Source organism: Lysobacter terrae, assembly GCF_054782215.1.
In genome coordinates this window covers 451077-508747 of sequence record NZ_BAAGSX010000008.1, presented here as the reverse complement: position 1 = coordinate 508747, position 57671 = coordinate 451077, and the positions used below count along the sequence as shown (strand labels likewise).

General features: G+C 67.0%; 38 protein-coding genes (2 of these 38 cut by a window edge). 15 read left to right on the top strand and 23 right to left on the bottom strand.

Annotated features, from left to right (window positions below; all coding sequences use genetic code 11):
• Positions 1–422 carry the start of a tryptophan halogenase family protein gene (locus ACYVJ8_RS13970; protein WP_460713400.1) on the bottom strand. 1114 nt of this gene lie to the left of the window's left edge, so only the first 422 of its 1536 coding nucleotides appear in the window; it begins with the start codon at positions 420–422; its stop codon lies off the left edge, out of view.
• Between the two features lie 124 nt (positions 423–546).
• Here ACYVJ8_RS13970 and ACYVJ8_RS13965 point away from each other — a divergent pair, with 124 nt between their 5' ends.
• From ACYVJ8_RS13965 to ACYVJ8_RS13950, 4 genes are read left to right on the top strand one after another with little or no spacing between them, the layout of a single operon-like run.
• On the top strand, positions 547–3282 hold the full coding sequence (locus ACYVJ8_RS13965; protein ID WP_460713398.1) for an alpha-1,6-glucosidase domain-containing protein: 2736 nt from the start codon (positions 547–549) through the stop codon (positions 3280–3282).
• Between the two features lie 44 nt (positions 3283–3326).
• A complete protein-coding gene (locus tag ACYVJ8_RS13960; protein WP_460713396.1) occupies positions 3327–5372 on the top strand; it encodes a glycoside hydrolase family 97 protein in 2046 nt (681 codons plus the stop codon).
• An 8-nt stretch (positions 5373–5380) separates the two neighbouring features.
• Entirely contained in the window at positions 5381–6088 is a 708-nt protein-coding gene (locus tag ACYVJ8_RS13955) for a DUF6445 family protein (protein ID WP_460713393.1), read from the top strand.
• Positions 6085–7893, top strand: coding sequence for an alpha/beta hydrolase-fold protein (locus ACYVJ8_RS13950; protein WP_460713391.1), 1809 nt, complete (start codon positions 6085–6087; stop codon positions 7891–7893). The genes ACYVJ8_RS13955 and ACYVJ8_RS13950 overlap by 4 nt, the downstream gene beginning before the upstream one ends.
• 64 nt (positions 7894–7957) lie before the next feature.
• Here the strand turns inward: ACYVJ8_RS13950 and ACYVJ8_RS13945 are convergent, their stop codons facing one another.
• Positions 7958–9382, bottom strand: a complete 1425-nt coding sequence (locus ACYVJ8_RS13945; protein WP_460713389.1) for a sugar porter family MFS transporter — start codon at positions 9380–9382, stop codon at positions 7958–7960.
• A 399-nt stretch (positions 9383–9781) separates the two neighbouring features.
• On the opposite strand from ACYVJ8_RS13945, the gene ACYVJ8_RS13940 reads away from it, so the two are divergent.
• Entirely contained in the window at positions 9782–12472 is a 2691-nt protein-coding gene (locus ACYVJ8_RS13940; protein ID WP_460713387.1) for a TonB-dependent receptor, read from the top strand.
• 133 nt (positions 12473–12605) lie between these two features.
• On the opposite strand, the gene ACYVJ8_RS13935 is transcribed toward ACYVJ8_RS13940, so the two are convergent.
• The 11 genes from ACYVJ8_RS13935 to ACYVJ8_RS13885 form a co-directional block, all read right to left on the bottom strand.
• Positions 12606–13262 (bottom strand): bifunctional 4-hydroxy-2-oxoglutarate aldolase/2-dehydro-3-deoxy-phosphogluconate aldolase, encoded by a 657-nt coding sequence (locus ACYVJ8_RS13935; protein ID WP_460713385.1) that lies wholly within the window; start codon positions 13260–13262, stop codon positions 12606–12608.
• Positions 13259–14251, bottom strand: a complete 993-nt coding sequence (gene glk / locus ACYVJ8_RS13930; protein ID WP_460713383.1) for a glucokinase — start codon at positions 14249–14251, stop codon at positions 13259–13261. The genes ACYVJ8_RS13935 and glk overlap by 4 nt, the downstream gene beginning before the upstream one ends.
• On the bottom strand, positions 14248–16074 hold the full coding sequence (gene edd, locus ACYVJ8_RS13925) for a phosphogluconate dehydratase (RefSeq protein WP_460713381.1): 1827 nt from the start codon (positions 16072–16074) through the stop codon (positions 14248–14250). Before edd ends, glk begins: the two co-directional genes overlap by 4 nt.
• A complete protein-coding gene (gene pgl, locus ACYVJ8_RS13920; protein ID WP_460713379.1) occupies positions 16074–16784 on the bottom strand; it encodes a 6-phosphogluconolactonase in 711 nt (236 codons plus the stop codon). The genes edd and pgl overlap by 1 nt, the downstream gene beginning before the upstream one ends.
• 28 nt (positions 16785–16812) lie before the next feature.
• Positions 16813–18270: a glucose-6-phosphate dehydrogenase gene (zwf, locus tag ACYVJ8_RS13915; RefSeq protein ID WP_460713377.1), complete on the bottom strand. Its 1458-nt coding sequence runs from the start codon at positions 18268–18270 to the stop codon at positions 16813–16815.
• A gap of 291 nt (positions 18271–18561) precedes the next feature.
• Entirely contained in the window at positions 18562–19359 is a 798-nt protein-coding gene (locus ACYVJ8_RS13910) for an ABC transporter ATP-binding protein (RefSeq protein WP_460713375.1), read from the bottom strand.
• Positions 19349–20107 carry an ABC transporter permease gene (locus tag ACYVJ8_RS13905; RefSeq protein WP_460713373.1) on the bottom strand — a complete coding sequence of 253 codons (759 nt, stop codon included), beginning with the start codon at positions 20105–20107 and terminating at the stop codon, positions 19349–19351. The genes ACYVJ8_RS13910 and ACYVJ8_RS13905 overlap by 11 nt, the downstream gene beginning before the upstream one ends.
• Positions 20108–20129: 22 nt before the next feature.
• Entirely contained in the window at positions 20130–20612 is a 483-nt protein-coding gene (locus tag ACYVJ8_RS13900; protein ID WP_460713371.1) for a cupredoxin domain-containing protein, read from the bottom strand.
• 49 nt (positions 20613–20661) lie between these two features.
• Positions 20662–21249 (bottom strand): SCO family protein, encoded by a 588-nt coding sequence (locus ACYVJ8_RS13895; RefSeq protein ID WP_460713369.1) that lies wholly within the window; start codon positions 21247–21249, stop codon positions 20662–20664.
• A 16-nt stretch (positions 21250–21265) separates the two neighbouring features.
• Positions 21266–22297, bottom strand: coding sequence for an ABC transporter substrate-binding protein (locus tag ACYVJ8_RS13890; protein ID WP_460713367.1), 1032 nt, complete (start codon positions 22295–22297; stop codon positions 21266–21268).
• A gap of 174 nt (positions 22298–22471) precedes the next feature.
• Positions 22472–23350, bottom strand: coding sequence for an energy transducer TonB (locus tag ACYVJ8_RS13885; protein WP_460713365.1), 879 nt, complete (start codon positions 23348–23350; stop codon positions 22472–22474).
• A gap of 75 nt (positions 23351–23425) precedes the next feature.
• Here ACYVJ8_RS13885 and ACYVJ8_RS13880 point away from each other — a divergent pair, with 75 nt between their 5' ends.
• Positions 23426–25294: a monovalent cation:proton antiporter-2 (CPA2) family protein gene (locus ACYVJ8_RS13880; protein ID WP_460713363.1), complete on the top strand. Its 1869-nt coding sequence runs from the start codon at positions 23426–23428 to the stop codon at positions 25292–25294.
• A 45-nt stretch (positions 25295–25339) separates the two neighbouring features.
• On the opposite strand, the gene ACYVJ8_RS13875 is transcribed toward ACYVJ8_RS13880, so the two are convergent.
• From ACYVJ8_RS13875 to ACYVJ8_RS13860, 4 genes are all read right to left on the bottom strand, one after another.
• Positions 25340–28687 (bottom strand): ankyrin repeat domain-containing protein, encoded by a 3348-nt coding sequence (locus tag ACYVJ8_RS13875; RefSeq protein WP_460713361.1) that lies wholly within the window; start codon positions 28685–28687, stop codon positions 25340–25342.
• Positions 28680–28979 (bottom strand): YcgL domain-containing protein, encoded by a 300-nt coding sequence (locus ACYVJ8_RS13870; RefSeq protein WP_460713359.1) that lies wholly within the window; start codon positions 28977–28979, stop codon positions 28680–28682. The genes ACYVJ8_RS13875 and ACYVJ8_RS13870 overlap by 8 nt, the downstream gene beginning before the upstream one ends.
• A gap of 141 nt (positions 28980–29120) precedes the next feature.
• Entirely contained in the window at positions 29121–30134 is a 1014-nt protein-coding gene (cydB, locus tag ACYVJ8_RS13865; protein ID WP_460713357.1) for a cytochrome d ubiquinol oxidase subunit II, read from the bottom strand.
• Positions 30131–31552 carry a cytochrome ubiquinol oxidase subunit I gene (locus ACYVJ8_RS13860; RefSeq protein WP_460713756.1) on the bottom strand — a complete coding sequence of 474 codons (1422 nt, stop codon included), beginning with the start codon at positions 31550–31552 and terminating at the stop codon, positions 30131–30133. The genes cydB and ACYVJ8_RS13860 overlap by 4 nt, the downstream gene beginning before the upstream one ends.
• A gap of 244 nt (positions 31553–31796) precedes the next feature.
• Here ACYVJ8_RS13860 and ACYVJ8_RS13855 point away from each other — a divergent pair, with 244 nt between their 5' ends.
• A complete protein-coding gene (locus tag ACYVJ8_RS13855; protein WP_460713355.1) occupies positions 31797–34157 on the top strand; it encodes a S9 family peptidase in 2361 nt (786 codons plus the stop codon).
• 78 nt (positions 34158–34235) lie between these two features.
• Complete coding sequence (hemF, locus tag ACYVJ8_RS13850; protein WP_460713353.1) at positions 34236–35147, top strand: oxygen-dependent coproporphyrinogen oxidase; 912 nt, start codon at positions 34236–34238, stop codon at positions 35145–35147.
• Positions 35148–35160: 13 nt separating this feature from the next.
• On the opposite strand, the gene ACYVJ8_RS13845 is transcribed toward hemF, so the two are convergent.
• Together ACYVJ8_RS13845 and polA are read right to left on the bottom strand one after the other, a co-directional pair.
• The gene (locus ACYVJ8_RS13845) at positions 35161–35673 is read right to left on the bottom strand and encodes a DUF421 domain-containing protein (RefSeq protein WP_460713351.1); all 513 of its coding nucleotides are present in this window, start codon (positions 35671–35673) and stop codon (positions 35161–35163) included.
• Positions 35674–36216: 543 nt separating this feature from the next.
• Positions 36217–38991: a DNA polymerase I gene (gene polA, locus ACYVJ8_RS13840; protein WP_460713350.1), complete on the bottom strand. Its 2775-nt coding sequence runs from the start codon at positions 38989–38991 to the stop codon at positions 36217–36219.
• Positions 38992–39129: 138 nt separating this feature from the next.
• On the opposite strand from polA, the gene ACYVJ8_RS13835 reads away from it, so the two are divergent.
• Positions 39130–39429: a DUF2782 domain-containing protein gene (locus ACYVJ8_RS13835; RefSeq protein WP_460713349.1), complete on the top strand. Its 300-nt coding sequence runs from the start codon at positions 39130–39132 to the stop codon at positions 39427–39429.
• Between the two features lie 140 nt (positions 39430–39569).
• Here ACYVJ8_RS13835 and ACYVJ8_RS13830 read toward each other — a convergent pair whose 3' ends face one another.
• Both ACYVJ8_RS13830 and uvrD read right to left on the bottom strand, forming a co-directional pair.
• Positions 39570–39938, bottom strand: a complete 369-nt coding sequence (locus ACYVJ8_RS13830; protein ID WP_187711007.1) for an HU family DNA-binding protein — start codon at positions 39936–39938, stop codon at positions 39570–39572.
• A 173-nt stretch (positions 39939–40111) separates the two neighbouring features.
• Positions 40112–42310: a DNA helicase II gene (uvrD, locus tag ACYVJ8_RS13825; protein WP_460713348.1), complete on the bottom strand. Its 2199-nt coding sequence runs from the start codon at positions 42308–42310 to the stop codon at positions 40112–40114.
• Positions 42311–42408: 98 nt separating this feature from the next.
• On the opposite strand from uvrD, the gene ACYVJ8_RS13820 reads away from it, so the two are divergent.
• Positions 42409–43371 carry a M61 family metallopeptidase gene (locus ACYVJ8_RS13820; RefSeq protein WP_460713346.1) on the top strand — a complete coding sequence of 321 codons (963 nt, stop codon included), beginning with the start codon at positions 42409–42411 and terminating at the stop codon, positions 43369–43371.
• A gap of 24 nt (positions 43372–43395) precedes the next feature.
• Here ACYVJ8_RS13820 and ACYVJ8_RS13815 read toward each other — a convergent pair whose 3' ends face one another.
• Positions 43396–44445, bottom strand: a complete 1050-nt coding sequence (locus tag ACYVJ8_RS13815) for a saccharopine dehydrogenase family protein (protein ID WP_460713344.1) — start codon at positions 44443–44445, stop codon at positions 43396–43398.
• Between the two features lie 152 nt (positions 44446–44597).
• On the opposite strand from ACYVJ8_RS13815, the gene ACYVJ8_RS13810 reads away from it, so the two are divergent.
• From ACYVJ8_RS13810 to ACYVJ8_RS13795, 4 genes are all read left to right on the top strand, one after another.
• A complete protein-coding gene (locus tag ACYVJ8_RS13810; protein WP_460713342.1) occupies positions 44598–46832 on the top strand; it encodes a S9 family peptidase in 2235 nt (744 codons plus the stop codon).
• Positions 46833–46988: 156 nt separating this feature from the next.
• On the top strand, positions 46989–48749 hold the full coding sequence (locus tag ACYVJ8_RS13805; RefSeq protein WP_460713340.1) for a sensor histidine kinase: 1761 nt from the start codon (positions 46989–46991) through the stop codon (positions 48747–48749).
• Positions 48746–49204 carry a response regulator gene (locus tag ACYVJ8_RS13800; RefSeq protein ID WP_460713338.1) on the top strand — a complete coding sequence of 153 codons (459 nt, stop codon included), beginning with the start codon at positions 48746–48748 and terminating at the stop codon, positions 49202–49204. The genes ACYVJ8_RS13805 and ACYVJ8_RS13800 overlap by 4 nt, the downstream gene beginning before the upstream one ends.
• Positions 49201–51792 carry a sensor domain-containing protein gene (locus tag ACYVJ8_RS13795; protein WP_460713335.1) on the top strand — a complete coding sequence of 864 codons (2592 nt, stop codon included), beginning with the start codon at positions 49201–49203 and terminating at the stop codon, positions 51790–51792. Before ACYVJ8_RS13800 ends, ACYVJ8_RS13795 begins: the two co-directional genes overlap by 4 nt.
• A gap of 10 nt (positions 51793–51802) precedes the next feature.
• On the opposite strand, the gene ACYVJ8_RS13790 is transcribed toward ACYVJ8_RS13795, so the two are convergent.
• Positions 51803–57475: an alpha-2-macroglobulin family protein gene (locus ACYVJ8_RS13790; protein ID WP_460713333.1), complete on the bottom strand. Its 5673-nt coding sequence runs from the start codon at positions 57473–57475 to the stop codon at positions 51803–51805.
• A gap of 157 nt (positions 57476–57632) precedes the next feature.
• On the opposite strand from ACYVJ8_RS13790, the gene ACYVJ8_RS13785 reads away from it, so the two are divergent.
• Positions 57633–57671, top strand: partial view of a DUF885 domain-containing protein gene (locus tag ACYVJ8_RS13785; RefSeq protein ID WP_460713331.1) — the 5' portion only. Its footprint extends 1770 nt past the window's final position; only the first 39 of its 1809 coding nucleotides appear in the window; the start codon lies at positions 57633–57635; the stop codon falls past the right edge of the window.

Here is a 57671-nt window from a genome sequence, read left to right as displayed (position 1 = left end):
CGGCTGGCCCACGTATTGATGGAGTACTCGTCCAGCGGCGCCGCCTTGCCGAGCTGATGCATCTTCAGCCAGTACTGGTAGAACGAGACCGTGCCCAGGTCCTGGCCGATCTTGCCGAAGCCATGGATATAGCTGTCGCCCAGGCGGCCCCAGTTGACGAACTCGATGCCGAGCTTGAACGAGCCCTTGGTCTGGCGAACGAAGTCGCTTTCGTCGAGATCGAGCGCATTGTTGAACAGCTTGATCATCGGGATCGTGGCTTCGCCGACGCCGACGGTGCCGATTTCCTCGGACTCGACGACGCGGATGGCGTAATCGCGCGAAAGAATCTTGGACAGCGCTGCCGCCGCCATCCAGCCGGCGGTGCCGCCGCCTACGATGACGATGTCCTTCACCCGCCCTTCTTGATTGCCGTTGACCATGCGTAAATCCCGTCCCCTTGCCGATACCGAGTATGCGGCCGTGGCCGCGAGCGGTCATTCTGCGGTGTGGGTTTCGGTGGGCGCCGGAACCCCGCCGCATTCAGATCGCGATGGAATCGTATTCATGCGGGGATTGAGGGCCCTTCTGCTTATTTCCGGCCTGCTGGCAACCGGCGGCGCGCTGGCTGCGGCGCCCGCAACGACCGATTGCGATACCGCGGATTACGCCACGCTGCTGGCCCCCGCCGCACGCAAGCAGACCGATGCACGCGCGTACTGGCTCGGCACCGGCTTTCTTGCCTGGCCCGGCGATAAAGGGATCGGCCGCTATCGGCTGTATCACGCCTCGCGCGCGGGACTGGTCGCGGTGCCCGGACGCCGCGTGGAAGGGGCCGAAGGCAGCCTGGCACTGGTCATCACGAACCAGGTACCCGCAACGCTGACCGCCCGTTTCGGTTTCGTGGGCGCTGGCGTCCATCTGGCGGTGAATGGCAACGACATCGCCAGGATTTCATCGCTACTGACCCAACAGGTTCTGCTTGTACGCGAGGACGACGCCGGCCGGGTGCTGGACGCGACTTACGTGCAGACACCGGGTGCGCTGGACGAGTTGTATGCCCAAGCCGAGAACGAGACGGCACTGGGCGTTTCGATCGCCGACGACAGCACCGGCTTCCGCCTCTGGGCGCCGACGGCGCGCGCGGTCGCTGTCTGCGTGTACGCGAACGGCGACGACTCGGCGAAACACGTCGCTTCGCTGCAGCGCGATGCGGCCACCGGCGTGTGGTCCGCGCAGTGGCCGGGCGATCTCTCCGGGCAGTACTACACCTACCTGGTCGACGTCTTCGTGCCCGGCACCGGCCTGGTGCGCAACCGCGTGACCGACCCCTATTCGATCGGCCTGACCACGGATTCCAAGCGCAGTTACATCGCCGATCTCGATGCACCGGCATTGAAACCCGCCGGCTGGGACGATGCACCGCGACCGCCACCGCTCGCCGCGCAGACCGACCTGTCGATCTACGAATTGCACGTCCGCGACTTCTCCATCGGCGACGAAACGGTGCCGGCGCCGCACCGCGGCAAATACCTTGCGTTCACCGACTTAACCTCCAACGGCATGCGCCACCTGCTCGCATTGAGCGCGGCGGGCTTGAGCGACGTGCATCTGCTGCCCGTATTCGATATCGCGACCATCCCCGAATCCGGTTGTGCGACACCGCAGGTGCCCGAGGCCGGCCCCGATAGCAAGACGCAGCAAGCGGCAGTGATGAAGGACGCTGCGCGCGACTGCTTCAACTGGGGCTACGACCCTTACCACTACAACGTGCCAGAAGGCAGCTATGCCACCGATCCGGGCGACGGGGCAGTGCGCATTCGCGAGTTCCGCGCGATGGTGCAGGCGCTGCACGCCGCCGGACTGCGTGTCGGCATGGACGTGGTCTACAACCACACCACGGTGTCGGGCCAGCAGGCGCGTTCGGTGCTCGATCGCGTCGTCCCGGGCTACTACCAGCGCCTGGACGCGAACGGCGCGGTCGAACGTTCGACCTGCTGCGACAACACCGCGACCGAGCACCGGATGATGGCCAAGCTGATGGCCGATTCGGTCGCGCTGTGGGCGAAGCATTACCGCATCGACTCGTTCCGCTTCGACCTGATGGGCCACCAGCCGCGCACGGCCGTGGAAGAGGTGCAAAGGCGCGCAGACGCAGCCGTCGGCCATCACATCAACCTGATCGGCGAAGGCTGGAACTTCGGCGAGGTCGCCGACGGCAAACGCTTCGTACAGGCCTCGCAATTGTCCTTGCAGGATTCCGGCATCGGAACCTTCAGCGATCGCGCGCGTGACGCACTGCGCGGCGGCGGTTGCTGCGACAGCGGAACGGATCTGATCGCGACGCAGGGCTATCTCAATGGCCTGTTCTACGCGCCCAATGCGCTCGCCGCAGGCCGCCACACGCGCGAGGATCTGCTGCGCGCGGCGGATCTGGTGCGCGTCGGCCTCGCCGGGACACTGCGCGACTACCGCATGCAAGCCGCCGACGGCATGGTGAAGACGCTTGGCGAGATCGACTATAAGGGCCAGCCCGCCGGCTACGCCGCTCAACCCGGCGAGGTCGTCAACTACGTCGAGAATCACGACAACCCCACGCTCTTCGACGTGAATGCGCTGAAGCTGCCGCGCGACACTTCGCGTGAGGAGCGCGTGCGCGTGCAGTTGCTCGGTGCCGCGTTCGTCGCCTTCAGCCAGGGCGTGGCCTATTTCCACGCGGGTATGGACGTGCTGCGTTCGAAATCGCTGGACCGCAACAGCTTCGATTCGGGCGACTGGTTCAACCGGCTCGACTGGCGCTACCTCGACAACCACTTCGGCAGCGGCCTGCCGCCGGCCAGCGACAATGGCAAGGACTGGTCGCTACTGCGCCCCATACTCGCGGACGCCGCGGCGATCAAACCGACGCCGGACGAGATCGCATGGATGCGCGACGCCTTCCAGGACCTGCTGCGGATCCGCGCGCGCTCGACGCTGTTCCGCCTGCGCACCGCGGCCGACGTGCAGCAGCGCCTGCAGTTCCGCAATATCGGGCCCATCCAGAATCCGCTCGTCGTCGTCGGCCACCTCGATGGCCGTGGCTACCCGGACGCGCGTTTCCGCGACGTGCTGTATCTGATCAACGTGTCGCCGCAGGCGCAGACCTTGGAGTTGCCCGAAGAAGCCGGTAAGCGCTATGTGCTGCATCCGGTGCTGGCGAGAAGGGACGCCGCCGATGCGCGCGCCAAGCAGGCGTCGTTCGACTCGCGCAAGGGGCGCTTCGTGATTCCCGCACGCACGGCGGCGGTGTATGTGGTCGAGTGACGCGGTCTTGTTATTTCAGGTTTTCTGATCCGAGGGATTTTCAGATGCATTCTTCCTGCAAGCATTCGTTGGCTCTGGCCGTCGCACTGTGCGGCACCAGCTTCGCCGCTCACGCCGAGACCGTCGCCAGCGTCGAATCGCCCGACAGGACGCTCAAGGTGGAACTCGACCTCAATGGCGAGGGGCGACTCGCCTATCGCGTGCTACGCAAGGGGCAGCCACTGATCGAGGACTCGCGCCTGGGCTTCATCCTGCGCAACGGCCGCCAGTTCCTGCGCGGGCTCAAGCTCGACAGCCAGTCCTCGCGCAGCTTCGACGAAACCTGGGAGCAGCCGTGGGGCGAGCGCCGCTACGTCCGCAACCATTACAACGAGCTGCATGCCAACTTCGTCGAGGGCGATCGCGACCATCGCCGCATTGAGCTGGTATTCCGCGTCTTCGACGACGGCGTCGGCTTTCGTTACGAGTTCCCCAAGCAGCCGAAACTGGACGAGGTGCAGATCCAGGAAGAACTCACCGAGTTCGCGATCGCCCGGCCGGCGACGGCCTGGTGGATCCCTGCCTTCGAATGGAACCGCGAGGAATACCTGTACCACCGCACGCCGCTGAGCGAGGTCGGCGTGGCGCAGACCCCGATCACGCTGCGCACCGATGACGGCACACACCTGACCATCCATGAAGCCGCGCTTGTCGACTATGCCGGCATGAATCTGTCGAAAGGCGGCGATGGTCGCCTGCGCGCCGTGCTCACGCCTGGTGGCGAAGCGCCGGCCAAGGTCATACGCCAGACGCCGTTTACCACGCCGTGGCGCACGATCCAGATCGCCGATCGCGCCGGTGGACTGGTCGAATCCAATCTGATCCTCAACCTCAACGAACCCAACAAGCTCGGCGACGTGAGCTGGTTCAAGCCCTCCAAGTACGTCGGCGTGTGGTGGTCGCTGCATCTGGACGAACAGACCTGGGGCACCGGGCCCAAGCACGGCGCCACCACGGAGAACACCAAGCGCTACATCGACTTCGCCGCCAAGTACGGCTTCCGCGGCGTGCTGGTGGAAGGTTGGAACCTGGGCTGGGACGGCGATTGGTTCGCCAACGGCTGGAACTTCGACTTCCGCAAGCCGACGCTGGATTACGACCTCGAGGCCCTCGCCGCCTATGCGAAGTCCAAGGGCGTGCATCTGATCGGCCATCATGAGACGGCATGCGCGGTCAGCCACTATGAGCGGCAGATGGACGAGGCCTTCACGCTGTTCCAGCGGCTGGGCATCGACGCGGTGAAGACCGGCTATGTGTGCGACGCCGGCCAGATCGAACGGCAGGACGTGGCGAACGGGCCGGTCGTACGCGAATGGCACGAAGGCCAGTTCATGAGCAACCATCACCTGCGCGTGCTCGAGGCGGCGGCCAAGCATCACATCGCCATCGACGCGCACGAACCGATCAAGGACACCGGCCTGCGCCGCACCTACCCCAACTGGGTCGCGCGCGAGGGCGCACGCGGCCAGGAATTCAACGCCTGGGGCAATCCGCCCAATCCGCCCGAGCACGAGCCGAATCTGATCTTCACCCGCATGCTGGCCGGGCCGATGGATTTCACTCCCGGCGTGGTCAGTCTGAAGGGCCGCGGTGGCCAGGTGATCCAGAACACGCTCGCGCGCCAGCTCGCCGACTACGTCGTGCTGTACAGCCCGATCCACATGGCGGCGGACTTGCCCGAGCACTACGAGCAACACATGGATGCGTTCCAGTTCATCCGCGACGTGCCGACCGACTGGCAGGAGACGCACGTGGTGAACGGCGAAGTCGGCGACTACGCCACCATCGTGCGCAAGGACCGCAACAGCCAGGACTGGTACCTGGGCAGCGTGACCGACGAGAACGCGCGCACGTTGGAGATCCCGCTGTCTTTCCTCGATGCGAAGCGCGGCTATACGGCGCAGATCTATCGCGACGGTGATGGGGCGGACTGGAAGACCAACCCCTTCGCCTTCGTGCGCGAGGAGCGAACGGTCAAGCGCGGCGACACGCTCAGCCTGAAGCTGGGCGCGGGCGGTGGTGCCGCGATCCGCTTCGTGCCGAAGCGCTGACCTCGGCGATGTTCAATCCGAATCCGCGTGTCCAGACGCTCGCCATCGGCGGGCGTCCGTTGTGCCATGTGGTCGACGACGCGCTGCTGGAGCCCGAGCGTTGGGTGGAGTATGCGGCCGCACGCCAGCGCGATTTCGTCGAGGCGCCGCACAATGCGTATCCGGGTCCGGAACTGCGATTGCCGGAGGACATATCCGCGAACCTGGAACAATTTTTCAGCACGCATTTGCGCCAGCACTTCGCCGCGCGGCGCACGCTGCGCATGTACAGCCGGCTGTCGCTGACGACGCGCGCGCCGGATGAGCTCGCCCCCGCGCAGCGCCTGTGCCATGTGGATCGTCTCGAGATGGAGGCCGGTCAGGGCATCGCGGCCTGCGTTCTGTACCTGTTCCGCGAGGAACGGCTGGGCGGCACCGGCTTCTATCGCCCACTGCGGCCGATGGCGGAAATCGCCGAGCTGGTGCAGGACACCACGCGATTGTCGCCTCCCGAGTTTGCAGCCAAGCATGACCTCGCTCCCGGATACATGACGCAATCCAATGCGTACTTCGAGAAGTTTTTGTCCGTTCCAGCGCGCTGGAACCGCCTGATCTTCTATTCCGGGACGATCTTCCACAGCGGCGACATCGCCGCACCGGAGCTTCTCAGCGGCGATCCGCGCAGCGGACGCCTCACGCTCAACGGCTTCTTCCTCTATCGGCGCAATCTCGCATGAGCTTTCGAGTCGCTTTCGCCATGGCGCTTGCGCTACTGGGCGCGGCCTGCGCGCATCCCGCGCCTAAGCCGGCCTCGCCGCCGCAAGCCGCATCGCAACTCACGGTCGAGAGTTTCGACTTAGCGGCGCCATCCGTATCGCCGGCACCTCTTCGCGTCCGCGTCTGGCTGCCGCGGGGTTATGACGCGTTGGGCGCGCGCCACTACCCGACGCTTTACATCAACGACGGCCAGGACATGGAAGCCGTCGGCCTGCAGGCCACGCTGGAACGCCTGTATGCCGGCGAAACGATTCGGCCGTTGATCGTCGTCGCGATCGACATGCCGCAGGATCGGATGGCGGCTTACGGCTTCTCCGATCGCGGCGCGGGCCGCAACGTGGTCGCATCGACGCGTTACGGCCCGGTCGGTGCGAATGCGCACGCGTACTCCGAGTGGGTCGCGCATACGCTGGTGCCCGAAATCGACCGCCGTTACCGCACGCGGCCTGCGCCCGATGCGCGGGCGATATTGGGCTGGTCGCTCGGCGCCGCCAACGCCTTCAATGTCGGTTGGCAGTATCCGGAGCTGTTCGGACGCGTCGGCGCCTTTTCGCCGTCGTTCTGGCTCTCCACCGAGCGCCAGGATGCCGAAGCGGTGCAGCGCACGCGCCTGGCGCAGCGGATGGTCGACGGCACCCAGCCGCGCAACGGCGCACGCTTCTTCTTCGCCGTCGGTACGACCGAAGAGAAGGACGATCGCGACGGCGACGGCGCCATCGACGTGCTGGACGATACGCGCGATCTGCTCCTGGGCTGGAAGAACGGCGAAACCGTGCGTGCCAAAGGACTGCAGCAACTGGGCTACGGTGTGAACCCCGACTACGCCGCCCATCCCGATCGCCGCGACGCCGTGCTGTTCACGCTCGAGGGCGGCCAGCACAACCAGGCGAGCTGGGGGCGCATGCTCCCCACCTTCCTCACCTGGGCGTTCGCGCGCCATGCGCCGCCACTGAACGTGACCGGCCACGTCGACAGCTGGCAGGACATCGAGTCCGACTTCGTCCCCGCGCGCAATGTGGACGTGTGGCTGCCGCCCGGCTACGCCGATCATCCGCACCGGCGCTACCCCGTGGTGTACATGCACGACGGCCAGAATCTGTTCGACCCGCAGCTCTCGTACATCGGCGTGGATTGGGGCATCGACGAGACGATGACGCGCCTGATCACGGATCATCGCATTCGCGAGGCGATCATCGTCGGCGTCTGGAATACGCCGCGCCGGCTGCAGGAGTACATGCCGCGCAAGCCGGTCAAGAGCGAATCGTTGCCGGTCGGCGTGGAGGGCTTCACGCCGCTGGCGCGCGCGGACATCGCTTCAGACGATTACCTGAAGTTCCTCGCCACCGAACTGAAGCCATTCATCGACTCGACCTACCGCACCAAGCGGGGACGGAAGGACACCTTCGTCATGGGCTCCAGCATGGGAGGACTGATTTCAGCGTACGCGGTGGCGGAATATCCGGAGGTGTTCGGCGGTGCCGGCGCGCTATCGACGCATTGGCCGATCGGCGACGGCGTTGTGATTGACTGGCTGTCTTCGCACCTACCCGATCCGCGTACGCACCGCCTCTATTTCGACTTCGGCACCGCCACGCTGGATGCGCAGTACGCGCCGTATCAGCAGCGGATGGATGCGGCGATGCGCGCCAATGGTTACGTCGAAGGCCGCAACTGGGTCACACGGAAGTTCGAAGGCGCGGAGCACAGCGAGCGCGCGTGGCGCGCTCGCGTCGATGTGCCGCTGGAGTTCTTGTTGGGGAAGTAAGAAGCAAAAGCCGCCCCTCATCCGCCCTTCGGGCACCTTCTCCCCGCTCGCGGGGAGAAGGAACTCAATCCCGCATTTCTTCCAACTCCATGCCCTTGGTTTCGCGCACCGAACGAAGCACGAACACCAGCGACAACACCGCGAACGCCGCGTACAGGCCATAGGCAAACGTCAGCCCGATCTCCGCCAGCGACGGGAACGTCGCGGTGATCAGGAAGTTGGCCAACCACTGCGCCGAAGCGGCGACCGCCAACCCGATCGCGCGGATCCGGTTGGGGAACATCTCGCCCAATAGCACCCACACCATCGGCCCCCAACTCAGGCCGAAGAACACGACATAGGCGTTAGCGGCCACCAGCGCCGTCATACCCCACGGCTCGGGCAGGGTCAGCTGCGAACCGGTACCCGTGGCATGCGAGAAACACAGCGCCATCAGGCCAAGCGTCACCGCCATGCCGACGGAGCCGATGATCAACAGCGGCTTGCGGCCCAGCTTGTCCACCAGAGCGATGGCGACCAGGGTCACCAGCACGTTCACGATCGACGTAGCGACGGTGATCGTGAACGAATCGGCTTCGCTGAAGCCGACCGAGTGCCATAGCGTCGAGGAGTAATAGAAGATGACGTTGATGCCGACGAACTGCTGGAACACCGACAGCAGGATGCCGATCCACACCACCGGCAGCAGGCCCGCACTGGGTCCGCGCAGATCACGCAGCGTCGGCCGGTACTCCGTGCGCAGGCTGCGTTCGATGTCGTGCAGCTTGGTGTCGAGCGCCGCCGGATCGCGCAGGTCGAGTACTTCCTGGAGCACCGTGCGCGCTTCGGCGGTACGGCCCTTCGCGACGAGGTGACGCGGCGACTCGGGCACGCCGAACACCAGCGCGCCGTAAATCAGTGCAGGCACCACGGCGACGAGGAACATCCAGCGCCACGCATCCAGCCCCAGCCACAGTTTCTGGGATGCGCCGCCGGCCGCACCGGCCAGCCAGGCATCGCTGAGTAGGGCAACGAAGATGCCGAGCACGATGGCGAGCTGCTGCAACGAGCCCAGGCGCCCACGCACATGCGCCGGCGACACTTCCGCGATGTAGGTCGGTGCGATCACCGATGCCACGCCGACACCGATGCCGCCGACCACGCGCCACAGGATCAGATCCCACACGCCGAAAGCCATGCCGGCCCCGAGTGCGCTGACCGCCAGCAGTGCCGCCGCCACGCGCATCGTCTGCACGCGGCCGTAGCGGTCCGCCAGCGGACCCGCGTACCAGGCGCCGACCGCGGAGCCCAAGAGCGCGCACGATACGGCGAAGCCGGTGGCCGCCGCGCTCAGCCCGAAGCTGCCGCGCACCGCATCCACCGCACCGTTGATCACCGCGGTGTCGAATCCGAACAGGAAGCCGCCCAGTGCCGCGGCCGCCGAAATCAGCAGTACGCGCATGGTCGCGTGCTGCGTTGCCCCATTTGCCACCGTCTCGATGCTGCTCATTACCCCTCCCGAGGGTTTCGTGCCGGCTCCGTCGGCCGACGCTGCATGGGCGTCGGCCGTGCCGGGCCGGTTCTTCCCGATTCTGCGCAGGCCCTCGATTCGGCGTCCGATTGAATACGTATGCAGACCGTTCGTGGGCCAAATCCCGACCGGCGGTCGGTCGCCACGCCTCGCTCGTCAGCGCGGCCGCCTCACGCGGCGTCACCTCTTCACTACGTAAATGTCGGTTTTGCCTGCACTTTTGCATGAATACGTATGCATCGGAATTTGTGCAGGAGTGCCCCGGACTACCATCGGTCTGCGCTTGGCCCATGTGCGGCCGCATGCGCATACAAGAGCGGTGCGCATGGCGACATGCGGCCGACGAACATAAGAAAGTTTCATTCCGGAGGGGGAGTGATGGTGCAGTTCAAGAGAAACCTGCTGAGCGTCGCATTGGCGTCGGCCACGATGATGCTTGCGGCGGGCGCGCATGCGCAGACGGCCGACGAGCAAGCGCAGCAAGGCCAGGCGAAGACCGATGCGAAGACCCTGGATACGGTGGTCGTCACCGGCATCCGTCGCGGCATCGAGAACGCGATCGAAACCAAGCAGTCCAACTCGTCGATCGTCGAAGCCATTTCGGCCGAAGACGTCGGCAAGTTGCCCGACACCTCGATCGCCGACTCCATCGCGCGCCTCCCGGGCCTGACCGCCCAGCGCTTCGGCGGACGCCCGCAGGAAATCAATATCCGCGGCTTCTCCGGCGACTTCTCCACGACCACGCTCAACGGGCGCGAACAGGTCAGCCTCGGCAACAACCGCGGCGTCGAGTTCGACCAGTACCCGTCCGAGCTGATGAATCAGGTCGTCGTCTACAAGACCCAGGACGCCTCGCTGATCGGCCAGGGCCTGTCGGGCACCGTCGACCTGCAGACCGTCAGCCCGCTGTCGTTCGCCGATCGCACGATCGCCGTGAACGTTCGTGGCGACATGAACAAGCTCAATGGCAACAACGAGCACGGCAGCCGCTTCAGCCTTTCGTACATCGACCAGTTCGCCGACCGGACCGTCGGTCTCGCGCTGGGCTATGCCCGCTTGAACAACCCCGTTCAGGGCACGCAGTTCGAAGCCTGGGGCTACGACAACGGCACGCTCGGCGGCGGCAAGTTGTACGAGATCGACAACGACAACACCCGCGACGGCTTCATGGGTGTGCTGGAGTTCCGTCCGAACGACATGTACTCCACGCGCCTGGACGTCTTCTATTCGAAGTTCGATAAGGAAGAGGTCAAGCGCGGCATGGAGTTCGGCCTCGTGTTCGGCCCACCCGGCCAGCCCGTGAGCCGTACGAATGACGCCAACGGCACCGCAATCGAAGCCACGTTCAACAACTTCGATCCGGTTTTGCGCAACGACTACAACGCTGCGAAGGACGACCTGTTCTCCATCGGCTGGAACCACAAGCTGAAGCTCAACGAGAACTGGACGTTGACGGCCGACATCAGCAACTCCAGCGCCAAGCGCGAAGAGCGCGTTCTTGAAACCTACGCCGGTCTTGCGGCTGGTGTGCCGGGCGATACCGTCAGCATCCGCTTCAATCCCGATGGCTTCTTCGACTTCGATTTCGGCTACGACTACAGCGATCCCAGCATCCTGCGTCTGACTGATGCCGGCGGGTGGGGACAGGACGGCTACATCAAGGACTTCGAGGTCAAGGACGATTTGACCTCGATCCGCTTCGACCTGGAACGCTCGTTCGATAGCGGCGCACTGAGCAGCCTCAAGTTCGGCGCAAACCTCACGGATCGCACCAAGAGCCGCTCCTCGGACGAACACTTCCTCTGCCTGCGCGCTGACTGCGCCCGCGGACTGGAAGCGCCGATGCCGACCAATCTGGCGACCACTTCATCGTTCAATTTCGCTGGCCTGACCGGGCTGTACGGCTATGACGCATTGGCCGCGTTCAACTCTATTTACTTCCAGCGCGCCAACGTCAACAACGGCGACATCAACAACAAGAACTGGGAAGTGAAGGAACGCGTCGGCACGTTCTACGTGCAGGGCAACCTCGACTTCAACATCGGTTCCGTGCCGATCCGCGGCAACGTTGGCGTACAGGCGGTAAACGTCGAACAGGAATCCAGCGGCGTGTCCACGTTCCAGGGCGTCACGCTGGATCAGCCGGCTACCCGCGGCACGAACTACACCGACTACCTGCCCAGCCTGAACCTCAAGGCGGAGTTCGCGTACGACCAGTTCCTGCGCTTCGGCGCTGGCCGTCAGATTGCGCGTCCTCGCATGGATCAGATGCGTGGCAACGCAAACTACAGCATCAACCTCAACCCGGTCACATGCCCTGCCGGCCAGATCCGTCCTTGCCCGGTGTACGAGGGCAGCGGCGGCAATCCGGAACTGCGTCCGTGGAAGGCCGACGCATTCGACCTGAGCTATGAGAAGTACTTCGCGCACAAGGGCTATGTCAGCGCCGGATACTTCTACAAGGACCTGAAGACCTACGTCCGCAACGAAGCTACCGACTTCGATTTCAGCACGCTGCCAGCAGTGCCGATCACCGGCCCGGTTCCGGCCTCTTCGATTGGTACGTTCACCCAGCCGGTCAACGGCGAGGGCGGAACGCTCAAGGGCTTCGAAGTCGCCGTGTCGGTTCCGCTGGAAATGCTGTGGTCGCCGCTGGAAGGCTTCGGCATCCAGGCCAACTACTCCGAAGTCGACAGCTCTATCGAGCCGACGCCGGGTAATCCGTCGGAGACCCTGCCGGGCCTGTCGAAGTACGTGTCCAACGCGACTGTGTACTTCGAACGATGGGGCTTCTCTGCGCGCGTCAGCCAGCGTAGCCGTTCGGACTTCCGTGGTGAGGTTGAAGGCTTCGGCGGCGATCGGACGATCAAGTTCTTCCAGGGCGAGAAGGTGACCGACGTGCAGCTCGGCTATGCCTTCCAGTCCGGCCCGCTCGAGAACCTGTCGTTCCTGTTGCAGATCAACAACATCGAGAACGAGCCGTTCAAGTCGGAATTCAGCGACGGCCGTCCTCGTGAGTTCTTCGAATACGGCCGCACTTACCTGTTCGGCGTGAACTACAAGTTCTAATCAAGCTAAGGGCCTCCGTTAGACAAAACCCTTGCCGGCGCTCTCCACCGGCAAGGGTTTTTCTTTTTTGGCCTTATTGCCGTCGCTTTTGCTCGTCATCCCGGCGCAAGCCGGGATCCATTTGCTGTTGCCTCTACCGCACCCGCAGCGCTGCCGCTTCACGAGCCAGATCGGTAATGCGCTGCCAATCGCCGTTCGCAAGCGCATCGGCCGGCACCATCCAAGAACCGCCGATGGTCATCACGTTAGGCAGCGCGAGATAGGCGGGCGCCTTGGCGATATCGATGCCGCCGGTAGGGCAGAACTTCGCCTGCGCGAACGGGCCGGCGAAGGACTTCAATGCGGCTATGCCGCCGCTGGATTCGGCGGGGAAGAACTTGAAGCGCTGGTAGCCCAGCTCGAGGCCGTGCATCAGCTCGCTTGCCGTCGCAATGCCCGGCAGCAGCGGAATCTGCGCGTCGCCGGCCGCGGCGTACAACGCATCGGTCGCGCCAGGCGAAATCGCGAAGGTCGCGCCCGCGGCTTCCACCGCGGAGAGATCGCGCGCGGTCAGCACGGTGCCGGCTCCGACGCTCGCTTCGGGCACTTGCTCGCGGATCGCGCGGATCGCGCCGATCGCGGCTTCGGTGCGCAGGGTCACTTCCAGCACCGGCAGGCCGCCTGCGACGAGCGCGCGCGCCAGCGGCACGGCGTCTTCGATGCGGGCGATGCTGAGCACGGGCACTACCGGTGCGCGAGATAGCGTCTGATCGATGCGCTCGGCGTGGAGGATGGCGGGAGTCGTGCTCATGGCGTGGGGTCCGTCGGAAGCGCCTGGCGCGCGGCGACCGCCGCTCCGAGCAGGCCGGGGTTGGGATGGGTGATGACGCGGATCGTCATCGATTCGAGATAGGCGACGAAGCGGCCCTTGGCGAGGAAGCGCTCGCGGAAGGCGCTGCTGCGCAGGAACGGAATGAAGCGCGGCACCATGCCGCCGGCGATCATCACCGTGCGTGCGCCGTGGATCAGGCCGGTGTCGCCGGCGACGCTGCCGAGCACGGCGCAGAAGCGCGCCAGTGCGCGGCGCGCGACCACGTCGTGGCCTTCCAACGCGGCCCCGACTATCTCGGCCGGGTCGCGCAAGGCCACTTCGTGCGGCGCGTTGCCGTCGCTGCGCAGGATCGCATCGACATGCGAAAGGCCGGCGCCGCACAGCACGCGTTCGGTCGAACAACGACCGAAGCGCGCGGTGAGCCAGCGCGCGATCATTAGTTCTTCGTCGCCCAGCGGCGCGAAGCTCACGTGGCCGCCTTCGGTTTCGACGACGTCCCAACCGCGACGCGCATCGCCGACCAGCAAGGCAACGCCCAGGCCGGTACCCGGCCCGATCACGCTGACCGGCCCCTTCAGCGGCGCGTCGTCGCGGCCGTGCAGGGTCACGTATTCGCTCGGCTGCAGTGCGGGGATCGCCCAGGACACCGCGCCGAAATCGTTGATCACGGATAGCTGCTGCAGCCCCAGTGCGTGCTTGAGCTCGCCGCGGGTGAACGACCAGGCACGGTTGGTGAGGCGAATCTCTTCGCTGTGCACCGGACTGGCGACGGCGATCGCCGCGCGCTGTGGGTTCGCACCCACTTCGGCGAGGTAGTGCTCGGCGGCGTGCTGCAGGCTGGCGAACTTCGCGGTCGGCAGAGAGCGCGGCTCGATGATTTCCGGGATCTCCGCGCCCAGGTCGGTCAATGCGAAGCGCGCATTGGTGCCGCCGATGTCGGCGATCAGCGCATGCGACGCCGGATTCATGGCGCTTCCGCCACGAACAGGCTGCAACCGCCCTGCTCCGCCGTGCCGACCTGCGTACGCATCAGCGCGAACAGCTCGCGGCCCAGGCCGGTGCGGTTGGGTTGCAGCGATGCGAATTCGGGCGTGCGCGCGTTCCACTCCGCCGCGTCGACCAGCGCGTCCATCGTGCCGGCGTCGGCGTCGATACGGATCGTGTCGCCGCTGCGGATCCTGGCGATGGCGCCGGCGTCGGCCGCTTCGGGTGATACATGGATCGCCGCAAGCACCTTGCCCGAAGCGCCGGACATGCGTCCGTCGGTAAGCAGCGCGATGCGCTGGCCGCGATCCTGGAGCACAGACAATGTCGGCGTGAGCTTGTGCAGTTCCGGCATGCCGTTGGCGCGCGGGCCCTGGCCGCGGACGACGGCGACGAAATCGCCTTCCAGTTCGCCACGCTTGAACGCATCGAGCATCGCATCCTGTCCGTCGAAGACCTTGGCCGGCGCGCTGATCTTTCGGTATTCCGGCGCCACCGCCGAGATCTTCGCCACCGCGCGGCCGAGATTGCCCTGCAGGCGGCGCAGGCCGCCTTCGTGATCGAAGGGTTCGGCGACCGGACGCAGAATGGTCGCATCGCGCGTCTGCGCCGGCGGTTCGCGCCAGCGCAGCGTGGTGCCGTCCAGGTAGGGTTCGAGCATCTGCTGGCGCAGGCTGCCGCCGTGAATGCAGAGAATGTCTTCGTGCATCAGCCCGGCATCGAGCAGCTCGCGAATGACGAAACCGACGCCGCCGGCCTCGTGGAAGCCGTTCACGTCGGCGCTGCCGTTCGGATAGATGCGCGCCAGCAGTGGCGTGACGCGCGACAGTTCGTCCAGATCGTCCCAGTCGATGATCAGCCCCGCCGCGCGAGCGATGGCGACGAGGTGGATCGCATGGTTGGTGGAACCGCCGGTGGTGGCGAGCGCAACCATTGCATTGACGATCGCCTTCTCATCGAGGGTATGCGCGAGCGGACGGTAGTCGTCGCCCAGCGCGGTGATGCGTAACGCCTGTTCGGTCGCGGCGACGGTCAGTGCGTCGCGCAGCGGGGTGTATGGATGGATGAAGGCGGCGCCTGGCATGTGCAGGCCCATGGCTTCCATCATCATCTGATTGGAATTGGCCGTGCCGTAGAACGTGCACGTGCCGGGCGAGTGATAGGACGCGGCCTCGGCGTCGAGCAATTCTTCACGCGTCGCCTTGCCTTCGGCGTAGCGCTGGCGCACCGCAGCCTTCTCCTTGTTCGGCAGGCCACTCGGCATCGGGCCGCCGGGCACCATCACCATCGGCAGATGGCCGAAACTCAACGCGCCGATCAGCAGACCGGGCACGATCTTGTCGCAGATGCCCAGGCACAGCACCGCATCGAACATGTCGTGCGTCAGCGCCACCGCCGTCGCCAAGGCAATGGTGTCGCGCGAGAACAGCGACATCTCCATGCCGACGCGGCCCTGGGTCACGCCGTCGCACATCGCCGGCACGCCGCCCGCCACCTGCGCGCTGCCGCCGGCATTGCGCGCGGCCATGCGGATCAACGCCGGGTACGGCTCATACGGCTGGTGCGCCGACAGCATGTCGTTGAACGCGGTGACGATGCCGACGTTGCCGCCTTTCGCGCCGCGCAGGCGCGACTTGTCTTCGCCCGCGGCGGCGAATCCATGCGCCAGGTTGCCGCAGCTCAGGCGCGTGCGCGCCGGCGAGGTTTCACGAGCGGCTTCCATGCGCGCGAGGTAATCGCTCCGCGTTGCGCGGCTGCGCTCCGCGATGCGTTCGGTAACGCGTTGGGTAACGGGATGCAACGACATCATTCGCTCCAGTGGATATTCACGGCGGCGGGCGCATGCGCGGCATGCAGGATCGCCGCAACCGGATAGCGCAGTGCATCCTGCGATGCCTGCGCCTCGCGCAGGACCGCGAGTTTGCCGGCGCCGGTAAGGGCAAGGTGGATGCTGCGGGTCCGCAACAGGCGTGCGGCGGTCAGGGTAATACGAGGGAACGGCGCTTCCGGCGGCAGCGGTTCGGGATCGATTCGGCAAGTGTCCACGCTGCTCATGGGGTCGATGGCCGCGTCGAGGTCGACCGCACCCGGAAACAGCGAGGCGGTATGGGCATCGCCGCCCATGCCCAGCACCACCGCATCGAAGGCCCCGGCGTGCTGCGACAACAGCGTACCCGCGTGCACCGCCGAACGCCCCGGATCGCCGTCTTCAACGGTGAGCGAGGCAAAGCGCACGCCATCGGCCGCCGCGAACGCGTCGCGCATCTCGCGCAGGTTGCAAGCGGGATGGTCGTGCGGCACGCAACGCTCGTCGGTGGGCATCAGTACCACCTTGCGCCACTCCAGCGGGCGCGCGGCCAGCGCGCGATACGCGGGGAACGGTGTCCGTCCGCCGGCGAGCGCGAGCATGGCGTGGCCGCGCGACGCGATCGCTTCGCGCAGCACGTCTTCCAGGCGCGCGGCGAGCGCGGCGGCGAGCGCTTGAGCATCGGGATAACGATGTTCGATCCAGGCCATCTGCGCGCTTCCACCCATCGTCAATGCCTCAATCGCGCCAGGTATGTCCGTGCCGCTCCGCCATCGCCACCGCGGCGGCGGGCCCCCAGGTGCCGGCCGGGTACGGGCGCGGCGTGACGTCGGCGCTGCGCCAGCCGTCGATGATCGCGTCGACCCATTTCCAGGCGGCTTCGGTTTCGTCGCGACGCACGAACAAGGTGCCGTTGCCTTCGATCGCGTCGAGATACAGACGCTCGTACGCGGGACGGCGGCGGATCGCGGCGAACTCCTCGTGCATGTCCAGATCGAGCGCGACCTGCGACAGGCGCACGCCGCCGCGGTCCAGGCCCGGCGTCTTGCTCATCAGCCGCAGCTCGATGCGTTCGTCCGGCTGCAAAAGGATAGTGAGCGCATTGGGCTCCATATGCGCGCCGGCGAAGATCGAATGCGGCACGGCGCGGAACTGCAGGTGGATCTCGGTGCGCCGCGCCGGCATGCGCTTGCCGGTGCGCAGATAGAACGGCACGCCCGACCAGCGCCAGTTGTCGACGTGCGCACGCAGGGCGACGAAGGTTTCGGTACGACTGGGGCGACCAAGTTCGTCGAGATAACCCGGCACCACCTGCCCATCGACCGCACCCGCTGTGTACTGGCCGGCGACGGTTTCGCTCACCACGTCGTTGCGGCCGATCGGGCGCAGCGATTGCAGGACTTTGATCTTCTCGTTGCGCACCGCCGAGGGCTCGAACTGCGCCGGCGGCTCCATGGCGGTCAGGCACAACAGCTGCAGCATGTGGTTCTGCAGCATGTCGCGCATGGCGCCGGAGTGGTCGTAGTAGTCGCCGCGGCCTTCAACGCCCACGGTTTCGGCTACGGTGATCTGTACATGCTCGATGTGGCGCGCGTTCCACAGCGGCTCGAACAACGCGTTGCCGAAGCGCAGGGCGAGCAGGTTCTGCACGCCTTCCTTGCCCAGGTAATGATCGACGCGGAATACGCGCTCCTCGTCGAAGAAGCGGGTGACGTCGTCGTTGATCGCCGTCGCGCTGGACAGATCGTGGCCGAGGGGCTTTTCCAGCATCACCCGCGTGCCGGGGCCGGCCAGTTCCATGCGGCCCAGCGCTTCGCAGATCGGCGCGTAGAAGCGCGGCGCGGTGCTGAGGTGATAGACGACGTCGCCGTCACCGCGCGCGGCGCGGATGCGCGCACCCAGCTGCTCCAGCGATGCGGCATCGCCGGTGTCCGCGGCGAGATAGTCGATACGGCTGAGCAACGCCTGCAGCGTCGCTTCGTTGCATTCGCCGGCCGTGACGTTGCGGCGAATCGCATCGCCGATCTGCGCGCGGAAACCGTCGCCATCGGTTTCCGTGCGGCCGGTGCCGAGGATGCGCATGGCCGCCGGCAGCAGGCCATCCGCCTGCAATCCATACAGCGACGGGAACAGCATGCGCTGCGCCAAGTCACCGGTAGCGCCGAAGATCACCAGCAGGGAAGCGGGAGTACGCATCGAAGAGGCCGACGAAGACATCCGAACAGCCTAATACTGAGGCTGTAGAGGCCCCTGCTGCAAACGATTACAGAGCATGACGACGAAAGTGCTGTCGGCGGTGGAGCGATCGCGCGCGGGCAGGCGGCACCGGTGGGCAGTCGCGACACGCCGTGAATCCGTCCATGGAGGCTTGGCAGCGGCATCCATGCCGCTGAACAGTCGCGCCTACCCACCGGCACCGCCTGCCCTCCCATGCATCTCGGGCGCGTTGGCAAAGGGCAATCCAAAAAAGTCTAAAAGCGGTGCTGCCTACACTTCCGCGCCAACCGGCTGCTCGACCGGATCGGTCTGGACGCCGAGCTCCCTAAGGATCGCCACTCGCAGCTGCTGCACTTCGGGACTGGTGAGCTTGCGCGGATGCGGCAGCTTCACCTCGAACGTCGCCTGGATCCGGGTCGGCCGCTGCGACAGCACCATGACGCGGTCGGCGAGGTGGATCGCCTCTTCCACGTCGTGGGTGATCAGCAGGACCGTATGCCGCTCCTGGGCGAGGATCCGCAGCAGCTCGTTGCGCATGCGCAGGCTGGTCAGCGCGTCGAGCGCGGAGAACGGCTCGTCCATGTAGAGGATCTCCGGCTTCACCGCCAGCGCGCGCGCGAGTTCGACGCGCTTGAGCATGCCGCCGGAAAGCTCATGCGGGTAACTGGCCTCGAAGCCCTTCAGTCCGACGATGTCGGCATAGTGGTCCGCGATCTGCGCCTTGTCGCCTTTATGGCGCTCGTCGTCGAGGCCGAACATCAGGTTCTGCCGCACCGTGAGCCATGGGAACACCGAACCATGCTGCGAGATGAGGATGCCCTGCGCGCTGGGCTTCTGGCGCGACACGCCATCGATCTCGATACGCCCTTCGTCCGGTGCGATGAAGCCGGCGATCATCCGCATCAGCGTGGACTTGCCGCAGCCGGAGGGCCCGACTATCGCGATGAACTCGCCGTCGCCGACCTGCAGGCTCACGTCGTCCACCACCGGCAGCCTGCCCTTGTCGGTGGCGAAGCTCTTCTTGAGGCCAACGACCTCGATCTTGTGGGCTGAAGCCTTAGTGGGCATAGCGCCACCGCACGATTTTCGCTCCTTCCAGCAAACGCATCAGTCCATCCAGCAGCAGGCCGATCAGGCCGATGATGATCATGCCGGCGACCACCAGGTCGTAGCGGTTGCCGGCGTTGCGCGAGTCGATGATGAGGTAGCCCAGCCCCGAGCGCAGCGCGATCATCTCGGCGGCGACGACTACCAGCCAGGCCACGCCCAGGCCGATGCGCATGCCGACGATGATCTGCGGCAGCGTCGCCGGGATGACGACCTTGGAAAACAGGGTGTAGCGGGACACGCCGAAGTTTTCGGCGGCGCGCAGATAGCGCTTCTCGATGGTGTGCACGCCGGCCACCGTCTGCAGCACCATCGGGAACACCGAAGAGATGAAGATCAGATAGATCGGCGATGCGTTGCCCACGCCGAACCAGAGGATCGCGATCGGAATCCACGCGATCGGGGAAATCGGCCGCAGGATCTGGAAGAGCGGATTCAGCGTGTCGTGCGCGCCCTGCACCCAGCCCATCCACAGGCCCAGCGGTACGCCCACCAACACGGCGAGCCCGAAGCCGGTGCCGACGCGGCCGAGCGAAGCGCCGATGTGTTGCCACAGCGTGCCGTCGCGCACCAGCTCGATGGTGCCGGTGACGACCTGCCACGGCGTCGGGAAGATCACGCTGCGCGTGGCCCCGACCGCGGCCCACCAGGCCGCCAGCAGCACGAGGATGATCACGATGCCCGGCAGCGACTGCCGCAACCTGTTCATGCGTTGGAACCCATGTCGAGACTCATGTGGAAGGTTGCGCCTGCGTCGCTTGATGCGTCGTCGGATGCGTTCGCGTGGTGATCGCGTCGAGCAGTCGCCTGGTCCGCCAGCGCAGCCTGCCCCACGCCGAGTCCGGGTACGGATCGACCACGATCGTCATCTGCCCGCTGGCGTGCGCACTGCAGGCGAACTGGTACTCGGAGGCGAGCTCGAACGGCAGGCGGAAATTCTGCCCCGGCATCAACAGCGCCGGCCCGAACGTCTGCGGCACCGTATCGTGGTTCTGCAGCAACAGGACGTCGTTGATCCCGAGGGTGAGGCGGATCTGCTGCGGCAGGATCTCGATGCGTTCGCCGGCCATCCTGCGTTGCCAGGTGCCTTTTGGGATGACGAAGGCCTGTTCACGCGAAGCCGGAACGGGCACAGGCGCCAATGCCGCCCAGGCGGCCGCGAGAACGACAGCGGCAACCAGGGCAACCACTCCGAATCGGATACGGCGGCTCATGGCATACATCCGCACAGGCTCATGGTTCGCGACGTCATTCGGCCAAGAGTCATTCGGCAAGTAGCGCCCTGACGTCGTGAAGGTAATCGGCGGGCGGCTGCCCGTACGGCATCATTCCGCGCAGGCGGCCCTTGCGATCGATCAGAAACACCGACGACGAGTGGCCCACGGTATAGCTGTCGCCGACGTTCTTGCGCTGCGCCATCACGCCGTAGTGCTTGCGCACTTCCGCGAGCTGCGCGGGCGTGCCCGTGCCGCCGACGAAGCTCGGGTCGAAACCATGCAGATAGGCGCGCATCTGCTGCGCGTTGTCGCGCTCCGGGTCGACGGTGACGAAGACCACCTGCAGATCGCGCGCGTCGGCGCCGAGCCGCTTGCGCACCTGCGCCAGCGTGGCGAGCGTCGTCGGACAGACCTTCGGGCAGTTGGTGAAACCGAATTCCAACAGGACGACACGACCCCGGTAGTGCGCCAGCGAAAGCGTGCCGCCGGTCGATGCCTGCAGCGACAGTTCCGGCGCAGCGGCGGGCGGATCGAACACGCCGGCCTTGAGCGGCGCGGGTTCCGCCGCCGCAGCCAGCGTCGCCCATGCGAGCGACAGCAGCGCAATCGACAGACAAAGGAAACGACGGCTCATCGGGTGCACCCTGCGATCACAGGTTGATCGCCGCCGGGCGCGCGGCCCGGGCGAAGCTCTCGTCCATGTAGGTTTCGTAGGCGATGGGGTGCTTGATGGTCCCCGCGTCCATGGACAGGTGCATCAATTCCTCGAACTCGCTGCGGATCATCCGCAAGTCGCCGTAGGTCACCCGGTCGGTCGGGTTCTCCATGACGAAGCGGATGATGTTGGGATCCTGGTTGAAGTACTCGCGCCCAGCGGCGATGCCGACGGCCGTTTCGCGATTGGCCTGGCGCGCGTCGAGCCATTGCCCGGCGCCCATGACGTAGTTGACCAGCTCCTGCACCAGCGGACGATTGGACTGGATCAGTTCCTCGCGCACGGTCAGCACGCAACAGATGTAGTTGCGCCACTCGTCGCGGGTCATGCGCAGCGGGCGCCCGTAGCCGGCGTGCTGCGCGGCCGCGCCGAACGGCTCGCCGGTGCAGTAGGCGTCGACGGCATTCGCGTACAGCGCGGCCGGCATGTCCGGCGGCGGCATTTCCACGATCTCGATGTCGGCCGGCGTCATGCCTTCCTGCTTCAGCATCTTGCGCAGGAAGAGGAAGTCCACCGCGAAGCGGCTGGGAATGGCGATGCGCTTGCCGGCGAGCTGGCGGAAGTGCTGATACGGCGAATCCGTGCGCACCATGATGACCGCGCCGGAACGATGGCCGAGCGAGACGATCTTCACCGGAATCTTCTTGTCGGCCAGGTCCATGACCAGCGGCGCCAGCATGTAGGCGGCCTGGATCCGTCCGGCCATCAGCGATTCCTTGATCTCCGGCCAGCCGCTGTACTTGCTGAACTGGAATGCGGTGCCTTTCCCGCCGGACGCGTTCATGGCCTTGCCGTGCGCCACGCACGCGACGGGCAAGGTGAGGTTGCAGGTGACCGGCAGGCCGCCTACCACCAGCGCATCCGACGCGGACTCGCTTCCGCAAGCGGCCAGGCCCGTCGGCAACGCGGCGGCGGCCACCATGGCCTTGAGGACCTGTCGACGTTGGAGCTGGTGCGCAGTGGACATGGCGGGTCGCTGGAGGGTGTCGCAGCGATTGTAGCCCGCACGGGAGGCGTCCCGGCCCAGGCGGCATTTGCGCTTCGTCACTGACTCGGAGCGGAAATTCGCAGGCGCCTCACCCCGCCAGACGCGGATCTGTCGCCGCTTCCAGGCCCGGCTTCGCCGGACCTGGCGGCCCGATCAGATCTCGGACAGATCGGTCAGCAGCTTCAGCCCCGAACCGGCCCGATACGAACCGCCGGCAGGCAGCGTATCCGGACTGAAGGCAACGCCTTCGTCTTCATCGCTCCACGGATCGCGCTGGCGAGGGCCGGGAACGTACGACTCCCAGGTGCCATAGCGACCCGCAATCGTTTTGGGATCTTCGAACGAGTAAACCACCGGTACGCGCACGACCCAGAACGGATCATCCGCCGCCTCGCCCTTGCTCGGCGGGGTGAAGCTCCACTTCCGCGCCTGCCGCATCGACGTGTCGGCCAGGATTTTGCGCCAGCGCGTCATCTCGTTCTCGCTCGCGATCCAGCGCAGGTTGACCTGTTCGGTGACGACATCCACCACCTTGCCCTCGCGCCCCACCTTGACCAGGAGATAGACCGAACCGGCTACGCCTGCCCTCGCGGCACTGTCGGGATAGTTCGGAGGCGCCATGCTGATGGAACGCACGTCCTCTTCCGGCTTGACGTCCTCATCGCCGAAGGACGCGCCCCGGACTTTCACGAGGTAATTGCCGTCATCGGCGCGGTTCGCCACCAGGCGGATATTCATGCTGGCGATCGCATTCACCGCGCGGCCGTCGATGACCACCGGCTTGAACTCCCACGCCGGCACCGCCTTGGCGAGAAAGGCCACGATGCCGCGCGGCAGTTTCTCTTCGTGATCCAGCGAATAGGTCGTGACCTTGCCCCGCGTGTCCAGCTGGATCTTGCCGGTGACCAGCATCGTGGATTCGATCTGCTTGCGCACGGCTCCGGGCCCGCCCGCCCACGCCACGGTGCTGACCAGCAATGCCGCTGCTGCCAGGACGGTCCTGGCGATTCCTGCTCGTGCGAACGCGTTCATTCCCTGCTCCTTGCGTTGGTAGATCGAAGCATAGCCGCTTGGCGGCGGCATAATCGCCACAACGGAGGTGTCTGCATGCACGGCGGTGGTCTCGAACTAGCCCTGGTCTTCCTGCTCGCCGCGGTGATCGCGGTGCCGGTGTTCCGGCGCTTCGGCCTGGGCGCGGTGCTGGGCTATCTGGCGGCGGGCGTGGCGCTGGGGCCGCATGGCCTGGGCGTGGTGCGCAATGCCGACCGGGTGCTGACCGCCTCGGAGATCGGCGTGGTGATGATGCTCTTCGTCATCGGCCTGGAGTTGTCGCCGTCGCGCCTGCGGGTCATGCGCAAGCCGGTATTCGGCGCGGGCGGTGCGCAGGTCCTGGTCACAGGACTCGCGCTCGCGGTGGCGGCGATGCTCGGTGCAAGCCTGCTGGGCGACGCGAAGTTGAGCGACGGCGTCGACTGGAAGGCGGCGCTGGTCGCGGGCCTGGGCCTGGCCTTGTCTTCGACCGCGGTTTGCCTGCAATTGTTGTCGGAGCGCAAGGCATTGCGCAGCGAGCACGGACGCCTCGCCTTCGCGATCCTGCTGTTCCAGGACCTGGCCGCGATTCCGTTGCTTGCGGCGATCCCCTTGCTCGGCCACGCGCACCAACAGGGCGGCGAGCCGATCGGTATCGCCGTGCTCAAGGCGGTGGTGGCGATCGCGGTGGTCGTGCTCGGCGGCCGCATCGTGTTGCGGCATATGTTCCGCATTGTCGCGCGCACGCAGATGCCGGAAGTGTTCACCGGCGCGGCGTTGCTCGCGGTACTGGGCGCGGCGTGGGTGATGGAACTGGCCGGGCTGTCGGCGGGCCTGGGCGCGTTCCTCGCCGGCGTGCTGCTGGCGGATTCCGAATTCCGCCACGAGCTCGAATCGCAGATCGATCCGTTCAAGGGCCTGCTGCTCGGCCTGTTCTTCATGGCCGTGGGCATGAGCATCGACGTGCAGCGTGTGCTCGCCGAGCCGTGGCTGATCGCCGGGATAGTCGTCGCCTTCATGGCGATCAAGTTCGTGCTGCTGATCGGCGTCGGCTTGGGACCGGGCGGTTTGAACCGGCGCGAGTCGCTGCAGTTGGCCGCAGTGCTGGCGCTGGGCGGCGAATTCGCCTTCGTCGTGTTCGGCGACGCGGTGAAGGCGGGCATCTTCGACAATGCCCTGCGCGACCGTCTCGTCGCGGCGGTCGGCCTGTCGATGGCGCTGACGCCTATATTGGTGATCGCGATCTCGCGCCTGCTGGCCGCGCATCCGGTCGCCAAGCCCAAGCGCGCGTTCGACGTCATCCCGGATACGCAGCCGCAAGTACTCATCGCCGGTTTCGGCCGCTTCGGCCAGATCGTCGCGCGCCTGCTGGCCGCGCACCGCACGTCGTTCATCGCGATCGAGAACGACATCGAACAGGTCGACTTCTCGCGGCGCTTCGGCAACCTCATCTACTACGGAGATCCGGCCAAACCCGATCTGCTGCGCTCGGCGGGCGCGGCCGGGGTCAAGGTGTTCGTCGTCGCCATCGACAACCAGGAACAGAACCTGCAGACCGTCGAGGTGATCCGCCGCCTCTACCCGGAAGCGACAGTGTTCGCACGCGCCCGCGACCGCCGCCACGCGTGGGAGCTCATGGACCTGGGGGCGAAGGTGATGCGCGAGACTTACTTTTCCAGCCTCAAGCTGGGCGAGCAGGTGCTGGTGGAACTGGGCATCCCCGCGGACATCGCGCGCCAGCACGCCAAGCGCTTCCACGAGCACGACGAGCGCCTGCTGAAAGCGCAGTACGAAGTGCGCGACGACGAGGACGCGCTGAAGCAGACCGTACAGGACGCGCGCCGCGAACTCGAAGACCTGTTCAGCGCCGACATGGGCGAAGGCGTGCTCGGCGACATCGTCGCGGACAAGCCCGCGCGCGAAACGTCCGAGTCTTCGAACCCCTGAGTTACCGGAAACTCCGAGCCCGTCACGATCGCGACGGGCTGGGACTCAGCGATCGCGCAGGAAGCGCGCCATCGAAACATCCTGCCCCGGCGCGACCGGAGTCGGCGCGAGTTCCGCGGCGATATCGACGAAGCCGCGCATCACCGCGATCTCGCGCGGCGTGCGGTTGAGCGTGTCGCGCTGAGAAGGATCCGCGCCCGCTCGCAGCAGCTTGAGCACGACGCGCATCAGTCCGTGCAACGCGGCCAGATGCAGGGGACCGAAACCACGCGGATCCTGGGCATCCAGGCGCGCATCGTGATCGAGCAACTGGTCGATGCCGGCCAGCAGCACGTCTTCGTCCGCGGCCGAACCCGGTTCGGCGCGCGCGCCCAGCAACAGCAGCAGCGGCGTCGCACCGGCCGCCAGCTGATCGGCATCCGCGCCGGCCAGCAGCAGCGTGTCGAGCAGGGCGACCAGGCGCGCACGCTCACGTGCGGTGAAGCCGAACATCGCCGCGCAATGCAGTGCGGTGCGACCCTGAGCGTCGGTGGCGCGCACGTTGGCGCCGGCCGAAAGCAGGCGCGCGGCCATGTCCGGCAGGCCCAGCGCACAGGCGACCATGAGCACGGTCAGATCGCCGGGCAGGCGTTGTTCGAGCGAGACGCCGGCGGCGATCAGGCGATCTACGACTTCGACGTGGCGCATGCTCACCGCCGCCGACAGCGGCGTGGCGCCGGAGTTCGCGGCCAGTTGCGGATCGGCACCGCGTGCGAGCAATAGATCGACCACGGCGCGATGTCCACCGCCCGCCGCGCGCAACAGCGCGCTGCAACCCTGGCTGTCGGCGGCATCCACCGGCAGGCCGAGGTCGAGCAAGCGGCGCACGGCATCCGCATCGCCGACGATCGCCGCCGCGGGTACGTCCTGCGCACGCAACGGGCGCTTGGGCAGCGGCCAACCGCGCCAGTCGAGCCAGTCGGCCAGATCGCGGCGACCCGACGACAAGGCCACGCCCAGTGGCGTCTGTCCGTCCGCGGCGAGCAAGTCGGGCGCGGCACCGTGCGCGACCAGTTTCTTCAGCACGGCTTCGCGGCCGAGCGCCGCGGCCAGATGCAGCGCGCTCATGCCGTGACTGTCGCGGCCGTCGAGGCTGACGCCGATCGCCAGCAGGCGCTCGACCAGGCGCGACCAGCCCAGCCGCACCGCTAGCGCGAGCGGTGGATCGCCGGCCGGCGAAGGCGCGAACGGATCGGCGCCGCGTTCAAGCAGATCCAATGCGAAGTATTCGAGGCCGCGCGCGGCCTGCTCGCTGGCCGAGCACGCGGCGAGGAAGCGGGCGAGACCGCCGGTACCTGCCGGCGATACCCCACGGCGCAGCAGCGCCTGCAGCGAAGGCAAGGCCACCGGGCCACGGGCGAGCAGCGCGAACAGCGGCGTATCGCCCTGCGCATCCCGCACGTAGGGGTCGGCGCCCCAGGCGAGCAGGCGTTCGATCTGTTCCGCGCTTGGCGCGGGCGGTTCATCGTGCAGCAGCGCGCCCAGTTCCGCAGGAGCGAGCAATTGCGCCAGACCGCCCAGTTCGCCGCCGCGACGCTCGTGCAGGCCTTCGCGCAGCAGCGCGGCCGGCGCGCGATCCGGTAGCGGCGCGTCGGGCGACTCGGCCGCATCGCTGACCGCCGACGGCAAGGGATAGGCGCGGTCGAGCGCGGCGACCAAGGCCCAGCGTCCGGCTTCGGCGGCGCGATCGATCGCGCGCTTGTCGTCGAAGTCGCGCGCATCCGGATCCAGACCGAGCGAGAGCAGACGTTCGATCAACAACGGCGTCGCGTTCTCCGACATCGCCGCGAGCATCAGCGCGCCGCGACCGTGCGCATCCACGGCGGCGGCTTCAGTCGCCCCGCCCTTGGGCAGATGCGAGAGCAGACGTTCCAGCACCATCAGCCGGCCACCGCGCGCCGCTTCCAGCACCGGCGTGCGGGCGAAGCGATCGACGGCCGCGGCATCCGCGCTGGCGGCGAGCAGGACTTCGACGATATCGGCATGGCCGGCGTATGCGGCTTCGTGCAGCGCGCTACGGCCGTGCGCGTCGCGCGCGTCGACCTTGGCCTTCTGCTTCAACAGCAACTGCACGCCGGCGGCATCGTCTTCCTCGGTACCGGCGGCGGCGAGCAGCGCGGGCTGGCCACCGGCAGGTTCCGGCTTCGCGCCGCGTTCGAGCAGGAACTTCGCCAGGCGCCAGTTGCCGACGGCGCAGGCGACGCCCAGCGGCGAGAGTCCGTCGACGTTCAAGGCGTCGATCTGCGCCGCCGCGTCGCGCAGCAACGCGGCCACGCCCGGATCGGAACTGCGCGCCGCATGGTGCAGCGCGGTGTTGCCGTCGTGGTCGACGGCGCGCGGATCAGCGCCGTTGGCGAGCAGCGTCATCACCGCATCCGGACGGCCATGCCAGCTGTCGCGCGTGGCGGCGAGCAGCGGGGTCATGCCGGCGTGGGTGGCGTTGAGATCGATGCCGTGCGCGATCAATACACGCAGTAAACGCAGGTCCGGCAGCACCGCGGCGAGCACGGCCAGACTGCGCTGATCGCGGTCGTCCATCGGCGGCGGGGCGTGCACGTCGGCACCGGCATCGATCAGCTGCAGTGCCTGTTCGACGCGCCCGACGCGGGCGGCGGCGTAGAGCTCGGCTTCCAGCGGCAGGCTGCCGAGCGGGAGTTCGGTGGCGCTCTCGGTGTCGGCTTCGGCGACGGGTTCTTCGTGTTCGGGCAAGGCGTCGGCGGGCGCCGTGCGCTGCAGCCACCCATGCAACAAGGGCGAGGCAACCGCGAGCGCGGCCGCCAGCGTCCAACGGGCGGTAGCGCCCAGAACGCCTGGCCATGCCAGCACCACTACCGCCGCCAGGACGAGCGCGACGCTGCCCGCCACGCCGAGTCCACGCCAGGCGCCCGGATCGAGCTCACCCAGTTCCTGCCAGTGGCGCGAGGGGCGTCCGCCTTCGGTTTCCATGCCGTGCCACAGCGGCCACAGCCGCCACAGCGCCAGCAGCACCACGGCGGCCATGAAGCTCAGGCCTAGCGCCGCGGTGAGCGAACCGCCATCGATCAAGGCGCCCAGCGGCCAGGCGACTACCGCGAACGTCAGCGCGGCGGCGACGCACCACGGCAGCGCCAGCCAACCGGCTTCCACGAGCCAGGCGCGCGGCGAGGCGACGCTGCGCCCGCGTAGCTGCGCGACCGCCAACGCGAACGCGGGCTGCGCCAGCACCGCGGCCACCGCGGCCGGGCCGCCGAAACCGGACAGCGCGGTCAGCGCGACGCCGGCGGCAAGGGCGGCCCAGACCAGTCCACGCGGACGCGGCGCCGCGTCCGGCGCACCGGCCTGCGATCCGGTCGTTACCACGATGGCCTCAGGCATCGGTGCCCCAGTCCTCTTCCTTCACGCCGAAGGTCTTGAGCTTGTCGACGGCCGGCTCTTCGACCGCCGGTGGAAATTGCAGATGGAAGCCGCGCGCGACGATGTTTTCGCGCACCACGGCCACGTCTTCACGGGCGAGCTTGCGCTCCGGCGTCAGCGCCAATTCGAGCACGAACTGCAGGCTGCCCAACTGGCTGCGCACGGGATCCGGCAGGCGCGCGAAATCGTCGCGCGCGCCCAGATACACGTAGGTGTCGGCTTTGCGGAGGCTTTTGTAGACGTAGGCTTGCATGCGATCGGGGGACGGACTCGCAGTGTGACAACGCACACAGCATAACCGTCCCCATCCGCATGGGGAGCACTTTCACGCCGAAAGTGCCCACGTTCAGGCGTTTTTTCAGAACGTTCGCCGGCGCGTCGCCGGCCGCGCGCCTCAGTGATAGCCAGCGTCGGCCGCGACCTTGCCCTTGAACACGCGGTACGACCACCACGTGTAGCCGAGGATCGCCGGTAGCAGCACGATCAGGCCCACGCCGACGAAACCCTGCGACGACGGTGGCGACGCCGCATCCCAGATCGACAGGCTCGGCGGCACGATGTTCGGCCAGATGCCCAGCACCAGCCCGGCGAAACCGAGCACGAAGAAGCACAGCGTCAGCAGGAACGGCGCCACATCGCGCCCCTGCCGCATCGTCGCCTGCCACAGCGCGAAGGCGTTGAGCAGCGCCAGCAGCGGCACCGGCGCCAGCCACCAGAAGTTTCCGCCTTCGAACCAGCGCGCCATGATCCGCGAGTCCAGGAACGGCAGCCACGCGCTGACCAGGCCCATGAAGGCCACCACCACCAGCACCAGCGGCCGCGTCAGCGTGCGCGCGATCGCCTGCATGCGGCCCTCGGTCTTGAGGATCAGCCAGGTCGAACCGAGCAAGGCATAGCCGAACACCACCGCCACGCCGGTGAGCATCGAGAACGGACTGAACCAGCCGAACGCACCGCCGACGTACTTGCCGCCCTGCAGCGGCATGCCTTCCACCAGCGCGCCCAGGATCACGCCCTGCGCGAAGGCGGCGAACATCGAGCCCAGCGCGAACGCCGCGCCCCACGCCGGTTTCGCCCGCGTCGCCTTGAAGCGGAACTCGAAGGCGACGCCGCGGAACACCAGCGCGATCAGCATCAACAGCACCGGCAGATACAGCGCCGACAGCACCACGGCATAGGCCTTGGGAAACGCCGCGAGCAAGCCGACGCCGCCGAGCACCAGCCAGGTCTCGTTGCCGTCCCAGATCGGCGCGGCGGTATTCATCATGTGATCGAGCTGGTGCTCGTCCTCGGCGAAGGGCGCGAGGATGCCGAGCCCGAGCACAAAGCCATCGAGCAGCACGTACATCAGCACGCCGAAGCCGATCACGCCGAACCACACCACGGGCAGCACGGTTTCCAGGCTCATGGCGCGCGCTCCGGGGTGGCGTCGTCGGACATTCGGTCGCCGACCGACAGCGGACGCGCGGGCGTGCGTTCGCCGGCGTGGCTTTCAGGCATCGGCTCGTGCGGCTGCGGTCCCTTGCGGATCAGCTTCAGCAGGTACCAGATGCCGGCGCCGAACACGGTGAAGTACACCGCGGCGAAGACCAGCAGCGAGGTCGCCACGCTGCCCGTGGCCAGCGTCGGCGTCACCGCATCGGCGGTGCGCAGCAGGCCGTAGATCACATACGGCTGGCGACCGATCTCGACCACGTACCAGCCGGCCAGCAGCGCAACGAAACCGGCGAAGGTCATCGCGCGCCAACCGTTTAACAGCCAAGGCGAGTCGAACAGCCGCTTGCGCCGCCACATCCACAGTGAGGCCAGTACCAGCAGCAGCATCAGCGTGCCCAGGCCGACCATCACGCGGAAAGCGAAGAACACCGGCGCGACCGGCGGACGGTCGTTGGCGGGCACCGCCTTGAGCGGCTGGATCTCGCCGTCGATCGAGTGGGTCAGGATCAGGCTGCCGAGCTTGGGCACGGCGACTTCGTAATCGTTGCGCTCGGCCTTCTGGTTGGGCAGCGCGAACAGCACCAGCGGCACGCCTTCGCCCGGAGTGCCCGCTTCCCAATGCCCCTCCATCGCCGCCAGCTTGACCGGCTGGTGCTCGCCGACGTTGAGGCCGTGCTGGTCGCCGACGAAGATCTGCACCGGCACCGCGATCGCCGCGAACACCACCGCGAGCTTCAACATCCGCCGCCCGGCTTCGACGTGCACGCCGCGACGCAGGTATCCCGCGCTGACGCCGCCGATCACCAGGCAGGTGGTGATGAAGGCCGCCAGCACCATATGCGCGAGCCGGAACGGGAACGACGGGTTGAACACGATCGCCCACCAGCTCGCCGGCTCGAACACGCCTTCGGCGGTGAGCGTGTAGCCCTGCGGCGTCTGCATCCAGCTGTTGGCCGAGATGATCCAGAACGTGGAGATCAACGTGCCCAGCGCGACCATGCAGGTGGCGAGGAAGTGCAGCTTCTCCGGCACGCGCTTGGCGCCGAACAGCATCACGCCAAGGAACGTCGCTTCCAGGAAGAACGCCGTCAGCACTTCGTACGACAGCAGCGGTCCGAGGATGCTGCCGGCCTTCTCGCTCAACACCGCCCAGTTCGTGCCGAACTGGAAACTCATGACGATGCCGCTGACCACGCCCATGCCGAAGGACACGGCGAAGACCTTCAGCCAGAAGAAATACAGATCGCGCCACACCGTATCGCGCGTGCGCAGCCAGCGGAATTCGAGGAAGGCCAGCCAGCTCGCCAGGCCGATGGTGAAGGCCGGAAACAGGATGTGGCAGGAAATGACGAATCCGAACTGGATCCGCGACAGGAACAACGGCGACAGCACCGTCGACAGCGGCTCTGCATCCACGTGAGGTCTCCGCGGCACGTGGGGTGGCCGCGGCTGGATATTGTGCGCCGCGACAGCGCCCGCGAACAGGAGCAGATGCCGCCTGGCCGGACCGTAGCAGTCAAAGGCCTTGCCGGTCCTGTGCACTGCACCGCCATGGCCGCGGTTCATGACCTTTGGCCCGGTCGCCGGCGGGTCCGGCTGCTAACCTCCGCCGGTCTTCCCATCTGTCGATCCCATGCGCCGTCTGCTGCCGCTTCCCGCCGCTCTGCTGCTCGCCTCCTCCGCCTTCGCGCAAACCCCTATCACCCTCGACCAGGCCATGGCCGACCCCGACTGGATCGGGCCGCCGGTCGAACAGGCGTGGTGGTCCTGGGACGGCAAGCAGGTGCAATACCTGCTCAAGCGCGAAGGCGCCGCCATCCGCGATACGTATCGGCAAGGGGTCGATGGCGGCGCGGCGCAGAAGGTCGACGGCGCGGCGCGCGCGCAGCTCGATGCCGCCAATCCCGCCTTCGATGCGGCGCATGCGCGCATGGCCTTCGTGCGCAGCGGCGACGTCTTCGTCCGCGACCTGCGCAATGGCGCGCTGACCCAGGTGACGCGCACCGACGTCGCCGAAGCGCTGCCGCAGTGGAGCCGCGAGGGCAACCTGGTCTTCCGCGTCGGCAACGACTGGTATCAGTGGCGCGCCGGCACCGGCGTCACCCAGGCCGCGATCGTCAAGGCGGAGAAGGACCCGGGCGCGGCACCCAAAGCAGACGATCTGCGCGAACGCCAGCTGCGTATGATCCGCACCCTGAAGGACGACAAGGATCGCCGCGACGCCGCGCGCGAGCAGGACGAAAAGTGGCGCAGCGAGGACCCCTCGCGCGCACCGCTGCCCGCCTACCTGGGTAACGACGTCGCCATCGTCGACAGCCTGCTTTCGCCCGACGCGCGCTGGCTGCTGGTGGTGACCACCGCCAAGGATCCCGACGCCGGCCAGGCCGGCAAGATGCCCAAGTACGTGACCGAATCGGGTTACGAGGAATTCGAGGAAGTGCGCACCCGCGTCGGCCGCAACGCGCCGGTGCCGCAGAAGCTGTGGCTGGTCGACGTGGCGAACGCCAAGGTCAGCGAACTCAAGTTCGATGCCCTCCCCGGCATCCAGGACGACCCGCTCGCCGCGCTGCGCAAGGCCGCCAAGCAGGACGCGCTCAAGGGCAATCGCGACGTGCAGGTGCTCACCAGCGGCGACAACAGCGGCCCACCCTCGATCCGCTGGAGCGACGACGGCCGCAGCGCCGCGGTGATGATCCGCGCGATCGACAACAAGGATCGCTGGATCGCCACGGTCGACCTGGCCAACGCGAAGCTGCAGCCGCGTCATCGCCTCACCGATCCGGCCTGGATCAACTGGGGCTTCAACGAATTCGGCTGGACGCCCGACGGACAGCTCTGGCTGCTGTCGGAGCAGAGCGGCTATTCGCACCTGTACCTCAGCGACGGCGGCACGCCGCGCGCGCTGACCTCGGGCAAGTGGGAAGTGTCGGCGCCGCAGCTGTCGCCGGACGGCTCGACCTTCTATTTCCTCTGCAACCGCAAGTGGCCGGGGCGCTATGAAGTCTGTGCGGCCAACCGCAACGGCAAGGACCTGCACGAAGTCACCAATCTCGGCGGCGTCGAGGATTTCACGCTGTCGCCTGACGGCCGCCAGCTGCTGGTGCGCCATTCGCGCAGTTACATGCCGGCGCAGTTGTCGGTGGTCGCCGCCCAGGGCGGTGAAGCGCGCCAGCTCACCGACACGCGCAAGGACGGCTTCAAGTCGCGCGAGTGGATCCAGCCCGAATACGTGCAGGTGCCCAGCAAGCACGGCGCCGGCACGGTGTGGGGCAAGTTCTACGGACCGACGACGCCCGAGCCCGGCAAGAAGTATCCGATCGTTATGTTCGTGCACGGTGCCGGCTACCTGCAGAACACGTTCGAGCGCTACCCGAACTACTTCCGCGAGCAGATGTTCCACAACCTGCTGGTGCAGAACGGCTACATCGTGCTCGAGCTGGATTACCGCGGCTCGGAAGGCTACGGCCGCGACTGGCGTACCGCGATCTACCGCAACATGGGTCACCCGGAGCTCGAGGATTACCTGGATGGCCTCGACTGGGTCGTCGCCAACAAGCAGGGCGACCGCGATCACGCAGGCATCTACGGCGGCTCCTATGGCGGCTTCATGACCTTCATGGCGCTGTTCCGCTCGCCGGGCACGTTCAAGGCCGGCGCGGCGCTGCGCCCGGTGGCGGACTGGTCGCAGTACAACCACGAATACACCAGCAACATCCTCAACACGCCGGAGCTCGACCCGGAGGCGTACAAGGTGTCCTCGCCGATCGAGTACGCGGACAAGCTGCAGGACAACCTGCTGATCGCGCACGGCATGATCGACGACAACGTCTTCTTCAAGGATTCGGTCATGCTGACCCAGCGCCTGATCGAACTGCGCAAGGACAAGTGGGAGATCGCGCCGTATCCGCTGGAACGACACGGCTTCACCCATCCGGATGCGTGGTACGACGAATACCGGCGCATCTATGAGCTGTTCGAGAGGACGCTCAAATAATTCGCGCAGAACGCGCACAAGGAAGCCGGCGATCGCCGGCTTTTTTGTTGCCTGCTGCGGACAAACTACAATGCCGCCATGGAAACCTTCGACACCGTCCGCGACTACCTCACCGGCCTCCAGGACCGCATCTGCACCGCCATCGAAACCGCCGACGGCAGTGCGCGTTTCGTCGAGGACCGTTGGACGCGCGAAGAAGGGGGTGGCGGACGTACCCGTATCCTGCGCGACGGCGCGGTGTTCGAGCAGGCAGGCATTGGCTTCTCCGACGTCGCCGGCACCAAGCTGCCGCCTTCGGCCAGCGCGGCGCGCCCGGAGCTGGCCGGCGCCTCATGGCGTGCGGTCGGCGTGTCGCTGGTGTTTCATCCGCGCAATCCTTACCTGCCGACCACGCACGCCAACGTGCGCCACTTCCGCGCGATGCGCGATGGCGAGACCGTGGCATGGTGGTTCGGCGGCGGCTTCGACCTGACGCCGTTCTACCCTTTCGATGAGGATGTGCTGCATTGGCACCGCACGGCACGCGCCTTGTGCGAACCCTTCGGCGGCGACACGCGCTATGCCGCGCACAAGCAGTGGTGCGACGAGTATTTCCTGCTCAAGCACCGCGGCGAGACGCGCGGCGTCGGCGGGCTGTTCTTCGATGACCTGCACGCGGACTTCGGACGCGACTTCGGCTATATGCGCGCCGTTGGCGATGGTTTCCTGGACGCCTATTTGCCGATCGTCGAGCGCCGCCGCGACACGCCTCATGGCGAGCGCGAGCGCCAGTTCCAGCTGTACCGGCGCGGCCGCTACGTCGAGTTCAACCTCGTCTTCGACCGCGGCACGCTGTTCGGCCTGCAAAGCGGCGGCCGCACCGAATCGATCCTGATGAGCCTGCCGCCGCTAGTGCGCTGGGAGTACGGCTACACGCCGGAAGCCGGCAGCGCCGAAGCACGGCTCGCCGATTACCTGCGCCCGCGCGACTGGCTAACGGAATTGGGCTGATCGCCTCGGCGCACTAATGCGCGCCCGGCGACTGCTGGCTCGGCATCTGCCTCGGGATGATGGTGATGTGGCCGTTGGTTTCGAGCACGGCCTGATGAATCTCCTCGACGTCGCATATGCCCGCTTCGCGCATCGCCTTGTCGAAATCGGCCCGACTCACCAGCTCGCGCTTCAGCACATCGCGCAACACGTGGCCCTCGTGCACGAGGATCACCGGCTCCCCTTCGGCTATCTTGCGAATGCTCGGATAGCGCGCCGATAGGAAAGCCACGCCATAGTTCAGCGCAAGCAGCGTCGCCGACAGGATGACGGCCGCGGACAGTGAGTTGTCCCCACCGTTCAATCCGTTCTGCACCGCGTTACCGATCAGGATCAACAGCACCAGATCGAACGGCGTGAACTGCCCGACCGCGCGCTTCCCGGAAATCCGAACCAGCACCATCACCGCGAAGTACACGAACACGGCCCGTAGTACGAACTGATACCAAGGCAGACTCAGATCGAATAAGCCGCTCGGTTCGCCCATCACCGTCTCCACCAGGTTGCGATTCCGCATTGTGCCTTTCAACCGTGGAGCCCACGCAACGGCGCACCCCACCGGAGAAGAGCCCCCTTAGTAAGGGGGCGCGGCGACAGCCGCGGGGATTGGCAGCGTGCAGCGGGGCCCGAAGTTTGCGCAGCAAACTTTGGGTTTTTATTTTCTGCGAAGCGGAAAATAAAAAGCCCCGCAGGCAGGGGGGGCCGGCGGGGCTGGAGGAGCGGGGCCTGGGGAGGGGCCGTCGCTCCTGGGATCACTCCAGGGGAGGGAGAGATCAGCGACAGGCGTTGCACCTGTCGCGAGCAATAAGACCACCCTTCACATGGATAGTTCGTGAAGAGGCAGGTTAACGATTTGTTGGGTTCAGGATGGATTCATTCCCCCAACTTCGGCAAAAACCGCTGAACAGGCAACGCCTACGCGCGTACTTCGTCTAATAGGCAATTAACAAACATAGCGTTCCACGCATTCACCCGGTCAGGTGGGCGAGTATCGCGGCCGGTCGCGGAATTGCCTTGCGTTGACGCTTCTTCAATGCGCTTGGCCCCAGTTATCGCCCACGCCGCTGTCGACCACCAACGGCACGCGCAGTTGGGCCGCCGCCGCCATCCGCTCCGCGACTTCGGTGCGCAGCGTGTCGACGAAATTCTCGTCCACTTCGAACACGAGTTCGTCGTGCACCTGCAGCACCATCAGCGCGCGGCTTGCGCCGGTGTCGCTGCGCAGCGGCGACAGCCAGCCGTCGATCTGCACCATCGCCCGCTTGATGATGTCCGCCGCCGTGCCCTGCATCGGCGCGTTGATCGCCGCGCGTTCCGCGCCGGCGCGCAGACCCTGGTTGCGAGCGTTGATGTTGTCCAGATAGAGGCGGCGTCCGAACACGGTTTCGACGTAGCCGCGATCGCGCGCCTGCTGACGGGTCCGCTCCATGAACTCGCGCACGCCGGGATAGCGCGAGAAGTACAGGGCGATGTAGTCCTGTGCCTCGCCGCGCGCGATGCCGAGATTGCGCGCCAGTCCGAACGCGCTCATCCCGTACATCAGGCCGAAGTTGATCGCCTTGGCGGCGCGGCGTTCGTTGCCGCTGACCTCGTCGAGCGCCTTGCCGAACACCTCCGCGGCCGTGGCGCGATGGATGTCCGCGCCGGATTCGAACGCGCGCAACAGGCCCGCGTCTTCCGACAGGTGGGCCATGATCCGCAACTCGATCTGCGAATAGTCGAACGACACGATCTTGCGTCCCGGCGGCGCGATGAAGGCGTCGCGAATACGCCGACCGTCGTCGGTGCGAATGGGGATGTTCTGCAGGTTCGGATCGTTGGAGGCCAGACGTCCCGTCGCCGCGCCGGCCTGGTGGTAACTGGTGTGCACACGGCCCGTTTCCGGATTCACCATCTCCGGCAGCTTGTCGGTGTAGGTGCTGCGCAGCTTGGCCAGGCCGCGATAGTCGAGGATGACGCGCGGCAATTCGTGCAGGTCGGCGATCGCTTCCAGCGCTTCCTCGTTCGTCGACGGCTGGCCACTCGGCGTCTTCACCAGCGCCGGCAACTTGAGTTCGTCGAACAACAGCTGGCCGAGCTGCTTGGGCGAGTCCAGGCTGAAGCTGCGTCCGGCCAGTTCGGTCGCCTTCTGCTGGGCGGCGAGCATGCGCTTGCCCAGGTCGTTGGACTGGCGACGCAGTTCGTCTGCGTCGATCAGCACGCCGTTGGCTTCCACGCGTTCGAGCACCGGCACCAGCGGCATCTCGATGTCGCGGTACACGCGCTCCAGTGCGGGTTCGGCGGCGAGCTTGGGGGCCAGCGCACGGTGCAGCCGCAGGGTGACGTCGGCGTCCTCGGCGGCGTAGCGAGTCGCGTCTTCCAGCGATACCTGGGTGAAGGAAATCGCTTTGGCGCCCTTGCCCGTCACCTGCTCGTATTTGATCGTGTTGTAGCCAAGGTAACGCTTGGCCAGCGAATCCATGTCGTGACGCGTCGCCGTGGCGTTGTAGACGAAGCTCTCCAGCATCGTGTCGTCGGCATAGCCCTGCACCTCGACGCCGTGGCGGCGCAGCACGTGCAGGTCGTACTTGCCGTGCTGGGCGATCTTGCGCTTGGTCGGATCGGTGAACAGCGGCTTCAGCGCGGCCAGCACGGTTTCGCGAGAGAGCTGCGCCGGAGCGCCGGGATAGGTATGGCCCAGCGGCAGGTACGCGCCGTGGCCGGGCTCGACGGCGAAGCTGATACCGACCAACTGCGCCCGCATCGGGTCGAGCGAGTCGGTTTCCACGTCGAAAGCGAAGGCATCGGCGGCCTGCAGTTTCGCGATCCAGGCCTGCAGATCCGCGTCGCCGACGATGCATTCGTACTGGCCCGGCGCGGACAAGGCCGGATCGACCGCCTCGGCCGTGGTGCTGCCGCGCGCATAGCCGGCGGCGGTGCCGCGCACGCTGATCTTGGCGGCGTCATCGTCGGCGGCGGCAGGACCTTCGAGTTCGCGCAACGCCTGCTTGAAGCCATAGCGCGCGTACAGGCGGCGCAGGGCCTCGGTGTCGCGCGGCTGCAGCACCAGGTCCTGCGGGCGGTAGTCGAGCGGCACGTCGACCTTGATGGTGACCAGCTCGCGATTGAGTGGCAGGCGCTCGAGCGCGGCGCGCAGGTTGTCACCGATCTTGCCCTTGATGTCGCCGGCGTGCGCCATCACGCCATCGAGCGTGCCGTACTCGCCCAGCCACTTCGCCGCGGTCTTGGGCCCGCACTTGTCCACGCCCGGCACGTTGTCGACGGCGTCGCCCATCAGCGCGAGGAAGTCGACGATCTGCTCCGGCCGCACGCCGAACTTGTCCACCACCGTCGACTCGCCGTCGTAGCGGCTGCCGCTCATCGTGTTGACCAGGACGATGCCTGGCCGCACCAGCTGCGCGAAGTCCTTGTCGCCGGTGGAAATGGTCGTCTCGATGTCGTCGTCGGCCGCCTGGATCGCAAGCGTGCCGATCACGTCGTCCGCCTCCACCCCGCCCACGCGCAGGATGCGGAAGCCCAGCGCCTGGACGATTTCGCACATCGGCTCGATCTGCGCGCGCAGCTCATCGGGCATCGCCTTGCGATTGGCCTTGTATTCGGGATACATCGCGTCGCGGAAAGTCGGGCCCGGCGCATCGACGACGAAGGCGATGTAGTCCGGCTGCTCCTTCAGGTGCGCGCGCAGCATGTTGACCACGCCAAACAGCGCGCCGGTGGGCTCGCCGGCCTCGTTGGTCAGCGGCGGCAGGGCATGGAAGGCGCGGTACAGGTAACTGGAACCATCGATCAGGACGAGTCGTTTCATGGATCGATTCTACCGGGACGTGCTACCGGGAAGGCTCAACCCGCATACCTCGCGCAGCCCGCAGCCCGGTGCGCATGCGCCGGAGTCACGCGCGAACGCGTATGCTCGTCCCAGTCGCTACGGCATCCGGAGAATCCCATGCGTGTGTCCTTGGCCGTCCTGCTGGCACCTGTCCTGCTCGCCCTCGGCGCCTGTGCCTCGATGCCCGACGAAGATCCGACCGCCGGTCTGCAGGGCGCCGACGTCACCACGCGCATGGTCGACGGCGACAAGGTCGAGGAGTACCGCGTGCAAGGCCAGCTGCAGGTGGTGAAGGTCACCCCGCGGCGCGGCAAGACCTACTACCTGATGGACCGCAACGGCGATGGCCGTCTCGATAGCAGCAAGGGCGAAGGCCCGGTGTCGCCGGTGCTGTGGAAGCTGTTCCAATGGAACTGAGCGCGGGCTAACGCAGCGCGAAAGCAACGTCCATGGGTTCCCGCCTGCGCGGGAACGACGAGCTCAAAGAGAGCCGAAAACCTGAAAAAACAAGGCCCGCCGAAGCGGGCCTTGTTCGATGCATCGACGTGATCCGGGGATCAGGCCGCAGCGTCCTTGAGCTTCTTCAGCGCGCGGACCTTGATCTTGACGGTGGCCGGCTTGGCAGCGAACCACTGTTCTTCCTTGGTGAACGGGTTGATGCCCTTGCGCTTCGGCTTGGCCGGAACGTTCACCACGTTGATCTTCAGCAGGCCCGGCAGGGTGAAGGCGCCTGCGCCCTTCTTGCTGACCGAAGCGTGCACCGCGCCTTCCAGCGCGCCCAGAATCGCACGCACGTCCTTGGCGACGACACCAGTCGTCTCGGACAGGTGAGCGACCAGGCCGGACTTACCCAGCACTTCCTTGATCGGCTTGACGGCGGCCGGCTTGGCGGCGGCCTTCTTCGGAGCAGCTTTCTTCTTCGCCATTTTTCTATATCCCCCGGATGGAGAGTTGATTTGAGGTATGCCTGGAAAAACCCCTCGGCAAGCGGAATGTAGGGCACAAAAGCCGCGCCGCCAAGCGTCTTTTTGCACTTTTTCCGGTTTTTTTTCTATGTGGCGACGGATGGCGGCGCCGATACGCCGCCATCGGCCGATCCTCAGGCCGGTTGCAGATTGGACGAAGCCAGCTTCAACCACTTGCTGCCGGCCGTCTCGAAGTTGACCTGCACGTTCGCGTAGGCGCCGCTGCCGACGAAATCGGTGACCACGCCGTGGCCATAACTGGGATGCACCACGTCCTGCCCAAGACGGAAAGCGGGCACGTCGATCGCCGCGTGGCCCAGGTCGCGGCGCGGTTGCGCGGCGTACATCGGCCGCGACACCTGCACCTTGGGACGCACCTCATGGAGCAGTGCAGCAGGGATTTCGCGCAGAAAACGCGAGGGCGTACCGTACATGTCCATGCCGTGGATGCGGCGCGTCTCGGCGTAGCTGAGCACCAGTTTCTGCCGCGCGCGGGTGATGCCCACGTAAGCGAGGCGGCGTTCCTCTTCCACGCGTCCCGCTTCTTCCGAGGACTTCAGGCTGGGAAACAACCCCTCTTCCAGGCCGCCGAGGAACACCAGCGGAAACTCCAGGCCCTTGGCGCTGTGCAAGGTCATCAGCTGCACGCTGTTTTCGCCGGCCTGGGCCTGGCCTTCGCCGGCTTCCAGCGCGGCGTAGCTGAGAAAGGCGATCAGCTCGGGCATCGCCGCGGCCTCTTCTTCGTCATCTCGGCCGGTGAAGCGCGAGGCGACCGAGACCAGTTCGTCGAGGTTTTCGGTGCGCGAATCCAGCTGCCCGCGCGACTCGTTGGCGTAGTGCTCGCGCAGTCCGGAGCGGGCCAGCACGTGGTCGATCTTGTCGGGCAGCGGGCGCGTATCGACCTCGTTGGACAGATCGTCGACCAGCAGCAGGAACCCGGCCAGCGCATTGCGCGAACGCGCCGCCAGCGTGTTATCGCCGGTGAGGCGCCTGGCCGCTTCCCATAGCGCGACGCCGTCGGCGCGGGCGCGCTTGCGCACCTCTTCCAGCGTGCGGTCGCCGATGCCGCGCGGCGGCGTGTTGACCGAACGCTCGAACGCGGCGTCGTCCACGCGCGAGGCGATCAGGCGCATGTAGGCCAGCGAATCCTTGATTTCCGCGCGCTCGAAGAAGCGCATGCCGCCGTAGACGCGGAACGGGATCCGCGGCTCTTCCTGCAGCACTTCTTCGTACGCACGCGACTGCGCGTTGCTGCGGTAGAGGATGGCGACATCGCCGTAGTCGCCGCCGTCGCGCATCCACTGGCGGATGCGTTCGACGACGAAGCGCGCCTCGTCCATCTCGTTGTAGGCGGCGTACAGATCGATCGGTTCGCCGTGGCCGGTGTCGGTCCACAGCTTCTTGCCCAGGCGGTCCGGGTTATGCGCGATCACCGCATTGGCCGCATCCAGGATGGTGCTGGTGGAACGGTAGTTCTGCTCCAGCCGGATCGTCTGCGCATCGCCGCCCGCACCGTTGAAATCGCGCAGGAAGCGCTGCATGTTCTCGACCTTGGCGCCGCGCCAGCCGTAGATCGACTGGTCGTCGTCGCCCACCACGAACACATGCCCGGTGTCGCCCGCGAGCACGCGCACGAAGGCGTACTGGATCGCGTTGGTGTCCTGGAACTCGTCGACCAGGATCTCGCGGAAGCGATGGCGGTAATGCGCCAGCAGCGCCGGATTGTCGCGCAGCAGCTCGTGCGCACGCAGCAGCAGTTCGGCGAAGTCGACCAGGCCGGCGCGGTCGCAGCGCTCCTGGTACACGGCGTAGCAGCGGTGCATCACGTCCAGCCAGTCGTCGTTGCGCTCCGGCTGGATGTGCTGCGGGCGACGGCCCTCGTCCTTCTGCGCGTTGATCCACCACACGATCTGGCGCGGCGGGAAGCGCGCTTCGTCCAGCTCCAGCTGCTGCACCACGCGCTTGACCAGGCGCAGCTGGTCGTCGCTGTCGAGCACCTGGAAGCCTTCCGGCAACTTCGCCTCCTGCCAGTGCAGGCGCAGCAGGCGATGGGCGATGCCGTGGAAAGTGCCGATCCACATGCCGCGCGCGCCATGGCGCAGCAGGTGTTCGGCGCGCGCGCGCATTTCGCCGGCGGCCTTGTTGGTGAACGTCACCGCCAGAATGCCGTGCGGCGGCACGCCGAAGACTTCATTGAGCCAGGCGATGCGGTGGGTGAGCACGCGGGTCTTGCCGGAACCGGCACCGGCGAGAACGAGATAGTGGCCCGGCGGTGCACTGACGGCCTCGCGCTGGGCGGGGTTCAGCGCGTCGAGCAAATGCGAAACATCCATGCGCGCATTCTACCGGCCACCCGGTGTCGCAGGCTGAGAAAGCCCGGCTTCACGCGCGCAGGGGCACAGTGTGGCTGTCGTCCCTCGCGGATCCATCCATGGCTCGTCCGGTTCTCCTGCGACCTTCCGTCCCGTGCCTGATCGCGCTGCTCCTGGCCTGCGCCGGGCCGGTCGCCGCCGCGGACACGACGGCCACGCGAGTGCGGATCGATCAGGATGAACTGCGCAGCGGCGATCACGTCCTGCATCTGCAGATCGCGCCGGACATCGACCCTGACCGCGCCCGCATGCTGCGCGCCTGGCTGGCGGAAACCGCGCAGGCCACGCTGGCCGCCTACGGCCGCTTCCCCCTGCCCGATGCGACGATCCGCGTCAGCGAAGTCGACGGTCGCAGCAGCAGCCCGGTGCCTTGGGGGCAGACCTCGCGGCGCGGCTCCGTCGCCGTGCTGCTGTTCGTGCGCAAGGATGCCAGCCTCGGGGAGTTGCGCGCGGACTGGACCGCCGTGCACGAACTTTCGCACCTGTTCCACCCTTACCTGGGCGACGACGGCCGCTGGCTGGCGGAAGGCCTGGCGAGCTATTACCAGAATGTATTGCGCGCGCGCAGCGGGCTGCTCGACGAAGCCGAGGCCTGGCGGCGGCTGGATGCCGGTTTCGGTCGCGGCCGTCGCGAGGACAGCGGTATGCGCCTGGACGAACTGTCCGGCACGCGCCACGGCACCATGCGCGTGTATTGGGCCGGCGCCGCCTATTGGCTGGAAACGGATCTGGCCCTACGCGAACGCGGCGGCAGCCTCGACGCCGTGCTTTCGCGCTACGCCGATTGCTGCCTGAGCGGCAGCGGCGAAGTCGCGCCGGCGGAGTTCATCGCGCAGTTGGACCAGATCGCCGGTGGCGACGCATTCACGCGCACCTTCCAGCGCTATTCGGCGTCACGCGAATTCCCATCGCTCGACGCGGCCTACGCAAAGCTGGGGCTCACCGCGACCACCGGCGGCCTGCGCTTTTCCGATCGTGCGCAGGCGCGGCGCCTGCGCGAAGCGGTGATGGGCCGGCGCTGATCGGCTTCGGCGCGATTCGGTGCGCTACTGCGGTCCTTCTATCGCCACACCCGGCAATTCCAGCACGTAATCGGCTCCCATCAACTGCGAGGGCGTGTAGTAGCCGCCTGGAGGCGCCGGGTTGTCGAGGAAGCACTGCACGATGCCCAGCGACGAAGTCACCGTCAGCGCATAGCCGTTCGGCGTGACCATGCGCCGCACTTGGGCGCGCCCGTTGCCGCGGACCTCGCCCCAGAAGTACGCCTGAGTGCTATCGCGCGTTTGCGCATCCGGTCCTTTCACACTGCGCTCGACGCGCCGCTTGAGCCAGCGCTGCACGAACTGCGTGCGCAGTAGCGGCCCCAGCAGGCGCAGGCGGCGGACGCGCGCGATGGTCTTCGGCGAGGCCGTCGTATAGACCTCGATGTCGGGAATGTCGGTACTCACGTACGCGGTGAACACGTCGCCCCAGGGAATGGTCATCGCCATCTTGTCGGCGCCGTCGCGGGTGAAAGTGCGCGTCTTCCACGCCAGCGGCACGCGCTTGAGCACACCGCCCTCGCGCACGCGGCCACCGGAACCCAGGCCTTCTACGCTGGTCTTCGCCGTGCCCGGGCTGAAACCGCCGCCCGCATCGAAACCCAGCACCAGCGAGGTCGCCCACGGGCAATCGCGATGCAATTGCGCGGCCAGGCAGTCGCTGGGGACGACGTCGAAGCCGACACCCGGCGTCACCACGATGCCGGCCTCCTGCGCGCGCGCATGCTGCGCATGGCAGTGCGCGAACACGTCGATCTCGCCGGTGATGTCGAGATAGTGCGTGCGCGTGGCCAGGCAGCCTTCGAGCATGGGGGCGCTGGTGGCGGAGAACGGCCCGGCGCAGTGCAGCACCAGATCCATGCCGCGCAGGCCTTCTTCCACTGCGCTGGGAATATCCAGCGTGAATTGGCGCCAGCGCAGGCCCAGCTCCTCAGCGAGCGCGCGCACCGCGGCCTCGCTGCGGCCGGCGAGCACGGGCTGCAGGCCACGCCGGACCGCTTCGGCGGCGATCAGGCGGCCGGTATAGCCATTGGCGCCATAGATCATCCATTGCATGGGCGAGCATCTCCTCTGGCCGAAAGGGCCGAACAGGCCGAATTGGGACTGGCCGCGCCGGCGCGCGGTCACCCTAGAATCGTCATCCTACCTATCCACCGGAACCGCATCGCATGCGCTGGCCCGCTTTCCTTGCCGCCGTCACACTCGCCATGAGCGCCCACGCCCAGACTTCGCCCGCCATGCCTCAGCCCGCACCGCACAAGCTCACGCTCGAAGCGATCGCGGGCGATGCGCCGCTGTCGGGTCCGAGTCTGGAAAAGCCGCAGATCGCGCCCGACGGCAGCCGCGTGACCTTCCTGCGCGGCAAAGCCGACCAGAAGAACCGCCTGGATCTGTGGGCCTACGATGTCGCCAGCGGCAAGACTCAGCTGCTGGTCGACAGCAACGATGTCCTGCCGGGCGAGGAAGTGCTCAGCGACGCCGAGAAGGCACGGCGCGAGCGCGCACGCACCGCCTCGCTCAGCGGCATCATCGAATACCAGTGGGCGCCCGACGCGAAGTCCCTGCTGTTCCCGCTCGGCGGCGAGTTGTATCTGTATGACCTGGGCAAGTCCGGCAAGGACGCGGTGCGCCAGCTCACTCACGGCGAGGGCTTCGCCACCGATCCGAAGCTCTCGCCCAAGGGCGGCTTCGTCAGCTTCATCCGCGAACGCAATCTGTGGGTCATCGACCTGGCCAGCGGCAAGCAGATCCAGCTCACCTCCGACGGTAGCGCGACCATCGGCAACGGCGTGCCCGAATTCGTCGCCGACGAGGAAATGGACCGCCACACCGGCTACTGGTGGGCGCCGGACGACTCCGCGATCGCGTTCGCGCGGATCGACGAATCGCCGGTGCCGGTGCAGAAGCGCTACGAGGTGTACCCGGATCGCACCGATGTGATCGAGCAACGCTATCCGGCCGCGGGCGACCACAACGTGTTGATCCGCCTCGGCACGATCGCGCCGCGCGCCGCCGCGCAGCCGCGTTGGATCGACCTGGGCAAGAACGAGGACATCTACCTCGCCCGCGTCGACTGGCGCGATCCGCAACACCTCACCTTCCAGCGCCAGTCGCGCGATCAGAAGCGGCTGGAGCTGATCGAAACCGACCTGACCTCGAACGCGCAACGCTCGCTCGTCACCGAAACGAGCAAGACCTGGGTGCCGCTGCACAACGATCTGCGCTTCCTCAAGGACGGACGCTTCCTGTGGAGCTCCGAACGCAGCGGCTTCCAGCATCTGTACGTGATCGACGCGAAGGGCCATGCCACGGCGTTGACCTCCGGCGAGTGGCCGGTCGACAGCGTGCTGGGCGTCGATGAGGGCGCGGGCTTCGTGTACTTCGCCGCCGGCAAGGATTCGCCGCTGGACGCGCAGGTGTACCGCGTGCCGTTGAGCGGCGGCGCCGCTTCGACCGCTCACATCGAACGTCTCTCGCACCCGGATGGCACCCATAAGGCGACCTTCGCCGGCAACGCCAGCGTCTACGTCGACAACTGGTCGGGGCCGGACACGCCGCCGCAACTGCAGTTGTTCCGCAACGACGGCAGCCTGCTCGCGACGCTGCTGCAGAACGACCTGAGCGATCCGCAGCATCCGTATGCGCCGTACCGCGCTGCGCATCGTCCGCTCGAGTACGGGACCCTCACCGCGGCCGACGGCCGCACCACGCTGCACTACAGCCTGATCAAGCCGGAAGGCTTCGATCCGGCGAAGCAGTATCCGGTCGTCGTCTACGTTTATGGCGGCCCCGCGTCGCAGACGGTGACGCGCAGCTGGCCCGGACGCGGCGACCACTGGTTCAACCAGTACCTGGCGCAGCAAGGCTATGTGGTGTTTTCGCTCGACAACCGCGGCACGCCGCGTCGCGGCGCGGCCTTCGGCGGTGCGCTCTACGGCAAGCAGGGCACGGTGGAAGTCGCCGACCAGCTCGCCGGCGTGAAGTGGCTCAAGGCGCAACCCTGGGTCGATGCGCAGCGGATCGGCGTGCACGGCTGGTCCAACGGCGGCTACATGACGCTGATGCTGCTCGCCGAGGCTTCGGACCAATACTCGTGCGGCATTGCCGGGGCGCCCGTCACCGACTGGGGCCTGTACGACACGCACTACACCGAGCGCTACATGGACCTGCCTGCCGCCAATCCGCAAGGCTATCGCCAGGCGCGCGTGCTGCAGCACATCGACGGGCTGAAGTCGAAGCTGCTGCTGATCCACGGCATGGCCGACGACAACGTGCTGTTCTCCAACTCCACCGCGCTGATGAGCGCGCTGCAGAAGCGCGGCCAGCCGTTCGAGCTGATGACGTATCCGGGCGCGAAGCATGGCCTCAAGGGGACCGACCTGCTGCATCGCTTGCGGACCAGCGAGGCCTTCTTCACGCGCTGCCTGAAACCGGCCCCGTAACGTCGGCCCCACGCCGGGATGGGCCCGGCGCACTGGCGTACCGGCATCGGACGGGCTTAGGCTGCGGGTGTCCGCAGATCCGTCCGGATGCCGTGTAACCCAGGAAGGGGCACGATGCAGGGAGCCGTGACAAGCCACAGCCGGTGGCATCATTGGATGTGGAGCGTCGGTTTCGGCCTGGCGCTCATGGCCGTGTCCCTGATGCTTGCGCAGGCTTATCGCACGGCGAGACACGCCGATGCGATGCGCGAGTTCCTCGCCCACACCAGCCGCGTGCTCAGCGGCGTGCAACACCTGGAGACGCTGGCCGCGCGCCTCGAAGCGGACCAGCGAGGATTCCTGATCGCCGGCGCAACCGATCTGGAACGCGCCCGCGAAGGCGAATACGCCGAAGCCCTCCGCGTCGTCGCCAACCTGCGCAGTCTGCTGCAGGACGACGCCGCACAGACGCAGCGGCTCGCGGCCGCCGAGCAGGCGCTGCGGCAACGGCGAGCGCGCATGCTGCAGACCGCGGCCCTCGCCGCCGATGGCGGGTTGCCGGCGGCGCGTGCGGCATTCGATGCGCACGCCGAACAGGGCTACGAGGCGGTACGCGCCACCCTCCTCGTGCTGCGCAACGCCGAGCAGCAGCGGCTGGCGACATTCACTACTGCGGCCGGCGACAGCGCGCGCGACTTCAACGGCGCCGTAGGGGTGGGATCGTTGCTCGCCCTCCTCCTGCTGTTGTTCTGCTGCGCGGCGCTGTGGGGGCAGATGCGCCGCGCCGAACTCGCGCATGAGCGCCTGCTGCTCAACGAGCAACGCATCCGCCAGATCCTGCAGACCGCTTCCGACGCGTTCATCGCCATCGACACCCAGGGACGCATCGAAGAGTGGAACGCGCAGGCCGAGCGCATGTTCGGATGGAGCCGTGCCGAGGCGATGGGGCAAACGCTGGCCGAACTCGCAATTCCCGAACGCTACCGCGACGCCCACCGCACGGGCCTTGCGCGTTACCTCGCCGAGGGCCACGGCCCGGTGATCAATCGCCGCATCGAGATCAGCGCCGTCGATCGCAGCGGCCGCGAATTCCCGATCGAACTGACCATCTGGCCCACCCGTACGGCGACGCAAATCAGCTTCAACGCGTTCCTGCAGGACATCACCGAGCGCAAGACCGCGCAGGATGCGATCCGCAAACTCAACACCGAACTGACCGCGCAGGCGCGCCAGCTCGCCGATACCAACCGCGAACTGGAAAGCTTCAGCTACAGCGTCTCGCACGACCTGCGCGCGCCGTTGCGGCACATGAGCGGCTATGCGCAGATCCTGCGCGAAGAAGCCGCCGAAGGCCTGGATGCGCCGCTGCTTCGCTATGTGGACGAGATCTCCGCCAGCGCCAGGCGCATGGGCGCGCTGATCGACGATCTGCTGGCGTTCTCGCGGCTCAGCCGGCAGGCACTGACGCCGATTCGCGTCGACATGAACGCCGTCGTCGCCGAAGCCATGGACAATGCCGACCTGGCGCAGAACCCGCAGGCCCGCATCGACGTCGCGCCGCTGCCGGCCGCCCACGGCGACCCCGTGCTGCTGCGCCAGGTATGGAGCAACCTCCTCTCCAACGCCGTGAAGTACAGCGCGCCGCGCGGTGCGCTGGCGCGCATCCGCATCGAGGGCGAGCGCGAGGACGACCGCGTGCGCTACCGCGTCCGCGACAACGGTGTCGGCTTCGACCCGCGCTACGCCGACAAGCTGTTCGGCGTGTTCCAGCGCCTGCATCCGGAAGATGAATTCGAAGGCACCGGTGTTGGACTGGCGATTGTGCACCGCATCGTCGCCCGCCACCATGGCCTGGTGAGCGCCGACTCGCGACCCGGCGAGGGCGCCGAATTCGTCTTCGAACTGCCTACCGACCTACCCGAGGAGATGCGTGTATGAGCGGACACATGAGCGGATACCAGCAGGTGGAGATCCTGTTGGTGGAGGATTCTGCGCCGGACGCGGAGATGACCCTGCGGACGCTGAAGAAGCGCGGCATCGCCAACAGCGTCGAGTGGGTCCGCGACGGCGTGGAAGCGCTGGACTGGATCCACTGCCGCAATTCCTACGAGACGCGGCCCAACGGCCATCCCAAGCTGATCCTGCTGGATCTGAAGATGCCTCGGATGGACGGCCTGCAATTGCTCGAAGCGATGAAGGCCGATCCCTTCACGCGCTCGATACCTATAGTCATGATGACCTCTTCGCGTGAAGAAGGGGACCTGCTCGCCAGCTATGGCCTGGGGGTCAACAGTTACGTGGTCAAGCCGGTCGACTTCGCCGAGTTCGCCGAACGCATCTCGCAGATCGGCATGTACTGGATGATCGCCAACCAGACACCCAATAGCCCATGACGCTCCCCAGCCCGCTCAAGGTGTTGCTCGTCGAGGACTCGGCCGCCGATGCGGAGCTGATCGCGCACGTATTACGCAGGCTCGGCACGGTGGAATACCGCCGCGTCGACAACGCCTTCAAGCTGCGTACCACGATCGAGGAATTCGCTCCGCACGTCATCCTCAGCGACTTCACCATGCCCGGCTTCAGCGGCCACGACGCGCTGGTGCTGGTGAGCGAGCTGGCGCCGCACATCCCCTTCGTCTTCGTCTCCAACACCATCGGCGAGGACGTGGCCATCGAAGCCCTGCAGCGCGGCGCCGCCGACTACGTGCTGAAGGACAACCTGCGTCGTCTGCCGCCGGCGGTCGAACGCGCCCTGCGCACCGCGCAGGAGCGCAACGTGCGCGAGCAGATGGAGCGTGCGCTGCGCGAGAGCGAGGAGCGCTTCCGCAGCATCGTCGAGAGCAGCCAGGACTGGATCTGGGAAACCGATCGCGACGGCCACCTGAGCTACAACAACCCGGCGGGCGCGCGGATTCTCGGACGCGATCCGGCAACGCTGGAAGGGGTGCTCTGGTCGACCCTGCTGCACCCGGACGATCACGCGCTCGCCGACGGGATCATGCGCGACGTCGATGCGATGCAGCCCTGGCAGAACCTGCGGCTGCGCTTCCTGCACGAGGACGGCAGCGTCCGCGCGCTGGAATGCACCGGCACGCCGCTGCGCGACGGCGAAGGGCGCACGGTTGGTTTTCGCGGCCTCAATCACGACGTCACCGCACACTTGGCGCAGGAGAGCCGCATCCAGCACCTGGCGCGGCTGCACGCGGTGCTCAGCGCGCTGGGCAACGCCGTGCTGCGTGCGGGCACGCGGCAAGGCGTGCTCGATGCCGCCTGCCGGGTCGCGGTCGAGCAGGGCGGATTTCTCGCTGCCTGCATACGCCAGCTGGGCGACCAGACCAGCATCGTCTCCCGCCACGGCGACGAGCGTGCGCTCGACGCCGTGCTGGAAGTGAGTCTGCGGGCGCGCGACCTGCCGGACGCGATCGAATGGGCACCTGCAATGCGTGCCCTGCGCTACAACGCGGCCACGATCATCTCCGACCTTTCCGCCGACAGCCGTGTCCCCGCATGGGCCCGCGATACCTGGCGCGAACAGGGCATCCAGGCGCAGGCCGTACTGCCGATCGGTTCGCCGCCCTGGGCGGCCATAGGCCTGTACGCGGCCGAGGCGCAGCGTTTCGGCCAGGAGGAGATCGCGCTGTTCGAGCGCCTCGCCGACGAGATCGATTTCGCCGTCGACTTCATCTCCAAGAGCGAGCGACTGGAATACCTGGCGTACCACAATCCGATCAGTGGCCTGCCCAATCGCGCCTCCTTCCAGAAGAACCTGCGCCAACGGCTCAAGCAGGGCCGGATGATGGTCGCGCTCACTGACATCGACCGCTTCGCCGCGATCAACGAATCGCACGGGCGCGCCTTTGGCGACGCGCTGCTGAAGGAGCTCGGCCGGCGCCTGTGCGAGTGGATGGGCGCCGGAGCCTTGGTCGCTCACTTGGAGGCGGACACCTTCGCCATCGCCTGCAGCACGGTCGACAATGCCGAGGACGAGGCGGCACGACTCGACGAGTTGCTGCAGGCGATGCATGCGCCGTTCGCGATCGACCATCGCGAAGTGCGCATCGATCTGCACGCCGGATTCGTGCTCGCGCAGCCCGGCGACGATCCCGAAGCGCTGGAACACCACGCGGCCGCCGCCCTGCTCGAAGGCGAGCGGCGCAAGCTGCGCGTGCACGCGTTCGGCGACGAGCTGCGCGGCCGCGCCAGCCGCCGTCTCGAACTCGAGCACGAACTGCGCGCGGCGATCGAGAACCAACAGTTCGTGCTGCACTACCAGCCGAAATTCAACGCGACCAATCAGCTGCTGATCGGCGCCGAAGCGCTTCTGCGCTGGCGCCATCCCGAGCGCGGCACGCTCGCGCCGGGCGAGTTCATCTCCGTCCTCGAAGAAAGCACGCTGATCGTGCGCGCCGGCCATTGGGCCATGCGCGAGGCCCTGCAGACCGCGCTGAAGTGGCGCGAATGGCATCCCGGCTTCCGCATGGCGGTGAACGTCTCCGCGCAGGAGCTGCACCACAGCAGCTTCCTCGACAGCTGCCGCGATCTGCTGTTGCCGCATGTCGCCGACCAGCCCCTGGACATCGAGATCACCGAGAGCGTGCTGGTCGACGACATCGAGCACAGCATGCACGTGCTCGATGCGCTGCGTGACCTTGGCTGCCGCGTCTCGATCGACGATTTCGGTACCGGCTACTCCTCGCTCAACTACCTGGCGCGGCTGCCTTCGGACGAGATCAAGATCGACCGCTCTTTCGTCGCCCTGATCACCGAAAGCCCGGAGACGATGGCGCTGGTCACCAACATCATCGGCCTGGCCCACTCGCTCTCGCTCAAGGTCGTCGCCGAAGGCGTGGAGGACCAGGAGCAGGCCAAGCTGCTGCGCCTGCTCCGTTGCGACGTGCTGCAGGGTTATCTCCTCGGGCGGCCGTTGCCGGCCGAGGAGTTTTCGTCGCGCTTCCTCGAACAGCGCGCGGCGGACATCTGAATCGTCCGCGCTAGCGATCGGCCTCGAAGCGCAGGCGCGTCGCCGCCGTGCGCGCGCGGGTCGCGGCGCCATACATGAGCTCAGCCTCCGCCGGCGCAGCCAGGTAATCGCCGCTGTTGCCGACGCGGGCGAAGTAATGCACGTCGTGCCGTCCCGCCGGCAGCGATTCGGCATAGAACCGCGGGTTGCGCGCATCCAGCTTGCGGGTCTCGAACCAACGGGCTCCTTCGTCGCCAACGCGCTTGAGCTCGTCGCCGGCCACGCCCGACAGTTCCAGATCGGTCGGACGAAGGCCGCCAGGCACGCTGTCGGTCAGGGCGACGAATTCGCGCTGCGCCGTGGTCTCGATCGTCAGGGTCACGCGAATCCAGTCACCCTCATGCAAGCGCTGCGTACCGGCCGGCAGCCATGCGCCGTTGCGCAGCACGAAGTAGCTGCGCTCCAGGCGGAAGCCCACCGCCGAAGCCTGGGCCTGGCGTGCGTCCTCGACGTAGGCGAGCTCGGCGACGTAGCTGGTCGGGACCTGAGAGCCGGCGTCCGCTTCGATGCGCAGTTGCGAACCAGTCGGGGCGTCCAGCGTCCACTCGCTCTTGGCCTCGTCCGAAGCAAGCAGCAGCGTGCGTTGCTCGTGGGCCACGGCGAACGTCGCCTGCGTCGGCGCGTTGGCGACCTGCTGTGACTCGCGTAGAGCGATGAGGCAGTAGGCCGCCGTCTGCGTGTCGACCGCCGGCACGCCGCCGGCGTACAGATCGCTCAGGCCGGCCAGCAGTTCGCGAGGCACGCGCAAGGGCGTGAGCTGCGGGTGATCGCGCACGAGACTGATCAATGCGCACTGTTCGCGCTGATCGGAACTCATCCAGCCGTCGTAGCGCTGCCCCAGGCGTAGCGCGCGAGCGTTGCCGCGTAGTGGCGCCTGTTCCAGCAAGCGCTCGATGGCCGCCGCAGCCGATGGATGCTCGGCATCAGCGAGTGCCCGCGCGGCGGCGATCTGGGCCGGCAAGGGCAATAGCTTCCAGGCCTGCCACAGGCGATCGAGCTCGACGCGGCTCGGCGCCGGATAACCCGCAGCGGCGAAGGCAGCCTGCGCCAGCGTCAGACGATCGGCGGATGTCGGGTTGCGCGCGGCTACGTTCGACTTGACCGCCAACGCCAGGAACTCTCGCGCCTTCTCCATGACGTGCGGCTGCACCCTATGGCCCAACGCGCCGAGCAGGTTCAGTGCACGCACGCTGTACGCGGTAAGCGGAACGCTTGCCTGGCGCGAGTACCACTGGTTGCCCGCACCCGGGAAATAGACGAAGCCGCCGTCGTTGGTCTGGAACACGGCCGCGTTGTCGAGCGCTTCGCGAACGGCGGCGGCGGCATCCGGCCAGCTGGCGTCGTGTCGCTCCAGCGCCAGCGCTGCGCCCACCGCGCGGCTGAGGATCTGTTCCCAACAGCGGTGCGGATAGCGATGCAGGTCGTCGGTCCACTGCGCGGTGAGGGCGGCGTTGCCGCGCAGTAGCGCGACGCGCAATTGCGGGTGCTCGGCTTCGGGCGGCAACACCGGCAGCGCCAGCGTGATCGGTGCATCACCGATCCATCCGGCCTGCAGCCGGTGCGCGGCGATCAGCGGCGAGGCTACCTCGATATCTGCAGCCACGGCGTCGCGGCCGGCCGACGTGCCCGCGCTGGCGATCAGCCGCAGGGTGCCCGTAGCTTGCGGATGCAGCACCGTCGCAACGCTGCCCTGCCCGCGCGGCTGCAACGGCAGATCGTGCGCGTCGTCGTGCGCACCGTCGGGTCCTTCGACATGCAGCGCGGTCTGCGCCGTGGCCGCTTGGTCGGCAATGTGGCGCACATGCGTGGCCACGCGCGTTTCGTCGCCGGGATATACGCGCACCGGCGTCTGTAGTCGCGCCTCGACCGGCAGGCCCACTTCGAGCGCCGCTTCGGCCATGGCGAAGTCATCAGCGTCGCCCGTGCTCCACACGACCGCGCGCCAGCGGGTGAGGTTGTCAGGCAATTCGACGTCGACCCGGCGTGATTCGCCCGGCGCCAAAGTGAGTGCTGACAGCCACAGCGCGGTATCCGCGAATCGCGTGCGTACTGCCTGTTGTGGGGATGCCGTTGTCTGGCCTTGTTCGCGCGCATGCGCCGAGGGATCGGGGGCCTTGGCGGTACGGGCTTCGACGATGTCGGCGCGCTTGATCCGCGACCCGGTGACTTCGATGCTGTCGAGCGTGGTGCTTTCAGCGTAGCCGTCACGGCGGTCCCGCATGACTCCAGGTGCGGCCGCGGGCATGTCCATGGCATGCACGGCAACCGCGTCTTCGACCACGACCGCCGGTTGGGGAGGTGGAGGCAGCAGCGAGCGAGAGGGAGTCGCGACCGGCGGCGCATCCGGCAACAACCACTGCCAGGGCTGTCCGTCCCAGTCGGCGAAGCTGTGCTCCTGTAACGAACCGACGCCTTGCGCGCGCCACTGGGCGAAACTACTGGGCCCCTGTGGATCGCCATACGGCAACCAGCGTTGCGCCTGCGAGCGCAAGGCATCGTCGATCACGGCGACGGTGACGCTGCGCGCGTGCCGGCTGTCGTTGCGCAGCAGCAGCGTGGCGCGGGAACCCGGACGCGCGGTGACGGGTTCGAAGCTTAGCGACACCGGCGCGGGCGTCGCTTCCACCGTGGCTTCGTCGATGTGCTCGGACAGAACCTCGACGGAAACAGGCTTGCGATAGCCATCCCGCGTACCGGCGGCCACCGCGTCGCGAACATAGGCCTGCAGCGAGAGACGGCCGTTCCACTCGCGCGCAACCGGCAGGGTGACATTCTGCGCGCCACCGACCAGCGTCTCGACGCGGCTGCTGAGGATCGTCCCGCCGCTGGCGATCACGAACAAAGCGCGCGCACGCTTGAAGTTGTGCCGCACCAATACGCGGATCGGCGTGGTGCGCTGGGGTGAGGCGTCGACGATGGTCAGCTCTGGCTCGTCCACCTTGTTGTCGATACCTGCGTCGCCGGCCCAGACATAGCGGGTGAGCCGAGTGGAGGCGGCACCTTCGCTGCTCGCAGTCAGGCGGTAATAGCCGCTGTGGCGCCGCGGGAATTCGCAGGGAGCTGGCACGCCCGTCCGCAGTTTGCAATGCGCGACACGCTCGCCTTTCTCCTTCCCACCGTAGCTCGATACGTAATCGATGACGACATCGACATCGCCAGCCACGGGCTCGCCATTCGCGGTGATCACGACCGCTTCCAGCGAGACCAGCTCGTCGCGATCGAACCACGCAGGCGACGTCTTGAGCCCGACGTAACGATCGAAGCGCGCATAGCGCGTGGCCTCGTCGTTGCCCACCGTGCCCTCGCGGTCGTCGGGCGACACCTGTGCTTCGAGCGCGAGCACGCCGAAGGGCGGGCGGTGCTCCTCATCGAACGCCACGCGCGTATCGATGTGAAACGCGCCCTCGCCATCGAGCTTCGCGTCCTCCGGCAGGCCCGTGAGTTCGGCACTCTCGGTGTCCTCTTCTTCAACCTCGACGAAAGTGAAGTCCGCGTATTGGGGATAGGCCTCCTGCAGCGGAAACGGCACCAGGGTGACGCCGAGATCGTCGATTTCCACGCCCGCAGCGACGCCGCCGGAAAAGTAGCCGGCCTTCAGATCGGCGACATAGCGGTCGCCGTCTCGCAGCACGCCGCCGCGCGATTTGGCTTCGACCCAGAGATCCTGCGCCCGGTAAGTGCCGACGAAGAAGCAACTGCCGTCGGTCTCTCCGTAGCCGGCCTCGACGCCGATGCAGTAGGTCGCGTCGGTCAGGTGGATGGGCAAGCTCAGGTCGCCCGTCAGACTGCCGTCGACCGCCGGCGTGGCTTGCCACTCCAGGACGGTCTTCTCGCGTTCGGTGTCGAACAGCCGCAGCTTCACCGCGGCGTTCGCAAGCGGACGCAGATGGAGGCCATCGAGTTCGCGCTGCCACAAGCGGTAGTGCACCGCGTCGCCCGCGTGATAGAGCGGGCGATCGGATACGCCCCAGGTTTTCTGTTGTCGCGCTTGTCCGAGCTTTGGCGAGTCGCCGCTGTTGCCGACCGGCAGCACCGAGCGACGGCTGCCCCGAGCATCGGCTGCACGCAGTAACCATGATGGGCCGCTCCAGCTCCAGGCGTCCTCGCCCTCGGGCGGAGCGATGACCAGATCGTCAGGCAGGCGCAACAACACGGTGCCGTCGGCCCCGGTACGCCCGCGTGCCGCTACGCGCGGTTCGTCGGTATCGTTGCTGCGCCAGAGCAGTTCCACTTCCGCACCGACGACCGGCGCGTCGCGCTCCCATTCGTTGGCCCAGGCCAAGACCTCGCGTCGTCCGGCGACGGCCAGCAGGTCGAATGCAGGCGCGGCGAATTCCACTTGGCCGCGTCCCTGCCAACGCTCCGGCAACTGCGCGTCGGTCGACCAACGCACCCAGCCGCCCTCGGCCAGCGTGCGCGCGGCGACGGTCGATGCGACCGGCACCGCGGTGCCGGGCTTGCCCTGGATCTGCACCGTTTCCTGCGCAGCGCGCTGCGCCAGACCGGTGACTTCCATGTTTGCGGCATCGGCATTCAGCAGCTCCACCAAGATAGGTGGATGGCGGCCGTCGGCGACCAGGGAATGGCCGTTGGCGGCATGCAGCTGTGGCTGCGCATCGCCGGTGACAATGCGTACCGTGGTCGGTGCCAGCACCTCGCCGTCGACGGAGCGGATCGCGCCGTCGAGCACGAAATCGACCCTTGCGTTGGGCTTGGGCGAAGCCATGCGGATCGGACGCGCGGGCGCGACCACGGCGATTTCGTTACGGTAGCTCTCGCCTTCCCACCCCTGCGAAACGTCGATGCCCGAAGGCAAGCTTGCGGCGATGCGGTCGGTCGCTTCGTTCTCGAGCGAGCGCGTGAATACCAGCAGGATCGGTTCGCCGGGAACGCAGTGAGCTTCCACGGTGTTGTCGCGCACTCGAGCGAACACACGCTCGCGACGACCGGCGCACGCCACGCCATGCAGAGCGAAGGGTTCGTGGGCCCGCGCCGTCAGCAGGCGCGCCGTTTGCGTGCCGCGCAACGGTCCGGGCTTTGCATGCAACCCCGGCACTATGTCCAGCGACAGGACACGCTCTTCGCGCCCGATATCCGGCAATGCCATGGCGAAGCGCGTACTCTGGTCGCCTTTCCATGCAGGCGGAAGCGGACGCAATGCCTTGAGTGGGACTGTCTTGCCATCGACTTGCAGGCGCAGGACCTTGCGCGCTTCCTCGGCCTCGACAGGCATGTTCGCCCACACCAGGATCGACGGCAGCCCAGCGGACCAACGCTCGATCCGCGCAACCAGTTGCGGGCGCGCCGTTTCCACCTCGAGGTACTGCGCCTTCAGGCGTTCGCCGCCCTGCGTCTGCAACCCGGCGGCGATATCGATCCGATAACGCGTGGCCATGGCGGTCGCCTGCCCCAGTGCGCAGGCCAATCGTGTATCGCTGTCCCAGCCGCACTTCGCCGGCAGCGCGGGCGTGATGCGCACCGCGTCATCGCGTACGGCGTTGTCCCAGGTGTGCATGGCCTGAGCGAACTCGACCACCAGCGTCCTGTCGCCTGCGAACTTCGCCGCAACCTGCGCTTCCCCTGCCGATACCGCTGCGCACGCCGACAGGCCCAGCGCCACCACCGCTCCCCGCAGTCCCCGCATCCCCCTCTCCCTCTGGCACATGGCCGTCCCTTCGCATTCACCATAACCGAAGCAGGCAACGGCCCTCGCCGCGGATCGGGGTTGCCGTGACCTTCGGCGCATGGCCGTTCACGGCAAGCGGGCGATGCTTCGCCGACCCCTGCCCATGGACGCCCCAATGACCCACCGCCTCGCCCTCGCCATCTCCCTGGCGCTG

Bases quoted from the DNA above. Each gene is read 5' to 3' on its own strand.
- ACYVJ8_RS13965 (WP_460713398.1), top strand. From the start codon at position 547: ATGCGGGGATTGAGGGCCCTTCTGCTTATTTCCGGCCTGCTGGCAACC.
- ACYVJ8_RS13960 (WP_460713396.1), top strand. From the start codon at position 3,327: ATGCATTCTTCCTGCAAGCATTCGTTGGCTCTGGCCGTCGCACTGTGC.
- ACYVJ8_RS13955 (WP_460713393.1), top strand. From the start codon at position 5,381: ATGTTCAATCCGAATCCGCGTGTCCAGACGCTCGCCATCGGCGGGCGT.
- ACYVJ8_RS13950 (WP_460713391.1), top strand. From the start codon at position 6,085: ATGAGCTTTCGAGTCGCTTTCGCCATGGCGCTTGCGCTACTGGGCGCG.
- ACYVJ8_RS13945 (WP_460713389.1), bottom strand. From the start codon at position 9,382: ATGAGCAGCATCGAGACGGTGGCAAATGGGGCAACGCAGCACGCGACC.
- ACYVJ8_RS13940 (WP_460713387.1), top strand. From the start codon at position 9,782: ATGGTGCAGTTCAAGAGAAACCTGCTGAGCGTCGCATTGGCGTCGGCC.
- ACYVJ8_RS13935 (WP_460713385.1), bottom strand. From the start codon at position 13,262: ATGAGCACGACTCCCGCCATCCTCCACGCCGAGCGCATCGATCAGACG.
- glk (WP_460713383.1), bottom strand. From the start codon at position 14,251: ATGAATCCGGCGTCGCATGCGCTGATCGCCGACATCGGCGGCACCAAT.
- edd (WP_460713381.1), bottom strand. From the start codon at position 16,074: ATGTCGTTGCATCCCGTTACCCAACGCGTTACCGAACGCATCGCGGAG.
- pgl (WP_460713379.1), bottom strand. From the start codon at position 16,784: ATGGCCTGGATCGAACATCGTTATCCCGATGCTCAAGCGCTCGCCGCC.
- zwf (WP_460713377.1), bottom strand. From the start codon at position 18,270: ATGCGTACTCCCGCTTCCCTGCTGGTGATCTTCGGCGCTACCGGTGAC.
- ACYVJ8_RS13910 (WP_460713375.1), bottom strand. From the start codon at position 19,359: ATGCCCACTAAGGCTTCAGCCCACAAGATCGAGGTCGTTGGCCTCAAG.
- ACYVJ8_RS13905 (WP_460713373.1), bottom strand. From the start codon at position 20,107: ATGAACAGGTTGCGGCAGTCGCTGCCGGGCATCGTGATCATCCTCGTG.
- ACYVJ8_RS13900 (WP_460713371.1), bottom strand. From the start codon at position 20,612: ATGAGCCGCCGTATCCGATTCGGAGTGGTTGCCCTGGTTGCCGCTGTC.
- ACYVJ8_RS13895 (WP_460713369.1), bottom strand. From the start codon at position 21,249: ATGAGCCGTCGTTTCCTTTGTCTGTCGATTGCGCTGCTGTCGCTCGCA.
- ACYVJ8_RS13890 (WP_460713367.1), bottom strand. From the start codon at position 22,297: ATGTCCACTGCGCACCAGCTCCAACGTCGACAGGTCCTCAAGGCCATG.
- ACYVJ8_RS13885 (WP_460713365.1), bottom strand. From the start codon at position 23,350: ATGAACGCGTTCGCACGAGCAGGAATCGCCAGGACCGTCCTGGCAGCA.
- ACYVJ8_RS13880 (WP_460713363.1), top strand. From the start codon at position 23,426: ATGCACGGCGGTGGTCTCGAACTAGCCCTGGTCTTCCTGCTCGCCGCG.
- ACYVJ8_RS13875 (WP_460713361.1), bottom strand. From the start codon at position 28,687: ATGCCTGAGGCCATCGTGGTAACGACCGGATCGCAGGCCGGTGCGCCG.
- ACYVJ8_RS13870 (WP_460713359.1), bottom strand. From the start codon at position 28,979: ATGCAAGCCTACGTCTACAAAAGCCTCCGCAAAGCCGACACCTACGTG.
- cydB (WP_460713357.1), bottom strand. From the start codon at position 30,134: ATGAGCCTGGAAACCGTGCTGCCCGTGGTGTGGTTCGGCGTGATCGGC.
- ACYVJ8_RS13855 (WP_460713355.1), top strand. From the start codon at position 31,797: ATGCGCCGTCTGCTGCCGCTTCCCGCCGCTCTGCTGCTCGCCTCCTCC.
- hemF (WP_460713353.1), top strand. From the start codon at position 34,236: ATGGAAACCTTCGACACCGTCCGCGACTACCTCACCGGCCTCCAGGAC.
- ACYVJ8_RS13845 (WP_460713351.1), bottom strand. From the start codon at position 35,673: ATGGGCGAACCGAGCGGCTTATTCGATCTGAGTCTGCCTTGGTATCAG.
- polA (WP_460713350.1), bottom strand. From the start codon at position 38,991: ATGAAACGACTCGTCCTGATCGATGGTTCCAGTTACCTGTACCGCGCC.
- ACYVJ8_RS13835 (WP_460713349.1), top strand. From the start codon at position 39,130: ATGCGTGTGTCCTTGGCCGTCCTGCTGGCACCTGTCCTGCTCGCCCTC.
- ACYVJ8_RS13830 (WP_187711007.1), bottom strand. From the start codon at position 39,938: ATGGCGAAGAAGAAAGCTGCTCCGAAGAAGGCCGCCGCCAAGCCGGCC.
- uvrD (WP_460713348.1), bottom strand. From the start codon at position 42,310: ATGGATGTTTCGCATTTGCTCGACGCGCTGAACCCCGCCCAGCGCGAG.
- ACYVJ8_RS13820 (WP_460713346.1), top strand. From the start codon at position 42,409: ATGGCTCGTCCGGTTCTCCTGCGACCTTCCGTCCCGTGCCTGATCGCG.
- ACYVJ8_RS13815 (WP_460713344.1), bottom strand. From the start codon at position 44,445: ATGCAATGGATGATCTATGGCGCCAATGGCTATACCGGCCGCCTGATC.
- ACYVJ8_RS13810 (WP_460713342.1), top strand. From the start codon at position 44,598: ATGAGCGCCCACGCCCAGACTTCGCCCGCCATGCCTCAGCCCGCACCG.
- ACYVJ8_RS13805 (WP_460713340.1), top strand. From the start codon at position 46,989: ATGTGGAGCGTCGGTTTCGGCCTGGCGCTCATGGCCGTGTCCCTGATG.
- ACYVJ8_RS13800 (WP_460713338.1), top strand. From the start codon at position 48,746: ATGAGCGGACACATGAGCGGATACCAGCAGGTGGAGATCCTGTTGGTG.
- ACYVJ8_RS13795 (WP_460713335.1), top strand. From the start codon at position 49,201: ATGACGCTCCCCAGCCCGCTCAAGGTGTTGCTCGTCGAGGACTCGGCC.
- ACYVJ8_RS13790 (WP_460713333.1), bottom strand. From the start codon at position 57,475: ATGCGGGGACTGCGGGGAGCGGTGGTGGCGCTGGGCCTGTCGGCGTGC.